The 57,210-nt window shown below is 62.9% G+C and carries 51 protein-coding genes and 3 tRNA genes (2 of these 54 running past the window's edge); 22 read left to right on the top strand and 32 right to left on the bottom strand.

Going from position 1 to position 57,210, the window contains the following annotated elements:
- Positions 1–775, top strand: the 3' portion of a protein-coding gene (locus tag HU752_RS10590; protein ID WP_186681672.1) for an NAD(P)/FAD-dependent oxidoreductase. Its footprint begins 341 nt before the window's first position; only the last 775 of its 1,116 coding nucleotides appear in the window; its start codon lies beyond the left edge, outside the window; it ends in the stop codon at positions 773–775.
- A 33-nt stretch (positions 776–808) separates the two neighbouring features.
- A complete protein-coding gene (locus tag HU752_RS10585; protein WP_186681674.1) occupies positions 809–1,861 on the top strand; it encodes an ABC transporter substrate-binding protein in 1,053 nt (350 codons plus the stop codon).
- A gap of 33 nt (positions 1,862–1,894) precedes the next feature.
- On the opposite strand, the gene HU752_RS10580 is transcribed toward HU752_RS10585, so the two are convergent.
- The 8 genes from HU752_RS10580 to HU752_RS10545 form a co-directional block, all read right to left on the bottom strand.
- The gene (locus HU752_RS10580) at positions 1,895–2,851 is read right to left on the bottom strand and encodes a Csu type fimbrial protein (RefSeq protein WP_186681675.1); all 957 of its coding nucleotides are present in this window, start codon (positions 2,849–2,851) and stop codon (positions 1,895–1,897) included.
- Between the two features lie 32 nt (positions 2,852–2,883).
- Positions 2,884–5,193: a fimbria/pilus outer membrane usher protein gene (locus tag HU752_RS10575; RefSeq protein ID WP_186681877.1), complete on the bottom strand. Its 2,310-nt coding sequence runs from the start codon at positions 5,191–5,193 to the stop codon at positions 2,884–2,886.
- A 58-nt stretch (positions 5,194–5,251) separates the two neighbouring features.
- Entirely contained in the window at positions 5,252–6,046 is a 795-nt protein-coding gene (locus tag HU752_RS10570) for a fimbrial biogenesis chaperone (RefSeq protein WP_186681677.1), read from the bottom strand.
- A gap of 35 nt (positions 6,047–6,081) precedes the next feature.
- The gene (locus tag HU752_RS10565) at positions 6,082–6,585 is read right to left on the bottom strand and encodes a Csu type fimbrial protein (RefSeq protein WP_186681679.1); all 504 of its coding nucleotides are present in this window, start codon (positions 6,583–6,585) and stop codon (positions 6,082–6,084) included.
- Positions 6,586–6,590: 5 nt separating this feature from the next.
- Positions 6,591–7,127: a Csu type fimbrial protein gene (locus tag HU752_RS10560; protein ID WP_186681681.1), complete on the bottom strand. Its 537-nt coding sequence runs from the start codon at positions 7,125–7,127 to the stop codon at positions 6,591–6,593.
- 19 nt (positions 7,128–7,146) lie between these two features.
- On the bottom strand, positions 7,147–7,674 hold the full coding sequence (locus HU752_RS10555) for a Csu type fimbrial protein (RefSeq protein ID WP_186681682.1): 528 nt from the start codon (positions 7,672–7,674) through the stop codon (positions 7,147–7,149).
- A gap of 105 nt (positions 7,675–7,779) precedes the next feature.
- A complete protein-coding gene (locus HU752_RS10550) occupies positions 7,780–8,292 on the bottom strand; it encodes a Csu type fimbrial protein (RefSeq protein WP_189656592.1) in 513 nt (170 codons plus the stop codon).
- A gap of 220 nt (positions 8,293–8,512) precedes the next feature.
- On the bottom strand, positions 8,513–9,049 hold the full coding sequence (locus tag HU752_RS10545; RefSeq protein ID WP_186681686.1) for a Csu type fimbrial protein: 537 nt from the start codon (positions 9,047–9,049) through the stop codon (positions 8,513–8,515).
- A gap of 295 nt (positions 9,050–9,344) precedes the next feature.
- On the opposite strand from HU752_RS10545, the gene zapE reads away from it, so the two are divergent.
- Together zapE and HU752_RS10535 are read left to right on the top strand one after the other, a co-directional pair.
- Positions 9,345–10,469 carry a cell division protein ZapE gene (gene zapE / locus HU752_RS10540; protein ID WP_186681688.1) on the top strand — a complete coding sequence of 375 codons (1,125 nt, stop codon included), beginning with the start codon at positions 9,345–9,347 and terminating at the stop codon, positions 10,467–10,469.
- A gap of 83 nt (positions 10,470–10,552) precedes the next feature.
- The gene (locus tag HU752_RS10535) at positions 10,553–11,860 is read left to right on the top strand and encodes a leucine-rich repeat-containing protein kinase family protein (RefSeq protein ID WP_186681690.1); all 1,308 of its coding nucleotides are present in this window, start codon (positions 10,553–10,555) and stop codon (positions 11,858–11,860) included.
- A gap of 58 nt (positions 11,861–11,918) precedes the next feature.
- On the opposite strand, the gene HU752_RS10530 is transcribed toward HU752_RS10535, so the two are convergent.
- Positions 11,919–12,623: a YebC/PmpR family DNA-binding transcriptional regulator gene (locus tag HU752_RS10530; RefSeq protein ID WP_186681691.1), complete on the bottom strand. Its 705-nt coding sequence runs from the start codon at positions 12,621–12,623 to the stop codon at positions 11,919–11,921.
- 216 nt (positions 12,624–12,839) lie between these two features.
- On the opposite strand from HU752_RS10530, the gene HU752_RS10525 reads away from it, so the two are divergent.
- Positions 12,840–14,624 (top strand): type VI secretion system Vgr family protein, encoded by a 1,785-nt coding sequence (locus tag HU752_RS10525; protein WP_186681693.1) that lies wholly within the window; start codon positions 12,840–12,842, stop codon positions 14,622–14,624.
- Between the two features lie 11 nt (positions 14,625–14,635).
- Here HU752_RS10525 and HU752_RS10520 read toward each other — a convergent pair whose 3' ends face one another.
- Entirely contained in the window at positions 14,636–15,493 is an 858-nt protein-coding gene (locus tag HU752_RS10520; RefSeq protein WP_186681695.1) for a LysR substrate-binding domain-containing protein, read from the bottom strand.
- A 115-nt stretch (positions 15,494–15,608) separates the two neighbouring features.
- Between HU752_RS10520 and HU752_RS10515 the strand changes: the two genes are divergently transcribed.
- Together HU752_RS10515 and phnX are read left to right on the top strand one after the other, a co-directional pair.
- Positions 15,609–16,769, top strand: coding sequence for a 2-aminoethylphosphonate--pyruvate transaminase (locus tag HU752_RS10515; RefSeq protein WP_186681696.1), 1,161 nt, complete (start codon positions 15,609–15,611; stop codon positions 16,767–16,769).
- A 10-nt stretch (positions 16,770–16,779) separates the two neighbouring features.
- Positions 16,780–17,607, top strand: a complete 828-nt coding sequence (gene phnX / locus HU752_RS10510) for a phosphonoacetaldehyde hydrolase (protein WP_186681698.1) — start codon at positions 16,780–16,782, stop codon at positions 17,605–17,607.
- 197 nt (positions 17,608–17,804) lie between these two features.
- Here the strand turns inward: phnX and HU752_RS10505 are convergent, their stop codons facing one another.
- Complete coding sequence (locus HU752_RS10505) at positions 17,805–18,362, bottom strand: NADPH-dependent FMN reductase (protein WP_186681700.1); 558 nt, start codon at positions 18,360–18,362, stop codon at positions 17,805–17,807.
- A gap of 218 nt (positions 18,363–18,580) precedes the next feature.
- On the opposite strand from HU752_RS10505, the gene HU752_RS10500 reads away from it, so the two are divergent.
- Both HU752_RS10500 and HU752_RS10495 read left to right on the top strand, forming a co-directional pair.
- Positions 18,581–18,817: a hypothetical protein gene (locus HU752_RS10500; RefSeq protein WP_186681702.1), complete on the top strand. Its 237-nt coding sequence runs from the start codon at positions 18,581–18,583 to the stop codon at positions 18,815–18,817.
- Positions 18,818–18,916: 99 nt separating this feature from the next.
- The gene (locus HU752_RS10495) at positions 18,917–19,813 is read left to right on the top strand and encodes a LysR substrate-binding domain-containing protein (RefSeq protein WP_186681704.1); all 897 of its coding nucleotides are present in this window, start codon (positions 18,917–18,919) and stop codon (positions 19,811–19,813) included.
- 3 nt (positions 19,814–19,816) lie between these two features.
- Here HU752_RS10495 and HU752_RS10490 read toward each other — a convergent pair whose 3' ends face one another.
- The 5 genes from HU752_RS10490 to HU752_RS10470 form a co-directional block, all read right to left on the bottom strand.
- Complete coding sequence (locus HU752_RS10490) at positions 19,817–20,389, bottom strand: GNAT family N-acetyltransferase (RefSeq protein ID WP_186681706.1); 573 nt, start codon at positions 20,387–20,389, stop codon at positions 19,817–19,819.
- 19 nt (positions 20,390–20,408) lie between these two features.
- Positions 20,409–22,664, bottom strand: coding sequence for an Orn/Lys/Arg family decarboxylase (locus HU752_RS10485; RefSeq protein WP_186681707.1), 2,256 nt, complete (start codon positions 22,662–22,664; stop codon positions 20,409–20,411).
- Positions 22,665–22,780: 116 nt separating this feature from the next.
- Positions 22,781–23,524: a DNA polymerase III subunit epsilon gene (gene dnaQ / locus HU752_RS10480; protein WP_186681709.1), complete on the bottom strand. Its 744-nt coding sequence runs from the start codon at positions 23,522–23,524 to the stop codon at positions 22,781–22,783.
- Complete coding sequence (gene rnhA / locus HU752_RS10475; RefSeq protein ID WP_186681711.1) at positions 23,517–23,969, bottom strand: ribonuclease HI; 453 nt, start codon at positions 23,967–23,969, stop codon at positions 23,517–23,519. The genes dnaQ and rnhA overlap by 8 nt, the downstream gene beginning before the upstream one ends.
- A gap of 117 nt (positions 23,970–24,086) precedes the next feature.
- Positions 24,087–24,845 (bottom strand): class I SAM-dependent methyltransferase, encoded by a 759-nt coding sequence (locus HU752_RS10470; protein ID WP_186681713.1) that lies wholly within the window; start codon positions 24,843–24,845, stop codon positions 24,087–24,089.
- 74 nt (positions 24,846–24,919) lie between these two features.
- Between HU752_RS10470 and gloB the strand changes: the two genes are divergently transcribed.
- From gloB to HU752_RS10435, 7 genes are all read left to right on the top strand, one after another.
- Positions 24,920–25,699: a hydroxyacylglutathione hydrolase gene (gene gloB / locus HU752_RS10465; RefSeq protein WP_186681715.1), complete on the top strand. Its 780-nt coding sequence runs from the start codon at positions 24,920–24,922 to the stop codon at positions 25,697–25,699.
- 100 nt (positions 25,700–25,799) lie between these two features.
- A complete protein-coding gene (locus HU752_RS10460; protein ID WP_186681717.1) occupies positions 25,800–27,212 on the top strand; it encodes a LysM peptidoglycan-binding domain-containing protein in 1,413 nt (470 codons plus the stop codon).
- A gap of 296 nt (positions 27,213–27,508) precedes the next feature.
- A complete protein-coding gene (locus HU752_RS10455) occupies positions 27,509–29,338 on the top strand; it encodes an extracellular solute-binding protein (RefSeq protein WP_186681719.1) in 1,830 nt (609 codons plus the stop codon).
- On the top strand, positions 29,335–31,182 hold the full coding sequence (locus tag HU752_RS10450; protein WP_186681720.1) for an extracellular solute-binding protein: 1,848 nt from the start codon (positions 29,335–29,337) through the stop codon (positions 31,180–31,182). Before HU752_RS10455 ends, HU752_RS10450 begins: the two co-directional genes overlap by 4 nt.
- 1 nt (position 31,183) lies before the next feature.
- Complete coding sequence (locus HU752_RS10445; RefSeq protein WP_186681722.1) at positions 31,184–32,257, top strand: microcin C ABC transporter permease YejB; 1,074 nt, start codon at positions 31,184–31,186, stop codon at positions 32,255–32,257.
- Between the two features lies 1 nt (position 32,258).
- Positions 32,259–33,278 (top strand): ABC transporter permease, encoded by a 1,020-nt coding sequence (locus tag HU752_RS10440; protein WP_186681724.1) that lies wholly within the window; start codon positions 32,259–32,261, stop codon positions 33,276–33,278.
- Between the two features lies 1 nt (position 33,279).
- Positions 33,280–34,890: an ABC transporter ATP-binding protein gene (locus HU752_RS10435; protein WP_186681725.1), complete on the top strand. Its 1,611-nt coding sequence runs from the start codon at positions 33,280–33,282 to the stop codon at positions 34,888–34,890.
- 199 nt (positions 34,891–35,089) lie between these two features.
- Here HU752_RS10435 and HU752_RS10430 read toward each other — a convergent pair whose 3' ends face one another.
- The 9 genes from HU752_RS10430 to HU752_RS10390 all read right to left on the bottom strand — a co-directional run bounded on the left by HU752_RS10430 (position 35,090) and on the right by HU752_RS10390 (position 44,333).
- On the bottom strand, positions 35,090–36,949 hold the full coding sequence (locus tag HU752_RS10430; protein WP_186681726.1) for a SurA N-terminal domain-containing protein: 1,860 nt from the start codon (positions 36,947–36,949) through the stop codon (positions 35,090–35,092).
- Between the two features lie 242 nt (positions 36,950–37,191).
- Positions 37,192–37,464, bottom strand: a complete 273-nt coding sequence (locus tag HU752_RS10425; protein WP_003183171.1) for an HU family DNA-binding protein — start codon at positions 37,462–37,464, stop codon at positions 37,192–37,194.
- Between the two features lie 149 nt (positions 37,465–37,613).
- Entirely contained in the window at positions 37,614–40,010 is a 2,397-nt protein-coding gene (lon, locus tag HU752_RS10420; protein WP_186681728.1) for an endopeptidase La, read from the bottom strand.
- A 168-nt stretch (positions 40,011–40,178) separates the two neighbouring features.
- A complete protein-coding gene (clpX, locus tag HU752_RS10415; protein ID WP_017906644.1) occupies positions 40,179–41,462 on the bottom strand; it encodes an ATP-dependent Clp protease ATP-binding subunit ClpX in 1,284 nt (427 codons plus the stop codon).
- Positions 41,463–41,574: 112 nt separating this feature from the next.
- Entirely contained in the window at positions 41,575–42,210 is a 636-nt protein-coding gene (gene clpP / locus HU752_RS10410) for an ATP-dependent Clp endopeptidase proteolytic subunit ClpP (RefSeq protein ID WP_186681730.1), read from the bottom strand.
- Between the two features lie 87 nt (positions 42,211–42,297).
- Positions 42,298–43,608 (bottom strand): trigger factor, encoded by a 1,311-nt coding sequence (tig, locus tag HU752_RS10405; RefSeq protein WP_186681732.1) that lies wholly within the window; start codon positions 43,606–43,608, stop codon positions 42,298–42,300.
- 396 nt (positions 43,609–44,004) lie between these two features.
- A tRNA-Leu gene (locus tag HU752_RS10400) sits at positions 44,005–44,089 on the bottom strand.
- Positions 44,090–44,147: 58 nt separating this feature from the next.
- A tRNA-His gene (locus HU752_RS10395) sits at positions 44,148–44,223 on the bottom strand.
- 33 nt (positions 44,224–44,256) lie between these two features.
- Positions 44,257–44,333, bottom strand: a tRNA-Arg gene (locus HU752_RS10390).
- A 289-nt stretch (positions 44,334–44,622) separates the two neighbouring features.
- Between HU752_RS10390 and folD the strand changes: the two genes are divergently transcribed.
- Entirely contained in the window at positions 44,623–45,477 is an 855-nt protein-coding gene (folD, locus tag HU752_RS10385) for a bifunctional methylenetetrahydrofolate dehydrogenase/methenyltetrahydrofolate cyclohydrolase FolD (RefSeq protein WP_186681733.1), read from the top strand.
- Between the two features lie 221 nt (positions 45,478–45,698).
- Here the strand turns inward: folD and cysS are convergent, their stop codons facing one another.
- The gene (cysS, locus tag HU752_RS10380; protein WP_186681735.1) at positions 45,699–47,081 is read right to left on the bottom strand and encodes a cysteine--tRNA ligase; all 1,383 of its coding nucleotides are present in this window, start codon (positions 47,079–47,081) and stop codon (positions 45,699–45,701) included.
- An 18-nt stretch (positions 47,082–47,099) separates the two neighbouring features.
- Complete coding sequence (locus HU752_RS10375; RefSeq protein WP_186681737.1) at positions 47,100–48,797, bottom strand: glutamine--tRNA ligase/YqeY domain fusion protein; 1,698 nt, start codon at positions 48,795–48,797, stop codon at positions 47,100–47,102.
- 243 nt (positions 48,798–49,040) lie between these two features.
- Between HU752_RS10375 and HU752_RS10370 the strand changes: the two genes are divergently transcribed.
- Together HU752_RS10370 and lpxH are read left to right on the top strand one after the other, a co-directional pair.
- Positions 49,041–49,544: a peptidylprolyl isomerase gene (locus tag HU752_RS10370; protein ID WP_017906650.1), complete on the top strand. Its 504-nt coding sequence runs from the start codon at positions 49,041–49,043 to the stop codon at positions 49,542–49,544.
- Positions 49,541–50,290: a UDP-2,3-diacylglucosamine diphosphatase gene (gene lpxH, locus HU752_RS10365; protein WP_186681738.1), complete on the top strand. Its 750-nt coding sequence runs from the start codon at positions 49,541–49,543 to the stop codon at positions 50,288–50,290. The genes HU752_RS10370 and lpxH overlap by 4 nt, the downstream gene beginning before the upstream one ends.
- Before the next feature lie 109 nt (positions 50,291–50,399).
- On the opposite strand, the gene HU752_RS10360 is transcribed toward lpxH, so the two are convergent.
- The 4 genes from HU752_RS10360 to HU752_RS10345 form a co-directional block, all read right to left on the bottom strand.
- Positions 50,400–51,929 (bottom strand): DHA2 family efflux MFS transporter permease subunit, encoded by a 1,530-nt coding sequence (locus HU752_RS10360; protein WP_186681740.1) that lies wholly within the window; start codon positions 51,927–51,929, stop codon positions 50,400–50,402.
- Between the two features lie 63 nt (positions 51,930–51,992).
- Entirely contained in the window at positions 51,993–53,195 is a 1,203-nt protein-coding gene (locus tag HU752_RS10355; protein WP_186681742.1) for an HlyD family secretion protein, read from the bottom strand.
- Between the two features lie 15 nt (positions 53,196–53,210).
- On the bottom strand, positions 53,211–54,680 hold the full coding sequence (locus tag HU752_RS10350) for an efflux transporter outer membrane subunit (RefSeq protein WP_186681744.1): 1,470 nt from the start codon (positions 54,678–54,680) through the stop codon (positions 53,211–53,213).
- A complete protein-coding gene (locus HU752_RS10345) occupies positions 54,670–55,152 on the bottom strand; it encodes a MarR family winged helix-turn-helix transcriptional regulator (protein WP_186681746.1) in 483 nt (160 codons plus the stop codon). Before HU752_RS10345 ends, HU752_RS10350 begins: the two co-directional genes overlap by 11 nt.
- 308 nt (positions 55,153–55,460) lie before the next feature.
- Between HU752_RS10345 and HU752_RS10340 the strand changes: the two genes are divergently transcribed.
- Together HU752_RS10340 and HU752_RS10335 are read left to right on the top strand one after the other, a co-directional pair.
- Positions 55,461–55,643, top strand: a complete 183-nt coding sequence (locus HU752_RS10340; RefSeq protein WP_017906656.1) for a type II toxin-antitoxin system HicA family toxin — start codon at positions 55,461–55,463, stop codon at positions 55,641–55,643.
- A gap of 23 nt (positions 55,644–55,666) precedes the next feature.
- Entirely contained in the window at positions 55,667–56,071 is a 405-nt protein-coding gene (locus tag HU752_RS10335) for a type II toxin-antitoxin system HicB family antitoxin (RefSeq protein ID WP_026145577.1), read from the top strand.
- On the opposite strand, the gene HU752_RS10330 is transcribed toward HU752_RS10335, so the two are convergent.
- Positions 56,068–56,670, bottom strand: a complete 603-nt coding sequence (locus HU752_RS10330) for a MiaE family protein (RefSeq protein WP_186681748.1) — start codon at positions 56,668–56,670, stop codon at positions 56,068–56,070. The genes HU752_RS10335 and HU752_RS10330 overlap by 4 nt on opposite strands.
- Positions 56,671–56,887: 217 nt before the next feature.
- Between HU752_RS10330 and HU752_RS10325 the strand changes: the two genes are divergently transcribed.
- A protein-coding gene (locus HU752_RS10325; RefSeq protein ID WP_186681750.1) for a universal stress protein crosses the window boundary here: on the top strand, positions 56,888–57,210 show its 5' portion. 538 nt of this gene lie beyond the right edge of the window; only the first 323 of its 861 coding nucleotides appear in the window; the start codon lies at positions 56,888–56,890; its stop codon lies off the right edge, out of view.

Below are 57,210 nucleotides of genomic sequence, written 5' to 3'. Positions count from 1 at the left end.
GCAGATACTGGACCGCACGCAACTGCACCAGCGCTTTCCCTGGGTGGGGCAGATCGCCGAGGGCGCCTCCTTCTGCCCTGACGACGGGCACGCCAACCCGCGCCTGGTGTCGCCGGCCTTTGCCCGGGCTGCGCGTCGTCTCGGCGCCAACGTCCTGGAACAAAGCGAAGTCAGCCAGGTCGAGCACGACGGCCGGCGCTTCCACCTGCATACCCGCGATGGTCGGGAGATCCGTTGCGATTGGCTGCTCAATTGCGCCGGAGCCTGGGCCGGCACCCTCGCCGCCCGCTTTGGCGAGGCGGTACCGATCCACTCCGGTCATCCGGCGATGCTGGTGACCGAACCGCTGCCATGGGTGATGAACGCCAGCACCGGCGTCGAGGGCGGCGGTATCTACGCCCGCCAGGTCGCACGCGGCAACTGTGTGCTGGGCGGTGGCCAGGGCTTTGCCCTCGACAGCGCCCGTGCCCGACCGGGACAGGGCGCCGTCCTGGAAATTCTCCGCCAGGCCGTCGAACTCTATCCGTTTCTGAAAGGCGCCCAGGCGATCCGCACCTGGAGCGGTACCGAAGGCTACCTGCCCGATCGCCAGCCGGTGATCGGCCCGAGCTCGACCCAACCCGGCCTGCTGCATGCGTTCGGTTTCGCCGGGGCCGGCTTCCAGATCGGCCCGGCGGTCGGCGAAGTACTCGCCGAACTGGTTTGCCAGGGCCAGTCCTCGACGCCGATCGAGGCTTTTTCCATCCAACGTTTCCAAGCCACTCCCGCCGCTTGAGCGGGCCGTCAGAACCCAGAGGAAGATCGCGCCATGAACAATGCCCCACGCAATGCCCTGATCGGTTTGTCCTGCCTGCCTCTCGCCGCCCTGCTCCTGGCCACTCCGGCCCAGGCCGAGCCGACGCTCTACCTGGGCATGAACGGCGGGACCATGGAACGGCTGTATGCCGACAAGGTGCTGCCGCCCTTCGAAAAGGCCAATAACGTGAAGGTGGTGATCGTCCCCGGCACCTCCGCCGACATCCTCGCCAAGGTCCAGGCGAGCAAGGACAACCCGCAGTTGCATGTGATCTTCCTCGATGACGGGATCATGTACCGGGCGATTTCCATGGGTCTGTGCAGCAAGCTGCAGGACAACCCGACCCTGGCACAGATCCCCGCCAAGGGCCGGATCAAGGACGAAGCGGTGGCCGTCAGCCTGGGCGTGACGGGGCTGGCCTACAACACCCGCCTGTTCAAGGAAAAGGGCTGGTCCGCCCCCACCTCGTGGATGGACATGGCGGACAGCAAGTACAAGGACAGGCTGGTGTTCCAGTCGATGTCCTCGTCAACGTTCGGCCTGCACGGTTTCCTGATGTTCAACCGACTCCAGGGCGGCAACGAGACCAACGTCGACCCGGGCTTCAAGGCCTGGCCAACGAGCGTGGGACGCAACGTGCTGGAGTACATCCCCAGCTCGGCCAAACTGTCGGAAATGGTCCAGACCGACGAGGCGGCGCTGTTCCCCTTGACGCCGACCCAGGTCACCGCGCTCAAGCTCAAGGGCATCCCGGTAGAGTACGCGCAACCCAAGGAGGGCGCGGTGGTGCTCAACGTCGCCGAATGTGCGATCGCCAATAACAACCAGCCGGAACTGGCGCAGAAACTCGCCGAGTTCCTGCTTACGCCCCAGGCCCAGGCGGCAGCGCTGGAGGATGGCGACCAGATCCCGTCCAACCCCAATACCCCGACGACCGACCGCACCCGTGGCCAGGTCGAGGCAATGAAGCAGTATCTGGAAACTGCCGTGGCGATCGACTGGGACCAGGTCAACCTGCTGCGTCCGGAATGGAACGCCCGCTGGAACCGCAGTATCGAACGCTAGGCGAGCGCAAGCCGTGGGGTTGTGCCCGAAGGTTCAGAACCCGACGTCGAGGATCACGTTGTCCAGGTAGCTGCCGGCCGCCGGTGTCAGTTGGTCGGTATAGACCTTGGCGTTGTAGTTGAACACCTGGCTGCCAATGCCGAGGCCGTTGCCGGGGTTGACCTCGGCGTCGCTGCTCGACCGCCGCGCCGCGCCAACGCTGCCCCAGACCGTGGTCCCGGCCCCCTTGAAGATGTCGTAGGAAAGGGAGTTGCTCCCGGACACCATGCGCCGCCGTCCGGCACTGGCGTTCTGCCCGGCATCCAGGCCCACCGTGTAGGGACTGCCCTTGGTACAGGAAATATTGATGCTCTGGTTGATGGTGCTGAAGCCACTGACCACCGGGGCCCCGCCAAAGCTGATGTTCGGCGCGCTCACCGTGCAGTCGTTGTTGACGGTCATGCTGACCGTGAGCGTGACCGTTCCCGAGTTGATATCCCGCCCTAGGCAGGCCCCCAGGGCACCGATGCCGGAGCAGTAATTCCAGTCCCAGAAGATGCTCAGGGTTTCGGTATAGACCCCAGCCGCGACATTGTTGCCGGTGATCGTGCCGAAATACATCGGCACGGTCTTCGGCGTGACGCTACCCAGCAACCCCAGCAGGTCGAGAATGCTGTTACGGGCGAAATCGTACTGGGTACCGCGGTTGATCAGGTAGACGGCACCGGTGTTGTTGGTGGCGTAGATGTTGTAGGTGATGACGTCGCCGGTAGGGCCAACCAGGCCGGCCCTGGTCGACGTCACCGTGGCGTAGACATGATCATTGAGCGCCAGCACGCTCAGCAGCGAGCCACTGCAACGCAGCCCGGCATTGAGGGTCGAGGACGGCTGCACCGTGGTCCGGGCCACGATCGAACTGACCGAACCGAAGCCCACAGGCGTCGTCGCCACGGTCGAGCACAGTGCATGGGCCTGGCAGGCCAGCACGCTCAACAGCACGCCCGATACCATCGCGCATATCCTCACCGAACACCTCCTTGCCCCTACTGACACACCAATGGACCGATCAGCGGTACCTGCCCGTCGGACTCCGCCAGGGCGAACTGCACCTGGCAGGTGCCACCATCGGCCAGAGTCACGTTCAATGTGTTCTGCTTCGCCAGGTTTTCCAGGTAGACCAGCCCATCCCAGCCGACCACCGCCGCCGTACCGGACTGCTCATGAATGACGTTGGCCCCCAGCGGCAGCGGCTGGTGACGGGCGTCGACCAGCTCGACGCTGGCGGCGACGATACGCGTCAGCGGGAACTGCAACAGGTAGCCGCTGCCCCGACGAACCGCAACCCGCTGCTCGACCTTGGGACTGCGGATGTCGGCCGGCAGGTTCAGCGGGTCGATCTCGTACTTGCCGCTGTAGTAGCCACTGCTCCACGGCACCAGCAGCCGCCCGGAGCTGTCGGTTTCGCCGACCAACTGGTTCTCGTAGCGCACCGGCACCTTCGCATGACCGTCGGTGCTGACCACCACGAAGGCGTCGTTGATGCGGTTGGCGGCGAATACCTGCCGGTCCATCCAGACCAGCGAGCCACTGGCATCCGCCCAACGGGTCTCGGCGTCGCTGCTGCCGTAGACGCCGGCCTGCAGTTGCACCGACTGCAGGCGCCAGGTCAGGTCGGCCTGGCGGTAGTCCGGGCCCTGGCCATGGGCATAACCGAGGTTGTAGCCGAGGCCGCCCTGGGTCGGCACCGCCCGGCTGAAGTTGACCCGCTCGCGGGTCTGCCCACTGGTACTGCGTTCGACACTCATGCTCAGGCTGCCGCTGAGGTCGAAGGGAATCACCACCTGGGCCTGCACCGCCCAGTTGCTGTCGCCGATTTCGCGGTTGGCCGACAGATAGAAGCTGCTGCCACCCCACAGGGCCCGGCTCCAGCTCAGGTTCACCAGCCGGGTACGGGTATCGTCGGCAGCGCGGATATCGAAATAGCCGGCGCCCAGGCTGCCCCAGCTGTCGAGATTGACGCTGGCCGTGACCTGCTCGCTGCGTTTGCTCAAGGTGATAAAGGGGCTGTCGATCACCGACAGGTCGGCATACTCGTCGCGCCGTTCCAGTCGCTGGTAGGACAGGCTGTAGCGCTGGTTGCTGTACTGGTAGCCGAGGCTCAACTGCTGGCCCTGGCGACCGTCGAAGCGGCTCTGGCTGACGGCGCTGTTGAGGACCCCGAAGTTGCCCAGGCGCAGGTTGCCACCGACGCCAGCGAGGGTCAGGTCGCTGGCGGCCTCGGCGTGACTCTCCAGGGTAAAGCTGTCGGTGACGCCGTAACGCAGGCTGCCGGAGGTCACGCCGGGGCCGTAGCCGAAGTCGCGCAAGGCGTAGTCGCGACGCAGGGTACCGGCCGCCACCGAGAAGTCCGACAACCCCTTTTGCAATAGGCTGCTGGTGACATAGAACGGCACGGTGGTGGAAACCTGCCGGCCGAGGGCGTCGGTGGTCACCACCACCGCCTCGCCCGCACCGTTGATGAACGGAATGTTGGTCAGGGTATAGGGGCCTGGCTGCACGCGATCGCTGGAAGACTTGAAGCCATTGATGAACAGGTCCACCGAGGACGGCACCGCCGCTTCTCCGGCGAACTGCGGCAACGGATAGGTCACCAGGTCCGGGCGCACACCGAAGTCGCGTGAGAACTGCACCCCGCCCAGGCGCACCGAACTGCTCCAGGGCAAGGCCCCGCTGACCACGTCGCCGGCCTCGTAGGTCAACATCCGCTCGTCATCGGAGAAGCGCCAGGTGGTGTCATAGCGCCGATAGCCGTTGTTCAGGCCGTTGCCCGCATTGGCACCGAAACTGCGTCGGTACTGCCCGGTGTTGGACACGGTGCCCCAGGTGTCGAACACCCGCAGTTCGTTCCAGGCCGCCAGATAGGTCCCGGCGTCGTCGGTGTCGTTCAGGTACACGTCATAGTTGAGCATGGCGCCGAAGCTGGTCAGCGCCGGGCTACGCGGGTAGGCCTGGCGATTGCCGAGGAACTGCGCCGGCAGCCAGTCCGGTGGCACACTCAGCAGCAGGCGCTGGCCCTGGCTGTCGTAGTCGCTGTGCAAGCCCGGCACCTGGTCGAGTGCCACTTCGGCGGCGACCGGCGTCGGCAGCTTCATGCCGACCGCCAGCAGGTCGCCGGCCGACAGGAACAGCCGCCCGGCGCGCTGCTCGACGACGATGACCTTGCCGGTGTCCATCTGGTTGACCAGCAGTTCGAGGTACAACTGAGCATCGGGCATCGCCTCCAGGCTGGTCGGTGGCGGCGGCAGTTCGCCGGCCTCGGATGCCGTGACCAGCATCAGCCAGCAATAGCCCATGGCCCCCCATGGCCGGCGTTGGATCCGACGAACCGACACTCGGACTACTCCCCGTTCGTCACTGCCCCGCCCGGACACTCTGGGTCTGCGGCGCACCGTTGACCCGCAGCACCAGCTCCTGGCCGCTGGCCAGGGGCTCAGGCACCGGCCAGCGCATGGTCGCGCCTGGCAGCACATAGCCCATCAGGCCTTCGGCCACCGGTCGGAGCTGGCCACCCTGCCTGACCGTCACGTCCGTCAGGCGGGCATGCACGGCCCCCCGGTTGCGGATCTCGATGTAGGAACGGCCCCCTTCGGCCACCTTGCGCCAGCTCAGCTCGGGCACCCCGGCACTCTTGGGGTCGCGCGGGCGGCTGGCGTCCTCCTTGCTCCACAGCCCCGCGCCATAGGCGAACAGCGGCACCGAATAGCGCATCTGGAACTGGATCGCCGCCGAGGTCTTGCCATCGGCACTCGCATCCTCCGGGCGCTTCGCCGGCGGAATCTCGTCGATGATGATGCGATAGGCCTGCTCGCTCCCCGGCGGCAATTCGCGGGTCCGGGTCAGGCGCACCAGTTGTTTCTGTCCGGGCTCGATGCGGGCCACCGGCGGACTGCCGATCACATCGCGCTGATTCTGGTACTGGTCGTCGAAACCGCTCTGGGTCCAGCCGAACACCCGGATCTGCAGGTTGGCCGTGTCGTTGCCGCGATTCTCCAGCCACAATGCGCTGGCCTGTTGGTCGGCCTCCAGCACTGGATCGATCGGCCAGATCAGTACCGAACTCGCCGCCTGGACCCCGCCCGTACCGAGCAGAGCCGCTGCCAGCAGACCGTAGCGTACGGCCGGCCGGCGCCAGGAGGATGAATGCATACGAAAGCTCCTTGTTCCTTCAATTCAATTGCTCCCTACCAGGACAGCTGCACCTGCAGCACGTCGCTGTAGGTCCCCGCAGGCAGATTCCCCGGTAAAAGCACCCGGCCATACAGTGGCAGGGTGATGTTGTTCGGATTGCTATAGGCCACGTTGATGTTCTGGCCGACGCCCACCGTCTGGCTCAGGCCGATATCGCTGTACAGCTGGTAGGCCAGTAGCGAAGTACCGCTACTGAGCTTGAGATGACGACCGCTGGCGTTGTTCTGCCCGCCATCGACGCTCATGGTCAGCGCCACTCCCGGTGTGCACTGCAACTGCACCCCGCTGGTCAGCGAGGTGGATGCCGGGCTGGTCGACAGCGCCGCGAAGCTGCCGTAGTTCAGGCTGCCGTAGTTCGAGACCCCACCGACCACCAGGCAACCGGGAACGACGCTGGCACTGACCTGGAAGGTCGTGCCGGTCACCGCGGCCAGCGGCAACGGCAGGCTGCCCGCACCGGCGAGCAACACCAGGGCGGCGTATCCATGCCTGGCCATCGATGTCAGAAGCTCAGTTGCACGGAAATGGTGTCGGTGTAGGTACCCGCCGGCAGCCCGGCCTTGCCGACCGCCTTGCCCCACAGGTTGATGGTCTGCGCCGCACCGGTGCTGGTCGCCAGGTTGATCACCCCGGTGTTGGACAGCAGGTTGTTGAGCCCGGCATCGGTGTACAGGTCGTAGGGCACGAAGTTGCCCGCGCCATCGGCCAGGGCCCGGCTGCCGCCCGCGGACTGGCCATCATGCAGGCCACCCTGGACGGTCACCGTCGGCGTGGTACCGGCCGAGCACTGGATCGCCACCGCGCCACCGCCCGAGGCCTGCAACTGGATGCCGACCTGGGTGAACAGGCTGGTGGCGGTACCGAAGTTCAGGGTACCGAAGTTCAGGTTCGAGGCGCCGGTGGCTCCGTTGACCAGGCAACTGCTGGTCAGGGTCAGGGTGGAAGTGATCTGTCCGGTGACGGTGGTCGCGGCCTGGGCACTGGCGGCCAGGGTCAGGCTCAACATTGATAACGCGAGACGCGAAGCCAGTTGCTGCATGATGCTCTCCTCCATTGAGTTACCAGTCCAACGTGACCGTCAGCGTGTCGCTGTAGATACCGGACGGCAGTGCGTTGGTATTGGCCACCACGATGCCGAATACCGGAATCGGGCTCCGGACATCGGAAGTGACAGCAAAATTGCGTTGTTCACCGACCCGGTAGGTGTCGTTGCCTTCGGCGTCGACGGTGAGTCGATAGGCGATGGTCCGGTTGCCATTGCTCAGGCGTCGGGTGCTGCCGTCGCCGTTGACGCCGCCATCGATGGTCACGGTGAAACCGCTGACCGAGGCATTGCAGGTCACATGCAGGTTGGCGCCGCTGTTCTGGATGCTGGCATTGATCGGACCGGTCCAGGTCGGGCCCTGGTTGCCGAAATTCAGCTGGCCGAGATTGCCGGACAGCGCTGTGCCAGCGGAGCCCACTTCACAGGCGGGAGAGATGACCAGCTGGACCTGGATGGCCCCGGTCATCATCGTCGCCCCGGCGTCTCCCGCCAGGAACAACAGGGGCCCAAGGGCCAGCGCCGCGCGGTTGTGGTGTTTCATATGCCAATCCTACTTCCATCAGGAGACAACCGATTGGCCGTCCGCACAGGGACGACATTCCTTTTCCTGCCCGGCTCCGCCCGGCAGAGAGCTGCATGCACACACCTACCAGGTGACGGTCACCTTCAGTACATCGGTATAACGGCTGGCCTGCGGTATCCGCGCCAGCGGCTCGATCCGCGCGTACAACGGCAATTCCACCGAGCCACTGTCGGGGACGACCCCGCTCACCGGCTCGTTGACCGGCAACGCGATGCGCCGCGCGGCATCCCGGTAGATCCGGTAGGGAATCGGGGTAGTGCGTTCCTCGCCCGCCAGGTAGCGCACCTCGCCCACACCACCGTGCAGACCGCCGTCGATGCGTACCTGATAAGGCGTATTGGGGTTGCATTCCAAGCGGGGCAGCCGGGAATGGGTGAGGGCCGCGCCAAGCGCACCAGAGCGGTCGTCCAGGCGGGCGGTGTTGCCGAAATCGAGCACACCCAATTGGTCGACACCCGCCTCACGGGGCACATCGACCAGCTGGCAGCCACGCATGACATTGACCCGCACCTCCACCTGGAGCTGCGCGGCCGATGCCTGGGCACAACACAGTGCGCCCACAACTGCCATGACCATGATTCCCTTCACAACCTCAATCCCTTTGACGGATGGCTTGCTGATATCAGCCTAGCAGTGAAGGGAAAAGCTGCCAGCTAGGCAGGAGAATTTGCAGAATCTTGTAATACTTTTCTTAGGAGTTCCCTCTATATCCCCGTGATTCCTATCAGGAAAAGCGCACCCATAATTGGATCCAATATCTGAGGGAGACGCCCTGGTGACTGGCAGGGCTGCATGATTACCAGTTCAGCGTGATGGTGACCGTGTCGCGATAGGTACCGGCCGGCAACGCCCGGGTATTGGCGAGGATCGCACCGTGAATCGGAATGGGCATCGAGGTCCCCGTGCCAGTTGCAAAGGTGCGCTGCTGGCCGATGGGATAGCGATCCGTACCCGCCTCGTCGACGGACAGGTGATAGGGAATGCGCTGGCTGCCATTACTCAGGTAACGGACGCTGCCGTCGCCCTGGGTCCCGCCATCGATGGTGACAGTGAACTGGGTGGGGTTGCTGACCGGCGAACTGCAGGCCACCGCCAGGTTGCCATTGCTGCTGTTCAGGCGGGTGTTCAACGGGCCCCCCCAGGTCGGCCCCTGGCTGCCGAAGTCCAGGCTGGCGGCACTGCCACTTGCCCCGACCTGCGCGGCACCCTGGCTGACCTGGCAACCGGCGGTGATGACCAGCCGAGCCTCGATCTGCCCGACGACCGCCGCGAAGGCGTTGTCGGCCAGCAGGCAAGCGCCCAGGCCCAGCAGGAATCGTGGGATGAAGTGCATTTGGCCAGCCCCGCTAAACGTTCGCACGGGCTCCGCTCAATGGCTCAATCCATTTGAGCGGCGGGGACCTTGACGAAGAAATTGAGGAATGAAACTACCGGCTCAGAATAAACGAGATGGCCATGTGCCTGCATCTTTTTTCTGCAGCCGCCGACGGACAGTCATCCACTTTGGAGATGGCTGGCAAGCCCATTTTCTATTGGTTAAATCACCGCGTCCCCGGCAAGATAGTGTAATACCTCCGGGCGCAGCGCCCGGTCTTCCTGGCACGTTCACCCATGGGGGAGCTTTTCCATTGGCCGTCACACCCCCTCATCGCCCCAGCACCCAATCCCGCTGGCCGAGCTTGCGCCGCCTCTTCGACAAGCGCCTGGCCGGCAAGCACGGTGCCACCGCCGCGCACCACGAGATACCCGAGTATTTCCGGCGCAAGGCCAACCAGCAGGGCTATACCCTGAGCCATGGCCAGCAGCGGGTCATCGAGCGTATGGCACAACAGGCCACGACGCTGTTGCAGGGAGCCCCGTCGCAACTGCGCAGCCTGTACCTGCATGGTGCCGTAGGCCGCGGCAAGAGCTGGCTGCTGGACGGTTTTTTCCAGGCCATGCCGCTGGTCGAGAAACAGCGGCTGCACTTCCACGACTTCTTCGCCCGGCTGCACCAGGGCATGTTCCGTCATCGCGACCATCCGGACGCCCTCGGCGCGACGCTGGATGAACTGCTCGCCGACTGCCGGTTGCTGTGCTTCGACGAGTTCCATGTCCATGACATTGGCGACGCAATGTTGATCACCCGGCTGTTCAAGGCGCTGTTCCAACGCCAGGTGCTGCTGGTGGTGACGTCCAACTACCCGCCCGAGGGGCTGCTGCCCAACCCGCTCTACCATGCGCGCTTCAAGCCGGTGATCGACCTGATCAACGCACGGATGGAGGTCCTGGAGGTCGGTGGCCCCCACGACTACCGCAGCCTGGCGCCCAGCCATGCACTACAGCAATTCACCCACGGGCGATACATCTGGCCAGGCAGCAGCGAGCAGCGCGAGGCCCTGCAACTACCGCAGCGAGGTGCGCCGGCCAGCCCGCTGGCGGTCGGCACGCGGCATCTCAGGGTGCGGCAGAACCACGAGCGTTGCGTACGCTTCGAGTTCGCCGACCTGTGCGAAGAACCCACGGCGGTGATGGACTACCTGGAACTGTGCCGCCGTTTCGACGACTGGATCATCGACGAACTGCCCAGCCTGGAGGATTGCCCGATCGCCACCCAGCAGCGCTTCATCAACCTGATCGACGTGCTCTACGACCAGGACAAGCGTCTGCAACTGATCGGCGAGCGCCCCCTGCGCGACAGCCTCGGCGGCAACGCCATCGACCTGGCGCGCACCCGCAGCCGGCTGGGGCAACTGGTGGAAGTCGGCCCCTGAGCGGGACAACGAGCAAGGTCGCGCCCGTGCGGCTATGATGGCGGCCTTTTTCGATCATCGTGACCCGTACGGAACACCCGCTCATGCACACCCTTGATCAACTGCGCACCGGCCAGCTGGCCGGCATCAAGCGACTCGACCTGTCCTGCGGGCTAACCGAGTTTCCCCGGGAAATCTTCCAGCTGGCCGACTCCCTGGAGATTCTCAACCTGAGCGGCAACCGCCTGAGCAGCCTGCCGGATGATCTGCATCGCCTGCCGCATCTGCGCATCCTGTTCTGTTCCGACAACCTGTTCACCGAGCTGCCCGCCTGCCTGGGCCAATGCGCCCGCCTGAGCATGGTCGCGTTCAAGGCCAACCGCATCGAGCACGTGCCCGCTGCCGGGCTGCCGCCGTTGCTGCGCTGGCTGATCCTGACCGACAACGAGATCGCCGAGCTGCCCGACGAACTGGGCCGCCGGCCCCTGCTGCAGAAACTCATGCTCGCCGGCAACCGCCTGCGCCAGTTGCCGGCCACCCTGGCCGACTGCCACAACCTGGAACTGATCCGCATCGCCGCCAACCAGCTGGACGAATTGCCACAATGGCTGTTGACCCTGCCGAGCCTGGCCTGGATCGCCTATGCCGGCAATCCGCACCTGGATCACACGGGCGAGGTGCTTGCCGGTGACACCACGCCGAATATCGACTGGGCGCAGCTGCAACTCGAACAGCGCCTGGGCGAAGGCGCCTCCGGGGTGATCAGCCAGGCGCTATGGCAGCGGCCCTCGGCGGCAGCCCAGCCGGTGGCGGTCAAGCTGTACAAGGGCAGCATGACCAGCGACGGTTCGCCGTTGAACGAGATGAACGCTTGCATCGCCGCCGGCCTGCACCCGAACCTGATCCGGGTCGAAGGCCGCATCACCGGTCATCCCGACCAGCAGGCCGGACTGGTGATGGAGCTGATCGACCCGCAGTTCGCCAACCTGGCCGCGCTGCCCAGCCTCGATTCGTGCAGTCGCGACGTGTATCGCGACGACACCCGCTTCAGCCCTGGACAGGCCCTGCGCATGGCTCGCGGTATAGCCTCGGTGGGCGCCCACCTGCATCGCCTGGGGCTCTGCCACGGCGACCTGTATGGCCACAACATCCTCTACAACGCCAACGGCGATTGCCTGCTGGGGGATTTTGGCGCGGCATCGTTCCATTCGCCGACGGACAGCCTGGAAACCCGCGCGCTGCAGCGCATCGAAGTGCGTGCGTTCGGGATTCTGCTGGGGGAGTTGCTGGAGCGGGTCGACGGGGAGTTCGAGCCGGGCATGCGGGAGTCGCTGCAAGGCTTGCAGGCTCGCTGCATTCAGCCTGAAGTGCTGGCGCGACCGGGATTCGAGGAGATTTGCGCGCTGCTTTGAGTCATGTGTGGCCCTGTTCGCGGCGGACCGCCGCGAACAGGTGCGCTGAGGTCGGGGATCAGCCCGCCAGGCCGACGAACATGTCCTGCACGTCGTCGTGGTTGTCCAGACCTTCGAGGAAGGCTTCGACTTCCGCCATCTGCTCGTCGCTCAGGCCGCTGACCGGGTTCTTCGGCTGGTAGCCCAGCTTCGCCGACAGCACGGTGAACCCCTGCTCCGGCAGGGCCTTCTGCACGGCATCAAGGTCGGTGGTCTCGGTGATGAACAGGGTCGCGCCCTCTTCACCCGGTTCGAAATCCTGCGCACCGGCTTCGATGGCCGCCACTTCCGGATCGGCGTCCGGGCTGTCCGGCGACGCTTCGATCAGGCCGACATGGTTGAAGTCCCAGGACACCGAACCGGAAGCACCCAGTTGGCCCTTGCGGAACGCCACGCGGATTTCCGCCACGGTGCGGTTGACGTTGTCGGTGACGCACTCGACGATCAGCGGCACCTGGTGCGGGGCAAACCCTTCATAGGTGACGCGGTGGTACTGCACGGTTTCGCCCAGTTGGCCGGAACCTTTCTTGATCGCGCGCTCCAGGGTGTCGCGAGGCATCGAGGCTTTCTTCGCCTGCTCGACCACCAGGCGCAGGTGCGCGTTGGTGGAAATGTCCGCACCGTTGCGCGCGGCGATGGTGATTTCCTTGACCAGCTTGCCGAACAGCTTGCCCTTGGCGTTGGCTGCCGCCTCTTTGTGTTTAACCTTCCACTGTGCGCCCATTACTCACTCTCTCGATCAGTGGCGTCGTGACATTTATTGGCCGACGCTTTGCGCGCAGTTTATACGGCAAAAAGTCACGGATCGACCAAAACCTGACAATCGCTACGACTATGCGCAGATCGTCGTAGGCAATTTCCCAAAAGCTGTTTTGCTGTGTCCCGATATCTCCAGCATTTCGTACCCTCTGTCACAACCTTCCCGACAAAAAGAGATGAAATGGCTCAGGACAAGGCACGACTGATCTCACTGACAATCGATTCGCTCCACGCGCCCCTGCAGGTCATTCGCTTCAGTGGTCGCGAAGCCCTGAACCAGGTCTACCGTTTCGACATCGAGCTGCTGGGCAGCGACCCCGAGCTGGATCTGCAGGCGCTGCTGCAGCAACCGGCGTTTCTCGGTTTCGGATGCCCGGGAGAAGGTGTCCACGGGCTGATCCATGAAATCAGCAGCGGCTACCTCAGCCCGACGCAGTGCCATTACCAGGTCGTGCTGGGCCCGCGCCTGACGCTGCTCGAACAAAGTGCCAGGCGCCAGGTATTCCATGACCTGAGCGTGCCCGAGATCCTCGGGCGGCTGCTCGACAGCCATGGAATGGGGCCCGCCGACTATCGCCTCGAACTCGGCCAAGGCAGCTACCCACCCCGTCCATTTTGCCAGCAGCATGAACAGAACGACCTGCAATGGCTGAACCGGTTGTGCGAGGAAGAAGGCATCCACTATCACTTCGAGCATGGCCCCCGCAGGCATGTCCTGGTCCTTGCCGAGGACCCCCAGGCGTTCCCCGAGCGCCAGGGCCTGCTGCGCTACAGTGCGATGCCCGGCAACGGCCAGCCGGTCATCCACCAGTTGCATGAGCGGTACGCGATGCCAGGCCCGCTCGACATCCCGCGGCCATCCCGGACAGGCGACACGCCCTGGCCAGCCGCCCCTCCGTCCCCCGCAGACGAGGCGGCCGCCAACCAGGGCGGGCTGCCGGGACTGCACTCGACGAGCGTGGATGCACGGCAACGCCATGTGCTGCAGTACGGCCGTCGAACCCTCGAACGCCTGCGCTGCGACAGCCGACAGATCCAGGGCAGCAGCACACTCGCGACACTGCACAGCGCCGATGTGCGTCACCTGGGCGACCATCCACGCCAGGCGCTCAACGATCAGTGGCTGATTACCGAGGTCCATCACTGGGGCGAACAGCAGGTGAACGGCGGGCACCTCCTGCCGCAGGACGCCCCCCTCGCAACCGGGGGTTATCACAATCACTTCAAGGCGATCCCCTGGGCCACGCCGTTCCGCCCCGCCCTGCGCCAGCCCCGCCCGCAGCCAAGGGGTTACCAGTTGGGGACGGTCCTCGGTACTCCCGGGCAGTCGGCCCAACCCGATGCCCAGGGGCGCCTGCACGTCCGCTTGCAGGACGCACTGCACGCCCCGGATGCCTCGCCCGGTTGCTGGATCGCGCTGGGCGTCGCCGAGGGCAAGGCGCCGGCGGTGGGCAGCCAGGTGTTGATCAGCTGCGTCGACCATGATCCCGACCAACTGGTGATCTGCGGTTTCCTGAGGGATCGGGACACTGATGCCCTGCCACGGGCGGCCCCCCTTGAAACGCCGGGGGAAATCTACCTCCATGAACGACCGCAGGAGAGCGGAAACTGCCTGGCCGGGAGTGTCTGGTACATCGTGCGCATGCCGCGCCCCGGCCTCGGAGCGCTGGCGCGCCTGGGCCGCGACGACATCCTGCTCGAAGGCCGCAGCGACGACCGGGGCATGGTCGTATTGAGCCCATGCCAGCGTCATCGATTGGCCCTGGCACTCGCCGACACCCCGCTACAGCTGTGGTTGCTCTATCCCGGCCAGTGCCTGGCCGTGCACGAGTACCTGCGCCAGCACTGGAGCCCCGGCCAACGCCGGGCCCTGCTCCAGGCGAGCCTGAACAACACCTCCGCGCATGGCCCCGGCGAACTGCACAGCCTCCATGAATGGCTGATCAACCCCTCGAGCCCGAACTGAAGGGCCGAGGCTCACGCCAGCAAACCGAGGAAGGCCTGGATCAGGCGCAGCTCGGTACGCCGTTCCAGGCAACCGACCATGTGTCGGTTGCGCAGCCCGTCGCCGATCAGCGGCACGGCCCGGACCCGCGGATCATGGCTGACCTCCAGGGATGAGACGATCCCCAGCCCGAGGTCGGCCGCCACCGCCTCGGTCACCGCCTCGCGGCTGTCCAGCTCCAGCAGCACCCGCGGAGTGACCCCGGCCAGGTGGCAAGCCTGGTCGAAGGTTCGCCGCGTGATCGACGAAGGTTCGCGCAGCACCATGATCATCTGGTCCAGACGCTGCAACGCGATCCCTTCGGGCTCGTCCTGCCAGGGATGGCCGGCCGGCACCAGCACGCAGATCCGCGACTCGCTCAAGGCCTGCAGATGCAAGCCCTTGCGTGGCTCGACCTCGGTCAGCACAGCGACATCGGCATGTTCGGCAAGCAGCGCCGCGAGGGTTTCCTGAGCGTTGCCGAGGCGCAGGTTGACGGTGACGCCCGGGTAACGCTCGCGCAGCCTGGCGAGCATCGGCATGACCATGTGCGGCCCATCCGCCGCGACCTCGAGACGTCCGGTGAGCAACTGGCGGTTGGCCTCGAGCATGACCCGCGCCTCCTCGGCCAGGCCGAACATCGCCCGGGTGATGGCTGCCAGCCGGGTGCCCTGCTCCGTCAACTCCACCCGCCGCGCCGTACGCCGCAGCAACGTGACCTGGTAGTGCTCTTCCAGGGCCTTGATGTGCCCGGTGACCGCCGGCTGGCTGATGAACAGCCGAGCGGCGGCACGGGTGAAACTGCCCTCGCGGGCCACGGCATCGAATGCACGGAGTTGGAACAGGTTCATTGTCTATCGGCCTCACTTATAGCTCGCATAACAACAAACAATTTGATTGATAACAAGGCAAACCGCAACGTATGCCCTGTATCCCGTCAATGACCAGCGCTGCAAGGAACCCTCCATGAGTACTGCCGCCCCCATCCTGCTGACCCCCGGCCCGCTCACCACCTCGGCCCGCACCCGCCAGGCGCTGCTGCTGGACTGGGGCTCATGGGACGAGCGCTTCAACCAACTGACCGCCAGCGTCTGCCAACGCCTGCTGACCCTCATCAACGGCGCCGCCAGCCATCATTGCGTGCCACTGCAGGGCAGCGGGACCTTCGCCGTCGAAGCCGCCATCGGCACCCTGGTGCCCCGTGACGGCAAGGTGCTGGTGCTGGTCAATGGCGCCTATGGCAAGCGCCTGGCGACCCTCTGTTCGGTGCTGGGCCGGGCCTTCTGCACCCTGGCCACCGCCGAGGACCAGCCAAGCGACGCGGCAGCGGTCGAACAGCGGCTGCTCGCCGACCCGGCCATCACCCATGTCGCGCTGATCCACTGCGAAACCAGCACCGGTATCCTCAACCCGCTGGAGCAGATCGCCGAGGTTGTCGCCCGCCACGGCAAACGCCTGATCATCGACGCCATGAGCTCCTTCGGCGCCCTGCCCATCGACGCCCGGCTGGTGCCGTTCGATGCCCTGATCGCCGCCTCGGGCAAATGCCTGGAAGGCGTACCGGGCATGGGTTTCGTCTTCGCGCACAAGGCCACCCTGGCCGAGGCCGCTGGCAATTCGCATTCGCTGGCGCTGGACCTGCATGACCAGCAGGCCTACCTGGCACGCACCGGCCAGTGGCGCTTCACCCCGCCGACCCACGTGGTCGCCGCCCTGCACGAGGCCCTCCTGCAATATGAGGAGCAAGGCGGCCAGCCGGCACGCTATCGCCGCTATGCCGACAACTGCCAGATGCTGCTCGAAGAGCTGGGCAAGCTCGGCCTGCGCAGTTTCCTGCCGGAGGCGATCCAGGCACCGATCATCGTCACCGTGCATGCGCCGCAGGATGAGCACTATGACTTCAAGGCGCTCTACGAGCGGGTCAAGGCCAAGGGTTTCATCCTGTACCCGGGCAAGCTGACCGAGGTCGACACCTTCCGTGTCGGTTGCATTGGCGACGTCACCCGCCATGACATGCAGGCTGCGGTCCGGGCGATCGGCGAGGCCCTGCACGAGATGGGCGTCGTGACACCGAGCATTCCAGGCGTTGTTACCACGCCTACCCTGAACATCCACTTCCGAGCCTGAGGCCACCGTCATGAACTACACCCAACCGACCCGACTGCAAGCCGCCATCCTCGACTGGGCCGGCACCGTCGTCGACTTCGGCTCGTTCGCCCCGACCCAGATCTTCGTCGAAGCCTTCGCCGAATTCGACGTGCAGGTGTCCATCGAGGAGGCCCGCGGGCCGATGGGCATGGGCAAGTGGGATCACATCCGCACCCTGTGCAACCAGCCGCAGATCGCCGAGCGCTATCGCCGGGTATTCGGGCGCACGCCCAGGGACGTGGATGTCACCGAGATCTACCAGCGCTTCATGCCGCTGCAGATCGAAAAGATCGCCGAGCATTCGGCGCTGATTCCCGGCGCGCTCGACACCCTCGCCGAACTGCGTCGCCAGGGCCTGAAAATCGGTTCGTGTTCCGGCTACCCGGCCCAGGTGATGGCCAAGGTCGTCGAGCTGGCGGCCGGCAATGGGTATGTCGCCGACCATGTGGTGGCCACCGATGACGTGCCGAATGGCCGCCCCTGGCCGGCCCAGGCGCTGGCCAACGTGATCGCCCTGGGCATCGACGATGTCGCGGCCTGCGTGAAGGTGGACGATACGGTACCGGGGATTCTGGAAGGTCGCCGCGCCGGCATGTGGACGGTCGCCCTGGTCTGTTCCGGCAATGCCCTGGGCCTGAACTACGAGGACTACCAGGCGCTGGACAGCGCCAGCCTGGCGGCCGAGCGCCAGCGTATCCACGCCCTGTTCGAAGGCTCGCGCCCGCACTACCTGATCGACACCATCAACGAACTGCCGCAGGTGATTGCAGCGATCAACCAGCGGTTGGCGAATGGGGAAATGCCGCAGGGTTGCTGATCCATTGCCATCCGTCCCCACAGGATGCGGGGTGTTTGATGATCGTTCCCACGCTCCGCGTGGGAACGCAGCCCGTGACGCTCTGCATCGCAAGGGCGGACGCTGAGCGTCCTGAGAGGCATTCCCACGCAGAGCGTGGGAACGATCGGTAACGCCATACCTTGCAGGCTCCTGCAAGGGTTGGGTTCAGTAGTTCGTCAGGCCTTCTTGTGCTGCTCCACCCATTGCGCATAGGCATTGATGAAGCCCTGCAGGAACGGCCGGCTCTGTTCCGACAACTTGCCCGTGTCATCGAATGCACTGCCGGCGCCACCGAAATAGGCTTCCGGCTGCTGCATGCACGGCACATTGAGAAACACCAGCGACTGGCGCAGATGATGGTTGGCGCCGAAGCCACCAATCGCCCCCGGGGACACGCTGATCACCGCCCCCGGCTTGCCGCCCCAGGCGCTCTTGCCATACGGCCGCGAACCCACGTCGATGGCGTTCTTCAGTGGTGCGGGCACCGAGCGGTTGTATTCCGGGGTCACGAACAACAGCGCGTCGGCCGCCGCGACCTGCTCGCGAAACGTGGTGTAGGCCGCTGGCGGCGTGCCGTCGATATCTTCGTTGTACAACGGCAGGTCGCCGATCTCGACAATCTTCAGCTTCAGGTTCGCCGGCGCCAGATCAGCCAGGGCCAGGGCCACCTTGCGGTTGATCGACTCTTTTCTCAGGCTGCCAACCAGCACAGCGACGGTATGGACATTACTCATGGACACTCCTGACACAGGGGACGAGGGAGCTTTAGGTATAGATGATCCCTCGCCACTGATGTCGGATTTTTCCCAATACGACGCAGGATATGGCCCCTTGCCAGCGTCGCAACCGGCAGGATCGCCCGAATATTTTTTCCCCGAGACAAAACTTCCCCAAGCCGGGCACGGTCTACAGAGCCGCAAATCGGCAGTTAATTTCCAGAGGTTCAATACAGATGGCCGCAGTACTCGTCGGACAATTTCATGCACGGGACGCCGAAGGACGCGTGTATTCCGTGCATGAGTTCCAGGAATCCATGCCTTCGCAGGAAGGCATGGCCGGCACGGAGCCCGTCACCACCTATAAACTGGCCATTGGCGATCGCATCAATAAACTCGGCGAGAACGAGTTCCTGCTGGTGCAGTCGGGGATTACCCTCATTCGCGAACCCGATACCCTTCCCACCCCTTGAAGACACAACGTTGAACGCACGGTGACCTGCAGTCTTGCGGGCCAACTTGGGTTAGGATCAGTCCACTGACCTCCTCCGTGCGGGACATGGACTTCAAGCATGCGTCTACGCCACATCGAAGCAATCCAGGCCATCCTGCAGACCGGCAACCTCGGCCCCGCCGCCGAGTTGCTGCAACTGCCGACGCCCACGCTCAGTGTCACCCTGCAGGAAGCTGAACAGCAACTGGGCTTCCTGCTGTTCGCCACGGTCCGCGGGCGGATGCAGGCAACCCGCGAGACCCGCGAGCTGCAACCGCTGATCAGCCACCTGTACCGGGAACTGGAACCGCTGCGACGCCTGGCCGCGGAGCTACGCCAGCACCAATCCCCGCCGCTGCGGGTCACCTGCACCCCGACGCTCGCCCAGCAACTGCTGCCACAAGGCATCGCCGCCCTGCGCCGGCGTTTTCACGACACCCCTTGCACCCTGGCCAGCCAGCCTACCCGGGACATCGTCCGCCACCTGCTGTTGCGCGAAATCGAACTGGGCCTGAGCCTGCACGATCCCGAACACCCGCAGATCCAGTGCGAGGCGCTGGCCCAGGGCAAGCTGCAACTGCTCGCCCCCCACGGCTGGCTGCAGCCGAAACAGAAGTACATCTCCCTGCAGGACCTGGCGGGCCAGGCGATGATCGGCCTGGAGCAGCAGGATACCCTCAGCCTGCTGCTCGACAGCAAGCTGCAGGGCCTGCGCCCACCGCCGCAGGTGCAGACACGGGTGCAGACCTACCAGATGATGCGCAGCATGGTCGAGGCCGGCGAGGGCCTGGCGATCGTCGACCCGTTCACGGCCGTGGGCGCCAGGAGCGCTGGGCTGGATGCCTGTCCGATCTCGCCAGCCATGCCCATCACCCTGTATGCCCTGACCCTGAAGGAGCGCGAGCCGTCGGCAGCGCAGAAAGCACTGCTGGAAATCATCGGCGAGAAGGCCGCCGCCATGCTGGCGCCGGCCTGATCTTCAGAGCTGCGAGGTAAACACCAGGTACCAGAACAACGCCACCTCGCGGGTCTGGGCGTCGATACCCCGGTAACGCAGGTGGTCCATCCCACCCAGCACGTAACCGCAACGCTCATACAGCCGACAGGCGCCCAGGTTGTTGTTCTGGGTTTCGAGCATCACCCCCGGCAGGTTCTTCCTCTGGCTCCAGAGGCGCACCTCATCCAGCAACGCCCTGGCCACGCCATGACGCCGCGCCCGGGCATCCACCGCCAGTTCGTCGACGTGGGCAAAACCGTTCCAGTTGGTACTGACCACCACATGCCCGGCTGGCCGACCATCGAGATACGCCATGAAAATCTCGCTGTGCGGCTTGCCGCGGTAGCTGGAGAACTCCTCGGGATCGATGCCATAGCACTTGCGGTAGGAAGGCACCGCGCTCAGCGGCCAGTGCTCGACCTTGCGGCCCATCTCGGCCCGGCCATAGGCCTTGACCTCGAAGCTGAAATCGCTGCCCCAGATGTACTCGGAGAAGCCCTCGTCGGCCACCCGGACCGAGACTTCAGGGTCTTTCGGGTTCATGACTAGATGCATAGGGCGAACTGTCCTGTCCTCATTCCTTGATGCAATCGACGGTGTAGCAGCGACCATCCGCGCTGTCTTCATGTTGCAGGCCGTGCACATCGGCGACGAAACCGGGGAAACCACTGTCGAATGCGCGGGCGAAGGCCAGGTAGTCGATGATCGAGCGGGTTGCCTCGGTAAAACGCTCGCCCGGCATGATCAGTGGAATGCCTGGCGGATAGGGTACCAGCATGACTGCCGCGATCCGTCCCTGCAACGCATCGATCGACACCGCCTCGACCTCGCCACGCACCAGCCGGTCGTAGGCATCGGCGGGCTTCATGGCGATCTCGGGCAGCACCGTGTACATGCGCTTGAGGTGCCTGGCCGTGGCATTGCTGCGATAGCAGCCATGCAGTTGATCGCACAGGTCACGCAGACCCATGCCCTGGTAGCGCTGCGGCCCCTGTCGGGCCACCGAAGGCAGGCAACTGGCCAGGCCGACATTGGCGTCGTAATTGCGCTTGAACTCCAGCAACTCCGTCAGCAGCGTACTCCACTTGCCCTTGGTGATCCCCATCGAGAACAGCACCAGGAACGAATAGAGACCGGTTTTTTCCACCACCAGCCCTCGCTCCCAGAGGAACTTGCTGACCACCGCCGCAGGAATGCCATGCTCACTGAGGGCGCCACCGGCAGTAAGGCCCGGCATCACCAGGGTGACCTTGATCGGGTCAAGCAGCACATAGTCTTCGGCCACATCACCAAAGCCATGCCATTCGGCCTGCGGCTCCAGCAGCCAGTCGGCGGTCTCGACCCGGTCGATGCCCTCCACCCGCGGAGCCTGCCAGATGCTGAACCACCAGTCCTCAGCGGCAATATGCTGGCGCAGGTTGGCCAGGGCCCGGCGAAAGCTCAGCGCCTCATCGAACATTTCCTGGAGCAGCGAACGCCCCGCCGGTCCTTCCATCATGGCCGAGGCCACGTCCAGGGAGGCGATGATGCTGTACTGCGGCGAAGTGGAGATGTGCATCATGAACGCTTCATTGAAGCGATCACGGTCCAGCTGCCGCGCCCCGCCGTCCTGCACGTGGATCATCGAGGCCTGGCTGAACGCGGCGAGCAGCTTGTGGGTCGAATGGGTGGTGAACACCAGCGGGCTGTCCGGGGCACGCGAGGTGCCCATGCCATAGCGCCCGGCGAAGAACTCGTGGAAAGCGGCATAGGCGTACCAGGCTTCGTCGAAATGCAGGACTTCGACGCTGCTGCCCAGGCGCTGCTTGATCAGTTCCGCGTTGTAGCAGAGGCCGTCGTAGGTCGAATTGGTGACCACCGCCAGTTTCACCCGGGGTGGACGCCCGCGGGTCAGCGGACTGGCCTCGATCTTCGCCTGGATCGACGCGTGGCTGAACTCGCTCAGGGGAATCGGGCCGATGATCCCCAGCTCATTGCGCTCCGGACACAGGTACAGCGGAATCGCGCCGGTCATGATGATCGAGTGCAGCACCGACTTGTGGCAGTTGCGATCGACCAGCACCAGGTCATCGCGCCCGACCATCGAATGCCAGACGATCTTGTTCGCGGTGGAAGTGCCGTTGATCACGAAGAAGGTGTGATCGGCACCGAAATTGCGCGCCGCGCGGGCTTCGGCTTCGGCCAAGGGGCCAGTATGGTCGAGCAGCGACCCCAGTTCCGGAACGGACACCGACAGGTCGGAACGCAGGGTATTTTCCCCGAAGAACTGGTGAAACGCCTGCCCTACCGGACTCTTGCGGTAGGCGACGCCACCGCCATGGCCGGGTGTGTGCCAGGAATAGTTGGAGTCGGCGGTATGCTGCACCAGCGCGCGGAAGAAAGGCGGCAGCAGGCCATCCAGGTAATTGCGCGCTGCCCGGGCCACCTGCCGGGACAGGAAAGGCACCGTGTCCTCGAACAGGTAGAGAATGCCGCGCAACTGGTTGAGCTCGCTCATGGCGTCGGCCGGGGCGTTTTCCAGGGTAACCTGCTCGCCCAGGGCGAAGATCGGCAGGTCGGGAGCCCGAACCCGCGCCAGGCGGATCAGCTCGACCATGTTCTGCAGCAGGTGCGTGTTTTCCCCGGCGCCTTCGGCGGCGATCAGCAAGCAGGCCAGACCGTGGTGGGTCGAGGCGACCAGGCGGCCCTCGGCATAATCCACGGCGCAGAAAACGCTGAAGCCGTCCTGCTCGAGCTCCCGGGCGATTCCCCGTACCCGATCCCCGGCGACCGTGTCCGCCTTGATGTCACGGTGCACGATCAGGATCGGAAACTTCAAATCCTTGTACATGGGCCTGTCAGTCCTGAAGCGACGGAACACCGTCCGTCTGTTCCTTCAGGGTAGAAGCTGTTTGTCCTACATGTGAAGCAGAAACAAGAGAAACGAGACCTCTTGTAACAAACAGCCTACTGCGCCGCGGCTTCGGCCAATTGCGTCCAGAGCGCGGGACCACCGGCGGACTTGGCAATGATCTCCAGGCGCGCCTGATGCTCGGCCAGCTCGCTTTCGCTGGCGCGGATGATCCGGCCTGGCTTGCGCTCGGCCGACAGCCGACGGATTTCACTGGCCTGGCCGGCCCCACCTTCACCGGCACCGTCGCCGGTGTTGCCGGCCAGCGACAGGCTGGTCTGGCCACCGGTCATGGTCAGGTAGACGTCGGCGAGAATCTCCGAGTCGAGCAAGGCGCCGTGCAGTTCACGACCGGAGTTGTCGACACCGTAGCGCTTGCACAGGGCATCGAGGCTGTTGCGCTGGCCCGGGTGGCGTTCCCGAGCCATCAACAGGGTATCGAGGATGCTGCAATGCTGGCTGATATCGGCGCGGTCATGCTGGCCCAACAGCGCGAATTCGTTGTTGATGAAACCAACGTCGAACGCCGCGTTGTGGATGATCAGTTGCGAGCCCTTGATGAACTCGAAGAACTCGTCGGCCACCTCGCCGAAGCGCGGCTTGCCGATCAGAAACTGGTCGGTGATGCCGTGGACGCCGATCGCACCCTCGTCGCTTTCGCGATCCGGTTGCAGGTAGACATGGAAATGCCGTCCGGTCAGGCGACGGCCGATGATTTCGACGCAACCGATCTCGATGATCCGGTGGCCGTCGGTCACCGGCATACCGGTGGTTTCGGTATCGAGTACCACACTACGCATGCTTGATTCCCCGCACTTCATCCACGCCACGATTGGCCAGTTGGTCGGCACGTTCGTTGCCCGGATGGCCGACGTGTCCGCGTACCCATTTCCACTTCACGGTATGGCGGTTGACCTGCTCGTCGAGCAGCTGCCACAGGTCGGCATTTTTCACCGGTTCCTTGGCCGCGGTTTTCCAACCGCGCTTCTTCCAGTTGGTCATCCACTCGGTGATGCCTTTCATCACGTACTGGGAGTCGGTCACCAGCAGCACTTCGCATGGCCGCTTGAGTTCCTCCAGGCCACGAATCGCGCCCAGCAGTTCCATGCGGTTGTTGGTGGTGTTGGCTTCGCCGCCCCAGAGTTCCTTCTCGACGCCCTTGAAGACCAGCAGTGCGCCCCAGCCGCCCGGGCCGGGGTTGCCCTTGCAGGCGCCATCGGTGAAGAGTTCAACGGTATCGCTCATTACAACCTTTCCATCGAAAAATGCCCTGTGGGCCATCGGCGACTGGCCGATGGCGCCCGGGGCCGGTCATGCCGGCCCGCTAAAAAACTGTCCAGGTGCGCGGTGAAACCTGCCGCGTCAGGGTTCGCTGGGCCGCCGGTTGACCTTGGCCAGCGGCAGCGGTACCAGCTTGCCAACCGGCTCGCGTCGCACCTGCTGGACCGGCCGCAGCCCGATCATGATCTTGCGGGCGACCAGGAGATAGAAGCCGCCGCCCGCCAATTGCCAGCGACCGGCAACCTGCTCCCAGCCCGCCAGCCGCGTCTGCCAGGCGGGTGAAGCCAGCGGCGGACGATAGCACCCGAAGCGACGTTTCTCCAGCGCAAAGCCCAGCAGGTTGAGCCAGTCGGCGACCCGTGAAGGCGAAATGCAACGGGCCTGGCGCAGCGCGTCGTGGGCGAACACACGCCGCAGTCCCCAGGCGCTCCAGGGGTTGATCCCGACGATCAGCAGGTGCCCGCCAGGCCGTACGCTGGCCGCCGCCTCGCGCAACAGTCCGTGGGGCGACAGGCAGAAATCCAGCCCGTGCTGCAGCACCACGACATCCGCGGCGTGCTCGCTCAATGGCCACGCCCGTTCGTCGCAAACGATTTCGACCCCTGGCAACGGCGCCCCCAGGCGCACATTGCGGCGCACCTGCTGCGCCTGTGGCGGGGTCTCGGCGGACGGCCCGTAATGGACCAGGTAACCGCCGAAATAACGCTCGAGTTCCTCGTCGAGCATGCGCCGTTCCTCGTCGAGCAGCAGCTGCCCCAACGGCCCGGACAGCCAGTCGCGGGCCGCGCTGATCAGTGCCAGCCAGTCAGGATCGGCCTGAGCGAACGCTTTATCGGTCATTGCTTGCTCCAACTCGCCATGAGCCATACCAGCCTCTAAGATGCGCCAATGTTTTCCGCTTGGCGACCTCCAACATGATACAGATCGATGCACTGCCCGCCTTCACCGACAACTATATCTGGCTGCTGCGCGACGACGCACGGCAGCGCTGCGCGGTGGTCGACCCGGGCGACGCGGCACCGGTGCTGGCCTGGCTGGAGGCACATCCGGGCTGGCGGCTGGACGACATTCTGGTCACCCACCACCATCACGACCATGTCGGCGGTGTCGAGCGCCTGAAACAGGCCACCGGCGCCCGCGTGCTCGGCCCGGCCAACGAGAAGATCCCGGCACGGGACGTGGCCCTGCAGGACAATGACCGGGTCAATGTGCTCGACCTGGAGTTCCAGGTATTCGCCGTACCCGGGCACACCCTGGGGCATATTGCCTTCTATCAGGCGGATGAACAGGCCCCCCTGCTGTTCTGCGGCGACACGCTGTTCGCCGCCGGCTGCGGGCGCCTGTTCGAAGGCACGCCCGAACAGATGCATGCTTCCCTGAGTCGCCTGGCAGCCTTGCCGGCCCACACCGCCGTGCACTGCACCCATGAATACACGCTGGGCAACCTGCGCTTCGCCCAGGCTGTCGAGCCCGATAATCCGGAAATCGCCGCACGACTGGAACAGGTCGGCCAGTGGCGTGCCGACGGGCGGATCAGCCTGCCCTCGAACCTGGCCCTGGAACTGCGCACCAACCCGTTCCTGCGAGTAGGGGAAACATCTGTTAAAGAAAAAGCGGACGAACGGAACGGCCGCGACAATCAGTCGCCAAGTGAGGTTTTTGCTGCGCTGCGAGCCTGGAAGGACACCTTCTGAAGCCGGGGCGCGGTCGGCTCGAAACGGCTCAAGAGTTGACCGCACCCTGAGCGCTTTCTAGAATCGCCCGACATTTTTGCCCGGAAACACCTTCCAGCCAATGTCGTCACCTAACCGCAAACCCCTCAATTCAGGCACATTGACGCGATTGGCTCAGGCTGTCGCCGTGGCTGTGTCCGCCACTTTGGCGGGTTGCCAGGGCTTCCACCATCCCTCGGACAACGGCAACGACCCAACGCCGAACCTGAACGCGCGGATCAAGCAGAAGCCCATTTGGGTCGGTGAAAAAGCCAACCCGACGCCGCCACAGGATGTCTGGGAACGCATGCGCCAGGGCTTCAAGCTGCAGGATGGCCTGGGCGTGAACCCTCGCATCGAGCAGCAGCGCCTGTGGTTCGCCAGCAACCCGTCGTTCCTGGAAAACGCCAGTGAACGCGGCACCCTTTATATCCACTACATCGTCGAGCGTCTCGAAGAGCGCAACATGCCGCTGGAACTGGCCCTGTTGCCGGTCATCGAGAGCGCCTACAACCCGATGGCCTACTCCCGCGCCGATGCGGTCGGTCTGTGGCAGTTCATCCCGTCCACCGGGCGCAATTTCAACCTGCGCCAGGACCGTTTCTACGATGGACGCCGTGATATCACCGCCTCGACCATCGCCGCGCTGAACTACCTGACCCGCCTGCACGACATGTTCAACGGCGACTGGCTGCTGGCCATGGCCGCCTACAACGCCGGCGAAGGCACCGTCAGCCGGGCCATCGAGCGTAACGAAAAGCTCGGCCTGCCCACCGACTACTGGAACCTGCCACTGCCGCAGGAAACCCGCGACTACGTGCCCAAGCTGCTGGCCCTGTCGCAGGTGGTGATGTCGCCGGAAGCCTATGGCGTGAACCTCAACCCGATCGCCAACGAACCCTACTTCGCCAGCGTCGAGGTCAACCAGCCACTGGACCTCTCGCGGGTCGCCGCGCTGGCAGAAATCGACGAAGACGAAATGATCCAGTTGAACCCGGCCTACAAGCAGAAGGCGACCCTCGACGGGCCGCAGCACCTGCTGGTACCGAGTTCCAAGGCACAGTTGCTGACCACCAGCCTGTCGAACCTCAAGCCAGAGGAACTGGTGAGCATGCGGCCCAAGAAGCCGGTGTTCGAGAATGTCGCCAGCAACGGACCGGCTCGCCTGAGCCGCCGCTACAAGGTCAGGAACGGCGACAGCCTGTCGTCGATCGCCAAGGCCAACAAGGTCGACGTCAAGGAACTGCAACGCTGGAACAAACTGTCCGGACACAAGCTGAAGGTCGGCCAGACCCTGGTCATGCAGGACAACGTCCGCGCGCCGGTCAGCAAGAAATCGGCTGCACCCACCACCTATAAGGTGCAGAAGGGCGACTCCCTTTATATTGTCGCCAAGCGTTTCAACGTTGAGATGCAGCACCTCAAACGTCTCAACCCTCGCACCGGCCAGGCTCTCAAGCCAGGGCAGATCCTCACGGTCTCCCAGCCACGCTGATCCTCCTCGCCCAAACACTCCTGCACCGTGGCCTCTGACCGGCACACAGACGGTGGGAACCGGACTCATCCGCGAACAGGCCCTTGAATGCACCAAGAGCTTCGCGGCAGTCCGGCGCCCCATCGCCGGCTCCCGCTGACAGCCGGACAGCGCCGCACGGAGGTTTGCGAAGAGCCGGCCATGGCTAATAGCCAGCAAGTCCGCTCCTACAAAGGCTGCGGCCTTTTTCCTGTCGATACAAGCTGTTAAGGTAAGATCCATATAGCCCAAGCAGTCTGGATCGGATCCCTGAGCTGATGCGTCCCCTCCTTCCGTTGTTCATCAGCCTGGCCTTGAGCTTTCCCGCAAGCGCGACGATCAGCGAAAGCCACGGTTACGCGCAGTTCGGTACGCTCAAGTACCCCGCCAAGTTCACCCACTTCGACTGGGTCAACGCCGACGCGCCCAAGGGAGGCACCTTGCGGGTCATGGCCTTCGGCACCTTCGACACGCTCAACCCCTACACCTTCAAGGGCACCAGCCCGGTGTCGACGCCGAACTTCCTGCAGTACGGCGTGAACGAACTGAACGAAACACTGATGGTCGGAACCGGGCAGTACGCGCCGTCCGGCGACGAGCCCACCTCCAGTTACGGCTTGATCGCACAATCGGTGGAGTACAGCGAAGATCGCAGCTGGGTCGTGTTCAATCTACGCCCCGAAGCGCGCTTTCACGATGGCACGCCGATCACCGCCTATGACGTGGCGTTTTCCTATCGCCTCCTGCTCAAGGAGGGGCACCCGCAATACCGGACCAGCCTGCAGGAGGTGGCCCGGGTCGATGTGCTCGGACCGCAACGGGTACGCTTCGTCTTCAAGCGCTCGGGCAACCCGCTGCTGATCCTGCGCCTGGGCGAGCTGCCGGTGCTGCCGCAGCACTACTGGCAAGGCCGCGACTTCAAGGCGACGACCTTCGAACCACCGCTGGGCAGCGGGCCCTACCGAATCACCCAGGTTCAGCCCGGCCGGCAACTGGTATTCGAACGCGTGAAGAACTGGTGGGGCCAGAACCTGCCGGTCAATCGCGGCAAGTACAACTTCGACCGGGTCGAAGTCGAGTTCTACCGTGACAGCGATGTCGCCTTCGAGGCCTTCAAGGCTGGCGAATTCGACATCTACATCGAACACCAGGCGAAGAACTGGGCCAACGGCTACAACTTTCCTGCGGTCCTGCGCGGTGATGTGATCAAGGCCCAGATCGCCCACCAGATTCCGACGCAAACCCAGGGCCTGTTCATGAACACCCGCCGCAGCGCCTTCGCCCAGGACAAGGTGCGCGAAGCGATGGGCCTGATGTTCGATTTCGAGTGGACCAACCGCACCCTGTTCAACGGTGCCTACCAGCGTGCCACGAGCTTCTACCCCAACAGCGAGTTCTCCGCCAGCGGACTGCCCATCGGCCAGGAATGGCTGCTGCTCTCGCCTTACCGCGACCAGTTGCCGGCCGCGCTGTTCAGCCAACCCTATAGCCTGCCACGTACCGACGGGCGCGGCATTCCGCGTGAAACCCTGCGTCGGGCCCTCGGCCTGCTCGCCGAGGCCGGCTGGAAACTTGATGGCCAGCGGCTGTTGAACAGTGCCGGACAGTCGTTGCGCTTCGAAATCCTGCTGGTCAATCCGAACCTCGAACGGATCCTCCAGCCCTATGTCGAAAATCTCGCCAGCATTGGCGTCGACGCTCATCTGAGAACAGTGGATCGCGCCCAGTACAAACAGCGCCTCGACCAGTTCGACTTCGACATGATCCTGATGACCCTCGACCAGACACTCAGCCCCGGGCTGGAGCAATGGCAGTACTTCCACTCCAGCCAGGCCACCGTCAAGGGCAGCAAGAACTACGCCGGGGTCGCCAGCCCAGTGGTCGACCGCCTGCTCGAGGCACTGCTCGGCGCCCACTCGCGGGACGAACAACTGGCCGCCGGCCGCGCCCTGGACCGGGTGCTGCTGTGGCAGCACTACATGATTCCCAACTGGTACCTCAACTATCACCGCCTGGCCTACCGCAACCGGTTCGCCTTCGTCACCACGCCGCCATACACCCTGGGCCTGAGTGCCTGGTGGATGAAAGCTTCGGAGAAAGCCCAATGATGCCTTTGCGTGCCCTGCTGCTCTGTGCCGGTGGCCTGCTGTCGACCGGCATCGCCGGCCTGGCCGGCGCCGCTCCACAACATGCCCTGACCCTCTACGACGAACCGCCGAAATATCCCGCCGACTTCAAGCACGTCGACTTCGTCAATCCCGACGCCCCCAAGGGCGGCACCTTCCGCGAGTCGGCCTCGGGCAGCTTCGACAGCCTCAACCCGTTCATCAACAAGGGCGTACCGGCCGACGGTATCGGCATGATCTATGACACCCTGGCCCGCCAGGGCATGGACGAGCCGTTTACCGAATACGGGCTGGTCGCCGGCAAGATCGAGAAAGCCCCGGACAACAGCTGGGTGCGTTTCTACCTGAGACCCGAAGCACGCTTCCACGATGGCCATCCGATGCGTGCCGAAGACGTCGTGTTCAGCTTCGAGACCCTGATCAAGGACGGCGCCCCGCTCTACCGCGCCTATTACGCCGATGTCGCCGAGGTGGTCGCCGAAGACCCGCTGCGGGTGCTGTTCAAGTTCAAGCACACCAACAACCGCGAACTGCCGCTGATTCTTGGCCAGTTGCCGGTATTGCCCAAGCACTGGTGGGCCAGCCGGGACTTCAACAAGGGCAACCTGGAGTTCCCGCTCGGCAGCGGCCCGTACAAGCTGGCCGAGGTCAAGGCCGGCCGCTCGGTACGTTATGAGCGGGTGAAGGACTACTGGGCCAAGGACCTGCCGATCAACCGCGGGTTCTACAACTTCGACGTGATGACCACCGATTACTATCGTGACAGCAGCGTCGCCCTCGAAGCCCTCAAGGCCGGCCAGTTCGACTACTGGCTGGAAATGAGCGCGAAGAACTGGGCCAACGCCTACAACACTCCGGCCGTGGCCCAGGGGCGGCTGATCAAGGAACAGATTCCCAACGGCAACCCAACCGGCATGCAGGGCTTCGTCTACAACCTGCGCCGGCCGATGTTCCAGGACGTTCGCGTGCGCGAGGCGCTGAGCCTGCTGTTCGACTTCGAGTGGAGCAACAAGCAGTTGTTCAACGGCGCCTACACCCGCACCCGCAGTTACTTCGAGAACTCGGAGATGGCCGCCACCGGCCTGCCAGACAAGGCGCAGTTGGCGATCCTCGAACCGTTGCGTGGCAAGATCCCCGAGCAGGTATTCGACCAGGCCTACCAGCCATCGGTATGCGACGGCAGCGGGATGATCCGTAACCAGCAACGCCGCGCCTACCAACTGCTGCTTGAAGCCGGCTGGCATATCGTCGACGACAAGATGGTCGACACCGAAGGCAAGCCGGTGCGCATCGAGTTCCTGTTGGCCCAGACCGATTTCGAACGGGTGCTGCTGCCATTCAAGCGCAACCTGAGCGACCTGGGAATCGACCTGGTGATTCGCCGGGTCGACGTCTCCCAGTACATCAACCGGCTGCGCTCGCGGGACTTCGACATGGTCGTCGGCAGCTTCCCGCAGTCCAGTTCGCCCGGCAACGAACAACGTGAATTCTGGATGTCCGCCAGCGCCGACAAGCCCGGCAGTCGCAACTTCATGGGCCTCAAGGACCCGGCCGTGGACACCCTGGTGGAAGAGCTGATCAACGCCGACTCCCGGCAGAGCCTGGTCGACCATGCCCGGGCGCTGGACCGGGTCCTGCAGTGGGGCTTCTACGTGATCCCGAATTGGCACATCAAGACCTGGCGCATCGCCTACTGGGACCATGTCGCCCACCCGAAAATCTCGCCGACCTATGACGTCGGCACCTCCACCTGGTGGATAAAGCCGGACGCCAAGCCGGTGGCATCGCCGGAAAACACCAACGGCACAGGCGCGGGGCAACCATAAGATGCTGGCTTACATTTTTCGGCGACTGCTGCTGATCATCCCGACCCTGTTCGGCATCCTCCTGATCAACTTCGTGATCATCCAGGCCGCCCCGGGCGGTCCGGTGGAACAGATGATCGCCAAGCTCGAGGGTTTCGACGGCGCCACCAGCCGGATCGCCGGTGGCAGCGCGGAAGTCTCGGTAGCCGGCTCCAGCTATCGCGGCGCCCAGGGCCTCGACCCGGCACTGATCAAGGAAATCGAGCACATGTACGGCTTCGACAAATCGGCGCCGGAACGCCTGTGGATCATGATCAGGAACTACGCGACCCTGGATTTCGGTGACAGCTTCTTTCGCGATGCCAAGGTCATCGACCTGATCAAGGAGAAAATGCCGGTCTCGATCTCCCTCGGCCTGTGGAGCACGCTGATCATGTACCTGGTGTCGATCCCGCTGGGGATCGCCAAGGCGACCCGGCATGGCAGCCACTTCGATGTCTGGACCAGCTCGGCGATCATCGTCGGCTACGCGATCCCGGCGTTCCTGTTCGCCATCCTGCTGATCGTGGTATTCGCCGGTGGCAGCTACCTGGACTGGTTCCCGCTGCGCGGGCTGACTTCGGGCAACTTCGAGCAACTGAGCCTGTTCGGCAAGATCCGCGACTACTTCTGGCACCTGACCCTGCCCGTCACCGCGCTGGTGATCGGCAACTTCGCGACCATGACGCTGCTGACCAAGAACAGCTTCCTCGACGAGATCAACAAGCAGTACGTGATCACCGCCAAGGCCAAGGGCCTGACACAGCGCCGCGTGCTCTACGGCCACGTGTTCCGCAACGCGATGCTGCTGGTGATCGCCGGCTTTCCCGCGGCCTTCATCGGCATCTTCTTCACCGGCTCGCTGCTGGTGGAGGTGATCTTCTCCCTCGACGGCCTGGGGCTGATGAGCTTCGAAGCAGCGATCAACCGCGACTACCCGGTGGTCTTCGGCACCCTGTTCATCTTCACCCTGCTGGGCCTGGTGATGAAACTGATCGGCGACCTGACCTACACCCTGGTCGACCCACGCATCGACTTCGAACATCGGGAGCATTGAGATGCAGCTTTCCCCCCTCAATCGCCGACGTTTCGAGCGCTTCAAGGCCAACAAGCGCGGCTGGTGGTCCCTCTGGCTGTTCCTCGGCCTGTTCGTGATCAGCCTTGGCGCCGAACTGATTGCCAACGACAAGCCGCTGGTGGTGCACTACGACGGCGGCTGGTACTTTCCGGCGCTCAAGCGCTATCCGGAAACCACCTTCGGCGGTGAATTCCCACTGGAAGCCAACTACAAGAGCCCGTACATCCGCGAGCTAATGAAGGCCAAGGATGCCTGGGTGCTGTGGGCACCGATTCCCTTCAGCTACCAGAGCATCAACTACGACCTCAAGGTCCCGGCCCCCGCCCCGCCCTCGACGGACAACCTGCTGGGCACCGACGATCAGGGCCGCGATGTGCTGGCACGGGTGATCTACGGTTTCCGCGTCTCGGTGCTGTTCGCCCTGACCCTGACCCTGCTCAGCTCGATCATCGGCGTGGCCGCTGGCGCCCTGCAGGGGTTCTACGGTGGCTGGGTCGACCTGGCCGGCCAGCGTTTCCTGGAGATCTGGTCCGGCCTGCCGGTGCTCTACCTGCTGATCATCCTGGCCAGCTTCGTCCAGCCCAACTTCTGGTGGCTGCTGGGGATCATGCTGCTGTTCTCCTGGATGAGCCTGGTCGACGTGGTCCGCGCCGAATTCCTGCGTGGCCGCAACCTGGAGTACGTGCGAGCCGCACGGGCGCTGGGTATGCAGAACGGCGCCATCATGTTCCGGCATATCCTGCCCAACGCCATGGTCTCGACCATGACCTTCATGCCGTTCATTCTCACCGGCGCCATCGGCACCCTGACCGCCCTGGACTTCCTCGGCTTCGGCCTGCCGCCAGGCGCCCCATCGCTCGGCGAGCTGGTCGCGCAGGGCAAGTCCAACCTGCAGGCGCCCTGGCTGGGTATCAGCGCATTCGCCGTGCTGGCGATCATGCTCAGCCTGCTGGTGTTCATCGGCGAATCCGCCCGCGATGCCTTCGATCCGAGGAAATGACATGAATCAGGACAATCTGATCGAAATACGCGACCTCGCCGTCGAGTTCGTCGTCGGCGAGCAGCGCCAGCGGGTGGTCGAAAACGTCAGTTTCGATATCCGTCGCGGCGAGACCCTGGCCCTGGTCGGCGAAAGCGGCTCCGGCAAGTCGGTGACCGCGCACTCGATCCTGCGCCTGCTGCCCTACCCGCTGGCACACCACCCCAGCGGCAGCATCCAGTACGCCGGCCAGGACATGCTGACCCTCAAGGAAAAGACCCTGCGGCACATTCGCGGCAATCGGATCGCGATGATCTTCCAGGAGCCGATGACCTCGCTGAACCCGCTGCACTCGATCGAGAAGCAGATCAACGAGGTCCTCGCCATCCACAAGGGCCTGACCGGCAAGGTCGCCACCCGGCGCACCCTGGAGCTGCTGGAGCTGGTGGGCATACCCGAGCCGCACAAACGCCTCAAGGCACTGCCACACGAGCTCTCCGGCGGTCAGCGGCAGCGAGTCATGATCGCCATGGCCCTGGCCAACGAACCGGAACTGCTGATCGCCGACGAGCCGACCACCGCGCTGGACGTCACCGTGCAACTGAAGATCCTAGACCTGCTCAAGGAACTGCAGGCGCGCCTGGGCATGGCCCTGCTACTGATCAGCCACGATCTCAACCTGGTCCGACGGATCGCCCACCGGGTATGCGTGATGCAACAGGGACGCATCGTCGAGCAGGCTGACTGCGAGGCGTTGTTCAGCCAACCGCAACACCCCTACACCTGTGAACTGCTCAGTGCCGAACCGAGCGGCGAGCCGGCGGCCAACCCGGTGGGGACACCGCTGCTGGAAATCGAGGACCTGAAGGTCTGGTTCCCGATCCGCAAGGGCCTGCTGCGGCGCACCGTCGACCACGTCAAGGCAGTGGACGGCATCAACTTCAGCCTGCCCCAGGGCCAGACCCTGGGGATCGTCGGCGAGAGTGGTTCAGGCAAGTCGACCCTGGGCCTGGCGATCCTGCGGTTGATCGGCAGCCAGGGCGCCATCCGCTTCGAAGGCAAGGCACTGAACGAGCTGTCCCAGCAGCAGGTGCGGCCATTGCGGCGGGAAATGCAGGTGGTGTTCCAGGACCCGTTCGGCAGTCTCAGTCCACGCATGTGCGTCAGCGAGATCGTCGGCGAGGGCCTGCGCATCCACAAGATCGGCACCCCGGCCGAGCAGGAACAGGCGATCATCGCCGCCCTGAAGGAAGTCGGCCTCGATCCGCAGACCCGTCACCGCTATCCCCATGAGTTCTCCGGCGGACAGCGGCAGCGGATCGCCATCGCCCGGGCCCTGGTGCTCAAGCCGGCACTGATCCTGCTCGATGAGCCGACCTCGGCCCTGGACCGTACCGTCCAGCGCCAGGTGGTCGAGCTGCTGCGCTCGCTGCAGGTCAAGTACAACCTGACCTACCTGTTCATCAGCCACGACCTGGCGGTGGTCAAGGCGCTGAGTCATCAACTGATGGTGGTCAAGCACGGCCAGGTGGTCGAGCAAGGCGTCGCGCGGGAGATCTTCGAGGCGCCGCAACACCCTTACACGCGGCAACTGCTGAAGGCGGCGTTCCTTACACCCGAGAAGGCCTCTTAGGTCTGCCAGGACCTCTTCGCGGGCAAACCCTGCTCCTACAAGGCGGGTGCCGTTTGCGATATTGATACACGGCAAAATCTGTAGGAGCAGGGCTTGCCCGCGAAGGGATCGATCGCCTCAGCACAACCTCTGGATCGACAGAAGTAAAAAGGCCGCTCGATTGAGCGGCCTTCCTGTTTGCAGAACGGTATCAGCGACTTCAGAAGCGCTTGATTTCCGCTTCGCTTTCCAACTGCTTGCGATACGCGGCGAAGTCCTGCTGGCCACTGCGCGAAGCGAGGAAGCGACGGTACGACGCCTTCTCCTGGTCGGTCGGTGCAGCACCTTCGTTGACGCCGTTCAGGCGCACGATGACCAGGTTGCCATCGGCCAGGGTCACGGTGTCGAAGGTCGGCTTGTCCTTGGCTACAGGCTTGGGCATGCGGAACAGCGCCTGCAGCACGGCCGGATCGACGCCTTCCTGGGCACGGGTGGCCGCTTCCTGGACCTTCCAGGACTGGCCGGCCGGCAGGGCCTTGCCTTCACGCAGGCTGGCGATCAGCTCATCAGCCTTGACCTTCGCAGCCGCGGTAGCGTGCTCCTTGGTCAATTGCTTGCGGATGGCCGCATCGACGCTTTCCAGCGGCAGTTGCTCCGGCTTGCGGTGCTCCTTGGCGCGCAGGACGATGACGGTGTCCGGATCCAGGTCGATGGCGCTGCTGTTGGCCCCTTCGTCCAGCACTTCAGGACTGAACGCAGCAGTCACCACGGCACGGTTGGCCGCGATGCCTTCACCGCCTTCACGACCGAACGGTGCGGTGGTCTGCACCTTCAGGTTCAGGTCCTGGGCCGGCTGGGCCAGGTCGGAAGCTTCGAACGAGGAGTCCTCGAGCTGCTTGGTCGCCTCGACGAAACGCTGCTCGACCTGCTGGGCTTTCAGCTCGCGGGTCAGCTTGTCCTTGAGGCTGGCGAAGGTGGGCACCTCAGGTGCCTCAACGCCCAGCAGCTTGATCAGGTGGTAGCCGAATTCGCTGCGCACCGGAGCCGAGACCTGACCCTTGTTCAGGGCATACAGCGCCTTCTCGAAAGCCGGATCGTAGACATCAGGACCAGCGAAACCGAGGTCGCCGCCATTGTTGGCCGAACCCGGGTCCTGGGAGAACTGCTTGGCTAGAGCCGCGAAGTCCTCACCCTTGGCCACACGCTGCTGGATCTCTTCGATCTTCGCCTTGGCCTGGGCATCGGTGACCTTGTCGTTCACCTCGATCAGGATGTGCGCCGCCCGGCGCTGTTCGGCCAGGTTGGACGTTTCCTTCTTGTACAGGGCCTGCAGGTCTTCGTCCTTGACGCTGACCTGGTCGAAGAAGGAAGACTTCTTCAGCTCCAGGTAATCCACGACCACCTGGTCCGGCGTCATGAACTCCTTGGCGTGCTTGTCGTAGTAGGCCTTGACCTCGTCATCGGCCAGCTTGACGGCAGCCGGGTCGCTCTTGACGGTCAGGGAGGAGAAATCGCGGGTCTGCTTCTCCAGGCGGGCAAAGGCCTGCACCTGGCTGTCAGTCACGAAACCACTGCCCGCCAAGCCGGCGCGCACCTGGCCGATCAGCATTTCCTGGGCCAGCATCTGGCGGAACTGCATGCGGCTGTAGCCCAGTTGGCGAATCACCTGGTCGAAACGGTCGGAACTGAATTTGCCATCCACCTGGAATTCAGGGGTCAGCAGGATCACCTGGTCCAGCGCCGCCTCGGAGAAGGCGAACTTCGATTTCTCGGCGCCCTGCAGCAGCAGCTTGCGATCGATCAGCCCCTTCAGAGCCGACTCGCGAAGCATTTTTTCGTCCAGCAGCGAGGGGTCGAAATCCTTGCCCAGTTGCTGCATCAGTTGGCGACGTTGCATGTCGACCGCCTGGCTCAGCTCATTCTGGGTGATTTCCTCACCATTGACCTTGGCCGCATCCTGACTGGTGGAGGTGGCCCGGAAAATGGCGTCGAAACCGGTCAGAGCCATCAGTAGAACGATGGTCCCGATGATGGTCTTGGCAATCCAGCCTTGTGAATTGTCCCTGATATTTTGCAGCATGCGTCCCCCAGAAACGGTTGAACCTCAAGAATGGACAACCGTGGAGCGTGGGTAGAGTCCGGATAGAAGAAAGGCGCATCCGAGGATGCGCCTTCTCGTAACTGGCGGAGCGGACGAGGATCGATCATTCGACTCTCGGCATGACAGGTCAGCAGCCCTGGTGGGCACGGCCAACCGCTTTACCGCTCCGCTGCCAGGTCAGGAGCGAGCCCGACCTGGGTAGGCAAAGGCTTTGAAGAAACTCAGTTGACCGCTTCTTTCAGTGCCTTACCGGCTTTGAAACCTGGCTTCTTGGCAGCCGGGATTTCCAGCGTCTTACCAGTCTGTGGGTTACGACCAGTGCGAGCAGGACGATCGGTCACGGAGAAAGTGCCGAAGCCAACCAGTACAACGGAGTCGCCAGCCTTCAGAGCGCCAGTGACGGATTCGATTACTGCGTCCAGCGCACGGCCAGCAGCGGCTTTCGGGATATCAGCAGATGCGGCGATAGCATCAATCAGTTCCGACTTGTTCACTCTAAGTCCCCTTATATCTATTGAGTATGTTTCTAAGTTTTTGGTGAAAGCTAAAACAGGTGCTGAATGGCCTACAGCCACTTATAAGAGCCGCTTTATAACAAGGGCTCTAAAAAGCTGTCAAGGAAGCCCCCCAGGCAAGATCTCTACTAATGGGTACTGATTCTTTCCTTGGAATCCGAATCGCGTTTCTCATCCTTCGCGACGATCTCCGGAACCACATCTGGCAAGGGCTCCGGGGCGTATTGCAGCGCAATTTGCAGGACTTCGTCAATCCATTTAACCGGTTTAATCTGAAGATCCTGCTTAATATTGTCAGGAATTTCCTTCAGATCACGCACGTTCTCTTCTGGAATGATCACGGTCTTGATCCCACCACGATGAGCGGCCAACAATTTTTCCTTCAGGCCACCAATCGCCAGCACCTGGCCGCGCAGGGTGATTTCGCCGGTCATGGCGACATCCGCACGCACAGGAATGCCGGTCAGAGCCGACACCAATGCTGTACACATTCCTACACCAGCGCTTGGACCGTCCTTCGGCGTAGCCCCTTCCGGCATGTGGATGTGAGTGTCGCGCTTCTCATGGAAGTCCAGCGGGATACCCAGGCTCTTCGCCCGGCTGCGCACCACGGTCTGGGCCGCGGTGATCGACTCGACCATCACGTCGCCCAGCGAACCGGTCTTGATCAGTTGACCCTTGCCCGGCACCACGGCGGCTTCGATGGTCAGCAACTCGCCACCGACCTGGGTCCAGGCCAGGCCGGTCACCTGCCCTACCTGGTCCTGCTGCTCGGCCAGGCCGTAGCGGAACTTGCGCACGCCCAGGAAGTGCTCCAGCAGGTCGGAAGTGACCTTCACCGAGAAGCGTTTTTCCACGGCATGCTCTTTCACCGCCTTGCGGCAGACCTTGGCGATCTGCCGCTCCAGGCCCCGCACCCCGGCTTCGCGGGTGTAGTAGCGGATGATGTCGCGGATCGCGTCCTCTTCGAACTCCAGCTCGCCCTTCTTCAGGCCGTTGGCCTGGATCTGCTTGGGCGACAGGTACTTGGTCGCGATGTTGATCTTCTCGTCCTCGGTGTAACCCGGCAGGCGGATCACTTCCATCCGGTCCAGCAGCGCCGGCGGGATGTTCATCGAGTTGGAGGTGCACAGGAACATTACATCGGACAGGTCGTAGTCGACTTCCAGGTAATGGTCGTTGAAATTGTGGTTCTGCTCGGGGTCCAGGACCTCCAGCAGCGCCGAGGCCGGGTCGCCGCGCATGTCGCTGCCCATCTTGTCGATTTCATCGAGCAGGAACAGCGGGTTGCGTACACCCACCTTGGTCATTTTTTGTATCAATCTTCCTGGCATCGAACCGATGTAGGTCCGGCGATGACCACGGATTTCCGCTTCATCACGCACGCCACCGAGGGCCATGCGGACGAACTTGCGGTTGGTCGCGTTGGCGATCGACTCGGCCAGGGAGGTCTTCCCGACCCCGGGAGGACCGACCAGGCACAGCACCGGCCCGCGAATTTTCTTCACGCGCTTCTGTACGGCGAGATACTCGAGGATCCGCTCCTTGACCTCGTCCAGGCCATAGTGGTCGGCATCGAGGATGTCCTCGGCACGCTTGAGGTCCAGGCGTACCTTGCTCTGGGCCTTCCACGGTACCTGCACCAGCCAGTCGAGATAGGAGCGCACCACAGTGGCTTCAGCCGACATCGGCGACATCTGCTTGAGCTTGTTCAGCTCGGCCTGGGCCTTGGCCAGGGCGTCCTTGGGCAGGCCGGCGTCATCGATGCGCTTTTTCAGCTCCTCGATTTCGTTGTGGCCCTCGTCGCCATCGCCCAGTTCCTTCTGAATGGCCTTCATCTGCTCATTCAGGTAGTACTCGCGCTGGCTGCGCTCCATCTGTTTCTTGACGCGCCCACGGATGCGTTTCTCGACCTGCAGCAGGTCGATTTCGGCATCCAGCAGCGCCAGTACGTGCTCGACGCGGGCCGGCAGCTCGATGATCTCGAGAATTTCCTGCTTCTGCTCGATTTTCAGGGCCATGTGCGCGGCCATGGTATCGACCAGGCGGCTTGGCTCATCGATGCTGTTGAGCGAGGACAGGACTTCGGCCGGTACCTTCTTGCCCAGTTGCACATATTGTTCGAACTGCGACAGCAGGCTGCGCACGAACACTTCGGATTCGCGATCCGGCGCCTCGGTTTCCTCGATCAGCGCCACTTGCGCACGGCAATGGCCGTCGACTTCGCTGAATTGTTCGACGGTACCGCGCTGCTCGCCCTCGACCAGCACCTTGACGGTGCCATCAGGCAGCTTGAGCAGTTGCAGCACAGTCGCCACGGTGCCGACCCGATACAGCGCATCTTCGCCCGGGTCATCATCGGCAGGATTACGCTGGGCCAGCAGCAGGATCTGCTTGTCACCCGTCATCGCGGCCTCGAGGGCTTCGATAGACTTCTCGCGCCCCACGAACAGCGGGATAACCATGTGCGGATACACCACGACATCACGCAATGGCAGGAGAGGCAATTCGATGGTTGTCTTCATGATTTCGCCTCTACGGCGGCCCTGAGGCCGGAAGGTGGAAAGTAAGCTTGGGTCCAAGATGGGGGTTGCCCGGGAAAAAAACAAGCACCCTTTCTTCGCAAAGACAGCAAAAGCCGGAAAAGCAAAAGGGGGCCCCAAGGCCCCCTTTCAGGTCACGCACGCCACCGCTTACGCGTCAGGTGCCGCCTTGGCGGTCGGCTCGCTGTTTTCATAGATATACAGCGGCTGGGACTTGCCTTCTATGACGCTTTCGTCGATCACCACTTTACTCACGTCGGACTGCGACGGGATTTCGTACATGGTGTCGAGCAGAATGCCCTCGAGGATGGAACGCAGGCCACGGGCGCCGGTCTTGCGCTCCAGGGCACGTCGGGCCACGGACTTCAGTGCATCGGCACGGAACTCCAGGTCAACGCCTTCCATTTCGAACAGCTTGGCGTACTGCTTGGTCAAGGCGTTCTTCGGCTCGGTGAGGATCTGCATCAGCGCAGCCTCATCCAGCTCGTCCAGGGTCGCCAGCACTGGCAGACGGCCCACGAACTCGGGGATCAGGCCAAACTTGACCAGGTCGTCCGGCTCGACTTCACGCAGGGACTCGCCAACCTTCTTGCCCTCTTCCTTGCTGCGGACCTCGGCGCTGAAGCCAATGCCGCCCTTGGTGGAACGGTTCTGGATGACCTTTTCCAGGCCGGAGAACGCACCACCACAGATGAACAGGATGTTACGGGTGTCGACCTGCAGGAATTCCTGCTGCGGGTGCTTGCGACCGCCCTGCGGCGGAACGGAAGCGACCGTGCCTTCGATCAGTTTCAGCAAGGCCTGCTGTACGCCTTCGCCAGACACGTCGCGAGTGATCGAAGGGTTGTCGGACTTGCGGGAAATCTTGTCGATTTCGTCGATGTAGACAATGCCCATCTGGGCCTTTTCCACATCGTAATCGCATTTCTGCAGCAGCTTCTGAATGATGTTCTCCACGTCCTCGCCCACGTAACCGGCCTCGGTGAGGGTGGTTGCGTCAGCGATGGTGAACGGCACATTCAGCAGGCGTGCGAGGGTTTCGGCCAGCAGGGTCTTGCCCGAGCCGGTCGGGCCGATCAGCAGGATGTTGCTCTTGCCGAGTTCGACGTCGTCGCTTTTCTTGTCGCGCTGATTCAGGCGCTTGTAGTGGTTGTATACCGCTACGGCCAGAACCTTCTTGGCACGCTCCTGACCAATGACGTACTGGTCAAGGATGCCGCTGATTTCTTTAGGCGAAGGCAATTTATGCGCGCTGCTCTCGGCCTGTGCTTCCTGCACCTCCTCACGGATGATGTCATTGCACAGGTCGACGCACTCGTCGCAGATAAAGACGGAGGGGCCGGCAATCAATTTGCGCACTTCATGCTGGCTTTTGCCACAGAAGGAGCAATAAAGCAGCTTGCCGTTGTCCTCGCCGTTGCGGGTGTCAGTCATTCGTTCGATCCAAATCCGATAGGCTTGCAACACAAGATGAAGGCTATTGCAGGCTTTTTCAAGCCCGCAGGTGATCGGACCGGCCGACCACCCCTATTTTGTGCCGCTTATTTCACGCAGGGCGCTTTTCGATCACTTCGTCGATCAGGCCGTAGTCACGTGCAGCGGTTGCGCTCATGAAGTTGTCGCGGTTGGTGTCGCGCTCGATCTCTTCAAGGGTACGCCCACTGTGCTTGGCCATCAGCGTGTTGAGGCGCTCGCGGATGAACAGGATTTCCTTGGCGTGGATTTCGATGTCCGAAGCCTGACCCTGGAAACCGCCCAGTGGCTGGTGAATCATCACGCGCGAGTTCGGCAGGCAGAAACGCTTGCCCTCGGCACCTGCGGTCAGCAGGAATGCGCCCATGCTGCAGGCCTGGCCGATACAGGTGGTCGACACGTTCGGCTTGATGAACTGCATGGTGTCGTAGATCGACATGCCCGCAGTGACCGAACCACCCGGGGAGTTGATGTACAGATGGATGTCCTTGTCCGGATTTTCCGCTTCAAGGAACAGCAGTTGCGCACAGATCAGGTTGGCCATGTAGTCCTCTACAGGGCCCACCAGGAAGATCACTCGCTCCTTGAGCAGACGCGAGTAGATGTCATAGGCGCGCTCGCCGCGAGCGGACTGCTCGACAACCATCGGGACCAGGCCGCCAGCGGCCTGGATATCAGAGTTCTGCTGAATATAAGAATTACGGAACATGCTCTGCACCCAAATAGTCATGTCTTGAATACGCATAAGCCAGCTCGAGGCTGGCTTATGGTGTGTATTTTCCAACGAGTCAGAAAATCAGTCGGCTTGTGGAGCTTCCGCCGGCTTGACTGCTTCTTCGTAGGAGACCGATTTATCGGTCACTTTCGCCTTCTGCAGAACAGTATCCACAACTTGTTCTTCCAGCACAACCGAACGAACTTCGTTCAGTTGCTGGTCGTTCTTGTAGTACCAGGATACAACTTGCTCTGGTTCCTGGTAGGCCGACGCCATTTCCTGGATCAGTTCGCGAACACGGTCTTCATCAGGCTTGAGGTCGAATTGCTTGACCACTTCAGCCACGATCAGACCCAGAACTACGCGACGCTTGGCTTGTTCTTCGAACAGCTCGGCCGGCAGTTGGTCAGGCTTGATGTTGCCGCCGAACTGCTGGACAGCCTGCACGCGCAGACGGTTCACTTCGTTCACCAGCAGGGCCTTTGGCACTTCGATCGGGTTGGCAGCCAGCAGGCCGTCCATTACCTGGTTCTTGACCTTGGACTTGATGGCCTGACGCAGTTCGCGCTCCATGTTCTTGCGAACTTCGGTGCGGAAGCCGTCCAGGCCGCTTTCCTTGATACCGAACTGTGCGAAGAAGGCTTCGTTCAGCTCAGGCAGGGTTGGCGCGGAAACAGTGTTCACGGTGACGGTGAACTCGGCGGTTTTGCCAGCCAGGTCCAGGTTCTGGTAGTCCTCTGGGAAGGTCAGGTTCAGAACGCGCTCTTCACCAGCCTTTGCACCCACCAGGCCGTCTTCGAAGCCAGGGATCATGCGGTTGGAACCCAGCACCAGCTGGGTACCCTTGGCGGAACCGCCAGCGAATGCCTCGCCGTCGACCTTGCCCACAAAATCGATGTTCAGCTGGTCTTCGTTCTGGGCGGCACGCTCGGCCACTTCGAAACGGGTGTTCTGCTTGCGCAGGATTTCCAGCATGTTGTCCAGGTCGGCATCAGCCACTTCGGCGCTCAGGCGCTCGACGGCGATGGAGTCGAAACCGGCAACGGTGAACTCGGGGAACACTTCGAAAGTGGCGATGTATTCCAGGTCCTTGCCCTTCTCCAGCACTTTCGGCTCGACCGAAGGCTGACCGGCAGGGTTCAGCTTCTGCTCGACCACTGCTTCATAGAAGGAAGCCTGGATCACGTCACCTACCGCTTCCTGGCGGGCATCAGCTTCGAAACGCTGACGAATCACGCTCATTGGCACCTTGCCAGGACGGAAGCCTGCAATCTTGGCCTTTTGGGCAGTCTGCTGCAGACGCTTGTTGACCTGGGTCTCGATGCGCTCAGCTGGCACGGTGATGCTCATGCGGCGCTCAAGAGCCGATGTATTTTCAACAGAAACTTGCATGGATATTCCTCGTTGCACAGACGTTAGCCGGCCGTTTCCGACCTCAGAAGCAAGGGCATGCATTCTAGTGGGTCATACTCAAGAAGTCACCCCGCTGAAAACGAGCAGGAAACAGCCGGTCATTATTCGTCGGAACAGGCTGTTGGCATCCTTTTCCGACAACACGCAATCACTTGTGCCAGAGCCGTCGCCCCGGCTTTCCCGAGGGAAGCAGGGAGCTGGACGGCACCCTGGCTATCGGCCCGCCAAACAGACCGAAGGTAAACCGACACCATCCGGCAACAACACGATCGCGACCAGGCACAACACCCCGGCAGCGAACTCGTCGAGCCCTGAAACAAAAACGGCGCAGCCCTTATTCAGGTGCTGCGCCGTCTTTTGTATGTGAAGCCAATTTGGTGCGGACGAAGAGACTCGAACTCTTACGCCTCGCGGCGCTGGAACCTAAATCCAGTGTGTCTACCAATTCCACCACGTCCGCGGATCAAACCGTTAAAGCAAAGACGCCAGATGATTAATCTGGCGTCTTTATTCGAATATGGGGTGGACGATGGGGATCGAACCCACGACAACAGGAGTCACAATCCTGTGCTCTACCAACTGAGCTACGCCCACCATATTGCGTTACTTGTGCCAAAGCTGCCTAAATGGCGCACCCGGCAGGACTCGAACCTGCGACCATCCGCTTAGAAGGCGGATGCTCTATCCAGCTGAGCTACGGGCGCCTTTTTAATCTGTACTCTATTATGACTACAAATTAAGAGCTTCAATCTCGCTGAGCTAGGCTGTAACATCCACCCATTCAGCTCGACCTTCTTAACCAGTGCTAGGCTGTGCCCGACAAGTGCGACGAATGTTATAGACGAGTCGGAAGGTCGTCAACTCTTTTTTGAAAAAAATTTAGAAATATAAAGGAGTTAGGGGAATATCCAGACCAAGCGCCTTTGCCCTCGCGCCCTGGCGTGCGAGAATGTGCGCTCTTTTTCCACCCCTTTCGATGGTTAATCACGCGTCATGACTGCACAACTAATCGACGGCAAGGCGATCGCCGCTCGTCTGCGCCAGCAGATCGCTCAACGTGTCGCCGAGCGTCGCCAGCAGGGCCTGCGTACGCCAGGCCTCGCAGTGATTCTGGTCGGCAGCGATCCTGCCTCCCAGGTATATGTCTCGCACAAGCGCAAGGACTGCGAAGAGGTCGGCTTCATTTCGCAAGCCTATGACCTGCCCAGCGACACCACGCAAGAGGCGTTGACCGAGTTGATCGACCGCCTGAATGACGACCCGAGCATCGACGGCATCCTTCTTCAGTTGCCACTGCCGGAGCATCTGGATGCGTCCAAGCTGCTGGAGCGCATTCGCCCGGACAAGGATGTGGACGGTTTCCATCCTTATAACGTCGGCCGCCTGGCCCAGCGTATCCCGCTGCTGCGCCCGTGCACGCCGAAAGGCATCATGACCCTGCTGGAAAGCACCGGTGCCGACCTGTACGGCATGAATGCGGTGATCGTTGGCGCTTCCAACATCGTTGGCCGCCCGATGGCCATGGAACTGTTGCTGGCTGGCTGCACCGTCACCGTAACCCACCGCTTCACCAAGGACCTGGCCGGCCACGTCGGCCGTGCCGACCTGCTGGTGGTGGCCGCCGGCAAGCCGGGCCTGGTCAAGGGCGAGTGGGTCAAGGAAGGCGCCATCGTCATCGACGTGGGCATCAACCGCCAGGAAGACGGCAAACTGGTAGGCGACGTGGTCTACGAGACCGCCCTGCCCCGCGCCGGCTGGATCACGCCGGTTCCAGGTGGTGTCGGCCCGATGACTCGTGCCTGCCTGCTGGAAAACACCCTGTATGCGGCTGAGTCGCTGCACGCCTGATCGGTGACAACAGTAAAAAACAAAGGCACCTTCGGGTGCCTTTGTTGTTTGTGGGCGTCCTGTTCGCGGATAAATCCGGCTCCCACGGACTTTCGGCGCACACAAAATACCTGCCTGGTGCCAACGGCTGTGGGAGCCGGATTTATCCGCGAACGGGGACACCGCCAATCTCACAAACAAAAACCCGCACAAGGCGGGTTTCCGTTCATTCAGCGCACGATTCAGTCAGCCAGGCGCCAGGTCGTACCGCCCTTGCCGTCTTCCAGCACCACGCCCATGGCGGTGATCTGGTCGCGGATACGGTCGGACTCAGCCCAGTCCTTGTTGGCCCGCGCCGCCAGGCGCGCCTGGATCAACGCTTCGACCTGCGCCGCATCGACACGCCCTTCGGCGCCCGCCTGCAGGAACTCGTCCGCCTCCAGCTGCAGCACGCCCAACACATCGGCCAACTGCTTGAGACGCGCCGCCAACCCTGCCGCCGCATCGACATCGATCTCACGCAGGCGGTTGATCTCGCGCACCATCTCGAACAGTACCGCACAAGCCTCGGGGGTGCCGAAGTCGTCGTTCATCGCCTGGGTGAAACGCTCGACGAACGCCTCGCCACCGGCAGCCGGCACGCTCGGCAGGCCTTTCAACGCATGGTAGAAACGCTCCAGGGCGCCCTTGGCGTCCTTGAGGTTGTCTTCCGAATAGTTGATCGCGCTGCGGTAGTGGCTTGCCACCAGCAGGTAACGCACGACTTCCGGATGGTACTTGTCCAGCACATCGCGAATGGTGAAGAAGTTGTTCAGGGACTTGGACATCTTCTCGCCATTGATGCGGATCATGCCGCAGTGCATCCAGGCATTGGCGTAGGTCTTGCCGGTGGCCGCCTCGCTCTGGGCGATTTCGTTCTCGTGGTGCGGGAACTCCAGGTCACTGCCGCCGCCATGAATGTCGAAGGTCTCGCCCAGGCAGCAGGTCGACATCACCGAGCATTCGATGTGCCAGCCCGGACGCCCCGCCCCCCATGGCGACTCCCAGCTCGGCTCGCCCGGCTTGGCTGCCTTCCACAGGACGAAGTCCAATGGATCCTGCTTGGACTCGTCGACCTCGATCCGTGCACCGATGCGCAGGTCCTCGATCTTCTTGCGCGACAGCTTGCCGTAGCCCATGAACTTGCCGACGCGGTAGTACACGTCGCCGTTACCCGGCGCGTAGGCGTAGCCCTTGTCGATCAGGGTCTGGATCATCGCGTGCATGCCAGCGATATGATCGGTGGCACGCGGCTCCATGTCCGGCTTCCTGATGTTCAGCCGGGCTTCGTCCTCATGCATCGCCGCGATCATGCGCTCGGTGAGCGCCTCGAACGACTCGCCGTTTTCGTTGGCCCGATTGATGATCTTGTCGTCGATGTCGGTGATGTTGCGCACATAGGTCAGGTCATAACCACTGAAACGCAGCCAGCGGGTCACCAGGTCGAAGGCGACCATGCTGCGGCCATGGCCCAGGTGGCAGAAGTCGTACACGGTCATGCCGCACACGTACATGCGCACCTTGTTGCCATCGAGCGGCTTGAAGACTTCTTTGCTCTTGGTGAGCGTGTTGTAGATCGTTAGCACGTTAATTCCTTGACTGAATCACTGACCCCAGGAGTCGCGCAGGGTCACGGTACGGTTGAATACCGGGGCGCCTGGTTTCGAGTCCTTGATATCCGCGCAGAAGTAGCCTTCGCGCTCGAACTGGAAACGGTCCTCCGGCTGTGCGTTGCCCAACGAAGGTTCGGCACGACAACCAGTGAGCACTTGCAGGGAGTCAGGGTTGATGTTGTCCAGGAAGCTGGCGCCGTCTTCGGCCTTCTCCGGGTTCGGCGACCGGAACAGGCGATCGTACAGGCGCACTTCGCACTCGACGCTGGCAGCCGCCGGCACCCAGTGGATCACGCCCTTGACCTTGCGGCCCTCGGGGTTCTTGCCCAGGGTGTCCGGATCGTAGGAGCAGCGCAGTTCGACGATATTGCCGTCGGCATCCTTGATTGCCTCGTCGGCACGAATCACGTAGCTGCCGCGCAGGCGTACTTCACCGGCCGGTTCCAGGCGCTTGTAGCCCTTCGGTGGCTCTTCCATGAAGTCGTCGCGATCGATGTAGATCTCGCGGGCGAACGGCAGCTGGCGCACGCCCATGTCTTCCTTCGGATGGCATGGCAGTTCGAGATTCTCGACCTGACCTTCCGGATAGTTGGTGATCACCACCTTCAGCGGGCGCAGCACGCACATGGCGCGTGGCGCACTCTGGTCGAGGTCGTCACGGATGCTAAACTCCAGCATGCCGAAATCCACCACGCCGTCGGAACGGTTGGTACCGACCATCTCGCAGAAATTGCGGATCGACTTCGGCGTGTAGCCACGGCGACGGAAACCCGACAGGGTCGACATGCGCGGATCGTCCCAGCCGTTGACGTGCTTCTCGTCCACCAGTTGCTTGAGCTTGCGCTTGCTGGTGATGGTGTAGTTCAGGTTCAGCCGCGAGAACTCGTACTGGCGTGGCTTGCACGGTACCGACAGGTTGTCCAGGAACCACTCGTACAGCGGACGATGGCTTTCGAACTCCAGGGTGCAGATCGAATGGGTAATGCCCTCGATGGCATCCGACTGGCCGTGGGTGAAGTCGTAGATCGGGTAGATGCACCACTTGTCACCGGTCTGGTGGTGGTGGGCATGGCGAATACGATAGAGGATCGGGTCGCGCAGGTTCATGTTCGGCGAAGCCATGTCGATCTTGGCCCGCAGTACGCGCTCACCGTCCTTGAACTCGCCCGCCTTCATGCGGGCGAACCAGTCGAGGTTTTCCTCTACCGAACGGTCACGGAACGGACTGTTCTTGCCCGGCTCGGTCAGGCTGCCACGGTACTCCTTGGCCTGCTCGGGGGTCAGGTCGTCGACATAGGCCTTGCCGGCCTTGATCAGTTCGACCGCCCAGTCGTGCAACTGGTCAAAATACTGCGAGGCATAGCGCACCTCGCCAGCCCACTGGAAGCCCAGCCACTTGACGTCGCGCTCGATGGCGTCGATGTATTCCTGATCTTCCTTGGCCGGGTTGGTGTCGTCGAAACGCAGGTTCGTGACACCACCGAACTCCTGGGCCAGGCCGAAGTTCACGCAGATCGACTTGGCGTGGCCAATGTGCAGGTAGCCATTGGGCTCAGGCGGAAAACGGGTGACGATCTGGGTGTGCTTGCCCGAATCCAGGTCGGCCTGAATGATCGGGCGCAGGAAGTTGACCGGGACAGCCGGGCCGGTCTTGGCGTTCGAAGTAGGGTCGACAGTGGGCTTGCTCATAAGATCCTTGGACGTAACAAGTGCGTGGCCCGGATAGGCCGGGTCAATCAAAACTCCTATCATAGCCGAACCTGTCAAGCCCCTGACAGGGCTAGCCGGAAAACCGCTGCTTTTAATACTGGCGCTATAAAAACCCTCGAAATGCCCCGCAAGCGCGTTAAACTCCCCGCCCAGGTTGTGGCGCAGCCTTGCGATGGGCCCAGCCACAGTTCCACGAATTCCCTGAACAGAGCGATAGCTACCATGACTCAAGTCAAACTGACCACCAACCACGGCGAGATCGTTCTCGAGCTGAACGCAGAGAAAGCCCCGCTGACCGTTGCCAACTTCGTTGAATACGTCAAGGCCGGCCATTACAGCAACACCGTGTTCCACCGCGTCATCGGCAACTTCATGATCCAGGGCGGCGGTTTCGAGCCAGGCATGAAGGAAAAGAAAGACAAGCGCCCAAGCATCCAGAACGAGGCGGATAACGGCCTGTCGAACGACAAGTACACCATCGCCATGGCCCGTACCATGGAGCCGCATTCGGCTTCCGCCCAGTTCTTCATCAACGTCACCGACAACAGCTTCCTCAACCACAGCGCCAAGACCGTCCAGGGTTGGGGCTACGCGGTATTCGGCAAAGTGATCGCCGGCACCGAAGTGGTCGACAGCATCAAGGGCGTTGCCACCACCATGAAAGCCGGCCACCAGGACGTCCCAGCAGAAGACGTGATCATCGAGAAAGCCGAGATCGTTGAGTGATACTGCTGATTTCAGACTTGCATCTGGAAGAGGAGCGCCCGGACATCACCCGGGCGTTTCTGGATTTCCTCGCCGGACGCGCCCGTTCGGCACAAGCGTTGTACATCCTGGGCGACTTCTTCGAGGCCTGGATTGGCGACGATGCCATGACCCCGTTCCAACGCTCGATCTGTAGCGCACTGCGCGAACTCAGCGATGGCGGCACCCCGATTTTCCTGATGCACGGCAACCGCGACTTCCTGCTCGGCAGCGCCTTCTGCAAGGCCGCCGGGGCCACGCTGCTCAAAGACCCGAGCGTGGTACAGATGAATGGCGAGCCGGTGCTGCTGATGCACGGCGACAGCCTGTGCACCCGCGATGAGGCCTACATGCGCCTGCGTCGCTACCTGCGCAACCCCATCACCCTGTTCATCCTGCGGCACCTGCCACTGCGTACCCGGCACAGGCTGGCGCGCAAGCTGCGCAGTGAAAGTCGGGCACAGACCCGCATGAAGGCCAACGACATCGTGGACGTGACCGCGGAAGAAGTCCCGCGGCTCATGCAGCAGTATGGCGTACATACCCTGATCCACGGCCACACCCACAGGCCGGCGATCCACAAGCTGCAACTGGGCACCCAGGCGGCGAAGCGTATCGTGCTGGGCGACTGGGATCGCCAGGGCTGGGCGCTGCAGGTGGATGAGCAGGGATTCCACCTGGGCGAGTTCGAGTTTCCGCCTCCGCCGGCGTTGCCGCTGCTTCATTGAAAAGCTTCGCGGGCAAGCCCGGCTCCTACGGATTCACGTCTTACACCCATGCATCAAACGACGCTGAACTGTAGGAGCCGGGCTTGCCCGCGAATGGGCCCGACTCGGATCAATGCCCGGCCGACGCTGGCCCAGCCTTCGCCGCGAACGGCGGCTTGGCCAGCCACACCAGTAGCATCAAGCCCATGAAGCCCCACCCGAGCAGCGTAAAGTAGTCCACGGTCGACAGCATGTAGGCCTGGCTGCTGAGGATCTGATCCAGCTGGCTGTAGGCCTGGCTGCCCGCCCCACCGAGATGGTTCAGCGCCTCGCGGGTCGCCGGGTCGAACGGCGTGATGCTTTCACTCAGGTAGGCGTGATGCTGGTCCGCCCGGCGAATCCAGATCCAGGTGGTCAGTGATGCGGCAAAGCTGCCCCCCAGCGTACGCAGGAAGGTTGCCAGGCCCGCACCGTCGGCGATCTGCTGCGGCGGCAGGTCCGACATCAGGATGCTCAAGGTCGGCATGAAGAACAGCGCCACGCCGATCCCCATGAACAACTGCACCAGCGCCACGTGTTCGAAGTCCACCTCATTGGTGAAGCCTGCGCGCATGAAACAGCTCAGGCCGATCGCCAGGAAGGCCAGTCCGGCCAGCAGGCGCAGGTCGACCCGGTTGGCGTACTTGCCGACGAAGGGCGACATCAGCACCGGCAGGATGCCGATCGGCGCCACCGCCAGGCCCGCCCAGGTCGCGGTGTAGCCCATCTGGGTCTGCAGCCACTGCGGCAGGATCAGGTTGATCCCGAAGAACCCGGCATACCCGAGGATCAACACGATGGTGCCGATACGGAAGTTGCGATAGGCGAACAGCCGCAGGTTGACCACCGGATGCTCGTCAGTCATTTCCCAGATGACGAACACCGCCAGGGCGATGGCCGAAATCACCGCACCAATGATGATGAAGTTCGACTCGAACCAGTCCAGGTCGTTGCCCTTGTCGAGAATCACCTGCAACGCACCGACCCCGATGATCAGGGTCAGCAGGCCGACATAGTCCATCGGCTGCCGGCTGATCACCACCGGCCGTGCCTTGAGCTGCTGGCGCACCACCGCCGCGGCGAAAATACCGATCGGAACGTTGATGAAGAAGATCCAAGGCCAACTGTAGCTGTCGGTGATCCAGCCACCGAGGATCGGCCCGGCAATCGGTGCAACCACCGTGACCATCGCCAGCAGGGCCAGGGCCATGCCTCGTCGCGCCGGCGGATAGACGGCGATCAGCAGCGTCTGGGTCATCGGATACAAGGGTCCGGCCACCAACCCCTGGAGCACCCGGAAGCCCACCAGCTCGGGCATCGAGGTGGAAATCCCGCACAGAAACGAGGCCAGCACGAACAGCAGCGTGGCCCAGATGAACAGCTTCACCTCGCCGAAGCGCCGGCTCAGCCAACCGGTCAGCGGCAGCGCGATGGCATTGCTGACGGCGAAGGAAGTGATGACCCAGGTGCCCTGCTCCGAACTCACCCCCAGGTTGCCGGAAATGGTCGGCAGCGCCACGTTGGCGATGGTGGTGTCGAGCACCTGCATGAAGGTCGCCAGCGACAGGCCGATGGTACTGAGCAACAGGCTGGGCGGGGAAAATGATGCGTTCGAACTCATCGCGAATCCTTTGGAACGAGGCAGGCGCTGCGACTACCAGGGCCGCAGCGGGGGATTGGCGACTCAGCGCTGCGCGGTCTTGGTCGCCGTCGCGCTGTTTTCGTGGATCAGGCGACTGATCACCGCATCGGCGTCAGCCAGTTGCTGCTGGTAGACGTTGGTGCTGAACGAAGCCTTCTGCGGTGGCTGCTGGGCCAGTACCGGGCCGCTCTGGTCATGCAGATCGACTTCGACCTGGGTCGACAGGCCGACCCGCAGCGGATGCTTGACCAGGTCCTCGGCATTGATATGCACGCGTACCGGCACCCGCTGGACGATCTTGATCCAGTTGCCGGTGGCGTTCTGTGCCGGCAACAGGGCGAAGGCACTGCCGGTGCCGGCGCCGAGGCTGTCGATGGTGCCGCTGTACTTCACGTCGCTGCCGTACAGGTCGGCCTCGATGTCCACCGCCTGGCCGATGCGCATCTGGCGCAGCTGGGTTTCCTTGAAGTTGGCATCGATCCACAGCTGGTCCAGCGGGATCACCGCCATCAGCGCGGCACCCGGCTGCACCCGCTGGCCAAGCTGCACGGTGCGCTTGGCGACATAACCGGTGACCGGTGCGATCAGGGTGGTACGGGCGTGGGCCAGATAGGCCTGGCGCAATTGGGCGGCCGCCGCCTTCACGTCGGGATGATTGGACACCACCGTGTCATCGACCAGCGCGTTACTGCTGTTGAGCTGCTGCTGGGCGTTGCTCAAGGCACTTTCAGCCGAGGTCAAGTCGTCACGGGCGTGGGACAGCTCCTCCTGGGAGATGGCACCGCTGGCGGCGAGATTCTTGCGGCGGGTGAAGTTTTCCTGGGCTTTCTGCACGGCCGCCTTCTGCGCAACGACCTGGGCCTTCATGCCATCGACATTGCTGTACAGGCCGCGCACCTGGCGCACGGTCTTGGCCAGGTTGGCCTCGGCACTCTGCAGGCCGACGTCGGCGTCGCTCGGGTCGAAGTTCACCAGCACCTGGCCCTCATGGACCAGGTCGCCATCGTCGGCACCGATGCTGACCACCGTGCCGGTCACCAGCGGGGTGATTTCCACCACGTTGCCGTTGACGTAGGCGTCGTCGGTGCTTTCGCTCCAACGCCCGTAGAGTTCGTGCCAGCCCCAGACCGCCGCGCCACCGACGGCGACCACCAGGGCGAGCGCCGTGAGCATGAACTTGCGTTTACCGGAGTTGGCAGCGCCGGGGGTGTTCTCAGCGGAATTGTTTTGGGCAGGGTTAGCCATGACAAGTACCTTGAATTAGTGAGTCTGTGCGGCCGGGCCCGAAGCACCCAGGGCGATGTCCTGGGCGTTGAATCCGCCGCCCAGCGCCTGCATCAGCTGAATGGAAAGGTCGATCTGCTGGGCATTCAGTTCCGCCAGTTGGCGCTGGGCCTGCAGCAGGGTCTGCTCGATGGTCAACACGTCCAGGTAGTTGCCGATGCCGGCGCCATAACGCTGGACCACGGTGTCGTAGGACTGCTGGGCGATGTCCGCGGCGTGCTGCTGCACAGCGATCTGCCGGGCGATCTCGCGCGACTGCTGGATCGTGTCGCTGACATCCCCCAGCGCCTTGACCAGGCTCTTGTTGTACTGCGCCACTGCCAGGTCGTAGTCGGCATCCCTGGCGTCGAGCCCGGCACGCAGGCGGCCGCCGTCGAAGATCGGCAGCGAAACGGTCGGCGCGATGCTGAAGAAGCGACTGGCCGAACCGAACAGGGCATCACCCAGCAGGGATTCGGTACCAGCGGCGGCACTCAGGTTGAGATTCGGATAGAAACGCGTCTTGCCGGCGGCAATGTCCTTGCTCGCAGCCTCGACCCGCCAGCGCGCGGCCACCAGATCAGGGCGCCGGCCCAGCAGCTCGGCCGGCAGGCTCGATGGCAGGGCGACCACGGCGGGCTGGAGGATTTTCGGCCGGGCCAGCTCGTTGCCACGATCCGGCCCCTTGCCCAGCAAGACCGCCAGGGCAACCTTGGCACTCTGCAGCTTCTTGCGGGCATCGATCACCTGCTCCTCGGAGCTGGCAGCCAGGCTTTCGGTCTGCTGGTACTGGTAGTGGCTGTCGATCCCGGCGCTCAGGCGGCGCTGGCCGAGCTCGAGCATCTGCCGGGTGCGCTTGAGGTCATCGTTGGCCAGGTCATAGACGATATGCGCCTCGCCCAGGTTGCTGTAGGCCCGTGCCACATCGCCGGCCAGGGTCAGGCGTGCCGCCTGCTGGTCGACTTCGGCCGCCCGCGCCTGGCCCAATGCGGCTTCCCAGGCATCACGCTGGCCGCCCCAGAGGTCGAAGGTGTAGTTGAAGTTCAGGCCGAGCTTGCGCACGGTATCGTAGGCGGCGCCCTGCCCCTTCGGATCCTGGTCCCGCGGCAGGCGGGAACGGGTCACACCTCCACTGGCATCGAGAGTCGGCATGCGCGCGGCGTCGGCGGCATAGGCCGCGGCGGCGGCCTGGTGGCTGCGCGCACTGGCGACCTGCATGTCCGGGCTGTCGCGCAAGGCCTCCTGGATCAGCCCGTCGAGCTGCGGATCACCGAGGCTTTTCCACCAGTCGCTCGCCGGCCAGGCCGCTGGCGACAGGTGGATGCCCTTGAGCGACTGCCCGGCCTTGAGCTGTTTCGCATCCAGGCTGACTGCGGATGTCGACAACCCTTCGTAACTGGCACAGCCCGCCAGGACCATGGCCAGGAACACCAGACTGAAACCGCTGCGCAAGATTTTACCGTTCATTTTTTTCACCCAGCCGCAACTGGGTGATCGAGTCCCCGGCTGCCAGCAGAATCTTCTTGAGAATGTCTTCCAGGGTTTGCAACTCGTCCTCGGTGATCGCACCGGCCAGTTCGTTCATGGCATCGGCACCGATCTGCGGCAGGCGATCAGCCAGGGCCTGGCCCTGCCCGGTGAGCACCAGGCGGACCTGGCGCCGGTCGCCCTCGGAGCGCTGGCGACCGAGCAATTCCTTCTGCTCCAGGCGATCGAGCATGCGTGTCATCGAGCCGCTGTCGAGCGACAGGTGGCGGCACAGTTCGGCCGGGGTGTCGACGCCGTACTGGGCCATGATGATCAGCACCTTGAACTGCGCTGCAGTGATCCCGTACGGAACCATGTGAGTATCGATGATCCGGTCCTTGAGCAACGCCGCACGCCCCAGGAGCAGGCCGAGATGGCAGTTGTGAAAATCTTCCGGAAGGAAATGCTTCATAGGGTCACCAGAAAGCTGCCTAGGCAGAGAGTTGTAGGGATATTACTGCCTAGGCAGTTAATGTCAAAGAAAATTGTTAGCAAGCTTTACAATAAACCGACGGAAGGAGTGGACTACCCGCTCATGGAAATAGGCGGCAACCTGCTTAGACGAAAGCGTGCTGAACGATGGTCAACAACCGGACTTTTTGCGGTCGGAAGACGAGTGGCAGCAGTCTTACAAAGATAACTCTAGACACACCTTTAAAATCGCTGTCTCATAAGACGCACAGCTAGGCTTCCTTGACAGACCTGATCAAGGAGTCAAGGGTGAAAAGCAGGGATTTGATTGCTGAACTGGAAGCCGCGGGCTGGATGCTGCAACGAATAAGAGGCAGCCATCACGTTTTCGTACATGAGAACAGCCCTCACTCGATTCCCGTGCCACATCCCAAAAAGGATCTGCCGCTCGGGACCGTCAGAAGCATAAGGAAACGGGCGGGCTTGCTATGAACCTGCTCACCCAGGAGGACATCATGCAATATCCCATCGCCATCGAATGGGGTGATGAAAACACCGCGATCGGCATACAGGTTCCAGACATTCCCGGCGCAGTGACCGCCGGAGATACCTTCGAGGAAGCCTACAACGCAGCCATCGAGGTCGCCCACATCATGCTCGAGGAAATCGCCTCGAGCGGTGAGCCGGTACCGATGCCGTCATCATCCTTTACCCACAGGCAAAACCCCGAATTCGCCGACATGGGCTGGGGCATGCTGGAAATCGACATCTCACCCTATCTGGGCAAGACCGAGAAGGTCAACGTCACACTCCCCGGCTTCGTGATCCAGCGTATCGACCGCTACGTCCGCGACCACCGGATCAAGAGCCGATCGTCATTCCTGGCCGATGCGGCGCTGGAAAAACTGGTGCGTGCCTAGCACGGGATACCGCTGTGGAAGCGAAACTCGACGTCCGGTGACTCGATCAATTCCTGCTCGACCACCCGGACTTTCTCGATGACCTTGGCGATATCCGCAGCGTCCCCATACTGATAGGCCAGCTTCAGGTAGCCCTGGAAGTGCCGCGCCTCGCTCTTGAGCAGGCCGAAGTAGAACTTGCCCAGTTCCTCGTCCAGATGCGGCACCAGGGCTTCGAAACGCTCGCAACTACGCGCCTCGATGAAGGCCCCGACCACCAGCGTATCCACCAGCTTGACCGGCTCGTGGTTGCGCACGACCTTGCGCAAGCCCGAGGCATAGCGGCCGGCCGACAGCTGGCGCAAATCGATCCGGCGGCGCTTCATCAGGCGCATCACCTGCTCGTGGTGCACCAGCTCCTCGCGCGCCAGTCGCGACATCATGTTGATCAGGTCGACATGCGAGTGATACTTGGCGATCAGGCTCAGGGCCGTGCTGGCCGCCTTGAACTCGCAGTTCTTGTGGTCGATCAGCAAGGTTTCCTGGTCGGCCAGCGCCGCCTGCACCCAGGCATCCGGCGTGCGGCAACCGAGAAACTCATGAATTTCCAGCAGGTTCACAGGGACGCTCCCGGCAATGCACAGCGAAGAGGGTCGAACAACGAAAGAATCGGCAACATGGGGCTCACAAGGGTGTCAGGCAACTCAAGGCCGCCGATTATACGGGTCCCGGGGCGGACCACCAGCCATCCACCTTGATATGTATCAAGTTCGGGTCGAACGCGGTGCAACTATAGTTAGGTCATGCCGCCTTCGGATCTCTTGGAGCAAGCCGACCATGCAAACCATCCGCAGCATTCTGGTGATACTCGACCCCGATCACGCCCACAGCCTGGCACTGCACCGCGCCAAGCTGATCGCCAAGGTCACGGATGCGCACCTGCATCTGCTGATGTGCGACCCCCGGCATGACCACAGCGCCCTGCTCTCGCTGCTCAAGAGCCAGCTGCATGACGACGGCTACAGTGCCACGGCCGAGCAGTCCTGGGACAGGACCCTGCACGACACCATCATCGGCGTGCAGCAGGCCGAGGGCTGTGGCCTGGTGATCAAGCAGCACCGCCCCGACAGTCCGCTGAAAAAGGCCCTGCTGACCCCTTC

This window comes from Pseudomonas vanderleydeniana, from assembly GCF_014268755.2.
Taxonomy (GTDB): Bacteria; Pseudomonadota; Gammaproteobacteria; order Pseudomonadales; family Pseudomonadaceae; genus Aquipseudomonas; species Aquipseudomonas vanderleydeniana.
This window is presented reverse-complemented; position numbering and strand designations above follow the sequence as displayed.

Bases quoted from the DNA above. Each gene is read 5' to 3' on its own strand.
- HU752_RS10585 (WP_186681674.1), top strand. From the start codon at position 809: ATGAACAATGCCCCACGCAATGCCCTGATCGGTTTGTCCTGCCTGCCT.
- HU752_RS10580 (WP_186681675.1), bottom strand. From the start codon at position 2,851: ATGGTATCGGGCGTGCTGTTGAGCGTGCTGGCCTGCCAGGCCCATGCA.
- HU752_RS10575 (WP_186681877.1), bottom strand. From the start codon at position 5,193: ATGGGCTATTGCTGGCTGATGCTGGTCACGGCATCCGAGGCCGGCGAA.
- HU752_RS10570 (WP_186681677.1), bottom strand. From the start codon at position 6,046: ATGCATTCATCCTCCTGGCGCCGGCCGGCCGTACGCTACGGTCTGCTG.
- HU752_RS10565 (WP_186681679.1), bottom strand. From the start codon at position 6,585: ATGGCCAGGCATGGATACGCCGCCCTGGTGTTGCTCGCCGGTGCGGGC.
- HU752_RS10560 (WP_186681681.1), bottom strand. From the start codon at position 7,127: ATGCAGCAACTGGCTTCGCGTCTCGCGTTATCAATGTTGAGCCTGACC.
- HU752_RS10555 (WP_186681682.1), bottom strand. From the start codon at position 7,674: ATGAAACACCACAACCGCGCGGCGCTGGCCCTTGGGCCCCTGTTGTTC.
- HU752_RS10550 (WP_189656592.1), bottom strand. From the start codon at position 8,292: ATGGTCATGGCAGTTGTGGGCGCACTGTGTTGTGCCCAGGCATCGGCC.
- HU752_RS10545 (WP_186681686.1), bottom strand. From the start codon at position 9,049: ATGCACTTCATCCCACGATTCCTGCTGGGCCTGGGCGCTTGCCTGCTG.
- HU752_RS10535 (WP_186681690.1), top strand. From the start codon at position 10,553: ATGCACACCCTTGATCAACTGCGCACCGGCCAGCTGGCCGGCATCAAG.
- HU752_RS10530 (WP_186681691.1), bottom strand. From the start codon at position 12,623: ATGGGCGCACAGTGGAAGGTTAAACACAAAGAGGCGGCAGCCAACGCC.
- HU752_RS10525 (WP_186681693.1), top strand. From the start codon at position 12,840: ATGGCTCAGGACAAGGCACGACTGATCTCACTGACAATCGATTCGCTC.
- HU752_RS10520 (WP_186681695.1), bottom strand. From the start codon at position 15,493: ATGAACCTGTTCCAACTCCGTGCATTCGATGCCGTGGCCCGCGAGGGC.
- HU752_RS10515 (WP_186681696.1), top strand. From the start codon at position 15,609: ATGAGTACTGCCGCCCCCATCCTGCTGACCCCCGGCCCGCTCACCACC.
- phnX (WP_186681698.1), top strand. From the start codon at position 16,780: ATGAACTACACCCAACCGACCCGACTGCAAGCCGCCATCCTCGACTGG.
- HU752_RS10505 (WP_186681700.1), bottom strand. From the start codon at position 18,362: ATGAGTAATGTCCATACCGTCGCTGTGCTGGTTGGCAGCCTGAGAAAA.
- HU752_RS10500 (WP_186681702.1), top strand. From the start codon at position 18,581: ATGGCCGCAGTACTCGTCGGACAATTTCATGCACGGGACGCCGAAGGA.
- HU752_RS10495 (WP_186681704.1), top strand. From the start codon at position 18,917: ATGCGTCTACGCCACATCGAAGCAATCCAGGCCATCCTGCAGACCGGC.
- HU752_RS10490 (WP_186681706.1), bottom strand. From the start codon at position 20,389: ATGCATCTAGTCATGAACCCGAAAGACCCTGAAGTCTCGGTCCGGGTG.
- HU752_RS10485 (WP_186681707.1), bottom strand. From the start codon at position 22,664: ATGTACAAGGATTTGAAGTTTCCGATCCTGATCGTGCACCGTGACATC.
- dnaQ (WP_186681709.1), bottom strand. From the start codon at position 23,524: ATGCGTAGTGTGGTACTCGATACCGAAACCACCGGTATGCCGGTGACC.
- rnhA (WP_186681711.1), bottom strand. From the start codon at position 23,969: ATGAGCGATACCGTTGAACTCTTCACCGATGGCGCCTGCAAGGGCAAC.
- HU752_RS10470 (WP_186681713.1), bottom strand. From the start codon at position 24,845: ATGACCGATAAAGCGTTCGCTCAGGCCGATCCTGACTGGCTGGCACTG.
- gloB (WP_186681715.1), top strand. From the start codon at position 24,920: ATGATACAGATCGATGCACTGCCCGCCTTCACCGACAACTATATCTGG.
- HU752_RS10460 (WP_186681717.1), top strand. From the start codon at position 25,800: ATGTCGTCACCTAACCGCAAACCCCTCAATTCAGGCACATTGACGCGA.
- HU752_RS10455 (WP_186681719.1), top strand. From the start codon at position 27,509: ATGCGTCCCCTCCTTCCGTTGTTCATCAGCCTGGCCTTGAGCTTTCCC.
- HU752_RS10450 (WP_186681720.1), top strand. From the start codon at position 29,335: ATGATGCCTTTGCGTGCCCTGCTGCTCTGTGCCGGTGGCCTGCTGTCG.
- HU752_RS10445 (WP_186681722.1), top strand. From the start codon at position 31,184: ATGCTGGCTTACATTTTTCGGCGACTGCTGCTGATCATCCCGACCCTG.
- HU752_RS10440 (WP_186681724.1), top strand. From the start codon at position 32,259: ATGCAGCTTTCCCCCCTCAATCGCCGACGTTTCGAGCGCTTCAAGGCC.
- HU752_RS10435 (WP_186681725.1), top strand. From the start codon at position 33,280: ATGAATCAGGACAATCTGATCGAAATACGCGACCTCGCCGTCGAGTTC.
- HU752_RS10430 (WP_186681726.1), bottom strand. From the start codon at position 36,949: ATGCTGCAAAATATCAGGGACAATTCACAAGGCTGGATTGCCAAGACC.
- lon (WP_186681728.1), bottom strand. From the start codon at position 40,010: ATGAAGACAACCATCGAATTGCCTCTCCTGCCATTGCGTGATGTCGTG.
- clpX (WP_017906644.1), bottom strand. From the start codon at position 41,462: ATGACTGACACCCGCAACGGCGAGGACAACGGCAAGCTGCTTTATTGC.
- clpP (WP_186681730.1), bottom strand. From the start codon at position 42,210: ATGTTCCGTAATTCTTATATTCAGCAGAACTCTGATATCCAGGCCGCT.
- tig (WP_186681732.1), bottom strand. From the start codon at position 43,608: ATGCAAGTTTCTGTTGAAAATACATCGGCTCTTGAGCGCCGCATGAGC.
- folD (WP_186681733.1), top strand. From the start codon at position 44,623: ATGACTGCACAACTAATCGACGGCAAGGCGATCGCCGCTCGTCTGCGC.
- HU752_RS10375 (WP_186681737.1), bottom strand. From the start codon at position 48,797: ATGAGCAAGCCCACTGTCGACCCTACTTCGAACGCCAAGACCGGCCCG.
- HU752_RS10370 (WP_017906650.1), top strand. From the start codon at position 49,041: ATGACTCAAGTCAAACTGACCACCAACCACGGCGAGATCGTTCTCGAG.
- HU752_RS10360 (WP_186681740.1), bottom strand. From the start codon at position 51,929: ATGAGTTCGAACGCATCATTTTCCCCGCCCAGCCTGTTGCTCAGTACC.
- HU752_RS10355 (WP_186681742.1), bottom strand. From the start codon at position 53,195: ATGGCTAACCCTGCCCAAAACAATTCCGCTGAGAACACCCCCGGCGCT.
- HU752_RS10350 (WP_186681744.1), bottom strand. From the start codon at position 54,680: ATGAACGGTAAAATCTTGCGCAGCGGTTTCAGTCTGGTGTTCCTGGCC.
- HU752_RS10345 (WP_186681746.1), bottom strand. From the start codon at position 55,152: ATGAAGCATTTCCTTCCGGAAGATTTTCACAACTGCCATCTCGGCCTG.
- HU752_RS10335 (WP_026145577.1), top strand. From the start codon at position 55,667: ATGCAATATCCCATCGCCATCGAATGGGGTGATGAAAACACCGCGATC.